At 38.8% G+C, this 57,671-nt stretch carries 32 protein-coding genes and 1 other RNA gene (1 of these 33 only partly in view); 17 read left to right on the plus strand and 16 right to left on the minus strand.

Going from position 1 to position 57,671, the window contains the following annotated elements:
* Positions 1 to 178 precede the first annotated feature (178 nt).
* The gene (locus tag V7K45_RS03490; protein WP_194040625.1) at positions 179 to 664 is read left to right on the plus strand and encodes a beta-lactamase hydrolase domain-containing protein; all 486 of its coding nucleotides are present in this window, start codon (positions 179 to 181) and stop codon (positions 662 to 664) included.
* 284 nt (positions 665 to 948) lie between these two features.
* Here V7K45_RS03490 and V7K45_RS03495 read toward each other — a convergent pair whose 3' ends face one another.
* Entirely contained in the window at positions 949 to 1,272 is a 324-nt protein-coding gene (locus V7K45_RS03495) for a hypothetical protein (protein ID WP_322737361.1), read from the minus strand.
* A 781-nt stretch (positions 1,273 to 2,053) separates the two neighbouring features.
* Between V7K45_RS03495 and V7K45_RS03500 the strand changes: the two genes are divergently transcribed.
* The 9 genes from V7K45_RS03500 (at position 2,054) to V7K45_RS03540 (ending at position 14,342) form a co-directional block, all read left to right on the plus strand.
* On the plus strand, positions 2,054 to 2,578 hold the full coding sequence (locus tag V7K45_RS03500) for a pentapeptide repeat-containing protein (protein ID WP_335000426.1): 525 nt from the start codon (positions 2,054 to 2,056) through the stop codon (positions 2,576 to 2,578).
* Positions 2,575 to 3,741: a 5-(carboxyamino)imidazole ribonucleotide synthase gene (locus V7K45_RS03505; RefSeq protein ID WP_335000428.1), complete on the plus strand. Its 1,167-nt coding sequence runs from the start codon at positions 2,575 to 2,577 to the stop codon at positions 3,739 to 3,741. Before V7K45_RS03500 ends, V7K45_RS03505 begins: the two co-directional genes overlap by 4 nt.
* A 60-nt stretch (positions 3,742 to 3,801) precedes the next feature.
* Positions 3,802 to 3,985, plus strand: a non-coding RNA gene (gene ssrS, locus V7K45_RS03510) — 6S RNA.
* 136 nt (positions 3,986 to 4,121) lie between these two features.
* Complete coding sequence (locus tag V7K45_RS03515; protein ID WP_335000430.1) at positions 4,122 to 9,542, plus strand: trifunctional serine/threonine-protein kinase/ATP-binding protein/sensor histidine kinase; 5,421 nt, start codon at positions 4,122 to 4,124, stop codon at positions 9,540 to 9,542.
* 167 nt (positions 9,543 to 9,709) lie between these two features.
* The gene (locus tag V7K45_RS03520) at positions 9,710 to 10,975 is read left to right on the plus strand and encodes a M16 family metallopeptidase (protein ID WP_335000432.1); all 1,266 of its coding nucleotides are present in this window, start codon (positions 9,710 to 9,712) and stop codon (positions 10,973 to 10,975) included.
* Positions 10,976 to 11,042: 67 nt separating this feature from the next.
* A complete protein-coding gene (locus V7K45_RS03525; RefSeq protein ID WP_335000707.1) occupies positions 11,043 to 12,317 on the plus strand; it encodes a M16 family metallopeptidase in 1,275 nt (424 codons plus the stop codon).
* Positions 12,318 to 12,423: 106 nt separating this feature from the next.
* Positions 12,424 to 13,419 carry a peptidoglycan-binding domain-containing protein gene (locus tag V7K45_RS03530; protein WP_335000434.1) on the plus strand — a complete coding sequence of 332 codons (996 nt, stop codon included), beginning with the start codon at positions 12,424 to 12,426 and terminating at the stop codon, positions 13,417 to 13,419.
* 56 nt (positions 13,420 to 13,475) lie between these two features.
* Positions 13,476 to 13,682, plus strand: a complete 207-nt coding sequence (locus V7K45_RS03535) for a hypothetical protein (RefSeq protein WP_335000436.1) — start codon at positions 13,476 to 13,478, stop codon at positions 13,680 to 13,682.
* Between the two features lie 306 nt (positions 13,683 to 13,988).
* The gene (locus V7K45_RS03540; protein WP_094347683.1) at positions 13,989 to 14,342 is read left to right on the plus strand and encodes a phage holin family protein; all 354 of its coding nucleotides are present in this window, start codon (positions 13,989 to 13,991) and stop codon (positions 14,340 to 14,342) included.
* Positions 14,343 to 14,346: 4 nt separating this feature from the next.
* Here the strand turns inward: V7K45_RS03540 and V7K45_RS03545 are convergent, their stop codons facing one another.
* The 3 genes from V7K45_RS03545 to argS all read right to left on the minus strand — a co-directional run bounded on the left by V7K45_RS03545 (position 14,347) and on the right by argS (position 17,313).
* Positions 14,347 to 14,856 carry a cobalamin biosynthesis protein gene (locus V7K45_RS03545; RefSeq protein ID WP_335000438.1) on the minus strand — a complete coding sequence of 170 codons (510 nt, stop codon included), beginning with the start codon at positions 14,854 to 14,856 and terminating at the stop codon, positions 14,347 to 14,349.
* Between the two features lie 7 nt (positions 14,857 to 14,863).
* A complete protein-coding gene (locus tag V7K45_RS03550; RefSeq protein ID WP_335000440.1) occupies positions 14,864 to 15,427 on the minus strand; it encodes a Uma2 family endonuclease in 564 nt (187 codons plus the stop codon).
* A gap of 122 nt (positions 15,428 to 15,549) precedes the next feature.
* Positions 15,550 to 17,313: an arginine--tRNA ligase gene (gene argS, locus V7K45_RS03555; protein ID WP_335000443.1), complete on the minus strand. Its 1,764-nt coding sequence runs from the start codon at positions 17,311 to 17,313 to the stop codon at positions 15,550 to 15,552.
* A 726-nt stretch (positions 17,314 to 18,039) separates the two neighbouring features.
* Between argS and V7K45_RS03560 the strand changes: the two genes are divergently transcribed.
* Positions 18,040 to 18,876, plus strand: a complete 837-nt coding sequence (locus V7K45_RS03560; RefSeq protein ID WP_335000445.1) for a DUF4114 domain-containing protein — start codon at positions 18,040 to 18,042, stop codon at positions 18,874 to 18,876.
* 123 nt (positions 18,877 to 18,999) lie between these two features.
* Here the strand turns inward: V7K45_RS03560 and V7K45_RS03565 are convergent, their stop codons facing one another.
* Positions 19,000 to 20,268 carry a tetratricopeptide repeat protein gene (locus V7K45_RS03565; protein ID WP_335000447.1) on the minus strand — a complete coding sequence of 423 codons (1,269 nt, stop codon included), beginning with the start codon at positions 20,266 to 20,268 and terminating at the stop codon, positions 19,000 to 19,002.
* A 222-nt stretch (positions 20,269 to 20,490) separates the two neighbouring features.
* Between V7K45_RS03565 and V7K45_RS03570 the strand changes: the two genes are divergently transcribed.
* Positions 20,491 to 21,639: a DUF711 family protein gene (locus V7K45_RS03570; protein WP_335000449.1), complete on the plus strand. Its 1,149-nt coding sequence runs from the start codon at positions 20,491 to 20,493 to the stop codon at positions 21,637 to 21,639.
* 2 nt (positions 21,640 to 21,641) lie between these two features.
* On the opposite strand, the gene V7K45_RS03575 is transcribed toward V7K45_RS03570, so the two are convergent.
* Positions 21,642 to 22,310, minus strand: a complete 669-nt coding sequence (locus V7K45_RS03575; protein WP_335000451.1) for a 2OG-Fe dioxygenase family protein — start codon at positions 22,308 to 22,310, stop codon at positions 21,642 to 21,644.
* Between the two features lie 239 nt (positions 22,311 to 22,549).
* On the opposite strand from V7K45_RS03575, the gene sfsA reads away from it, so the two are divergent.
* Positions 22,550 to 23,275: a DNA/RNA nuclease SfsA gene (gene sfsA, locus V7K45_RS03580; protein WP_335000709.1), complete on the plus strand. Its 726-nt coding sequence runs from the start codon at positions 22,550 to 22,552 to the stop codon at positions 23,273 to 23,275.
* Between the two features lie 192 nt (positions 23,276 to 23,467).
* On the opposite strand, the gene V7K45_RS03585 is transcribed toward sfsA, so the two are convergent.
* A complete protein-coding gene (locus V7K45_RS03585) occupies positions 23,468 to 23,869 on the minus strand; it encodes a fasciclin domain-containing protein (protein WP_335000454.1) in 402 nt (133 codons plus the stop codon).
* A gap of 185 nt (positions 23,870 to 24,054) precedes the next feature.
* Between V7K45_RS03585 and V7K45_RS03590 the strand changes: the two genes are divergently transcribed.
* The 4 genes from V7K45_RS03590 to V7K45_RS03605 all read left to right on the plus strand — a co-directional run bounded on the left by V7K45_RS03590 (position 24,055) and on the right by V7K45_RS03605 (position 27,029).
* Entirely contained in the window at positions 24,055 to 24,186 is a 132-nt protein-coding gene (locus V7K45_RS03590; RefSeq protein WP_335000456.1) for a hypothetical protein, read from the plus strand.
* A 484-nt stretch (positions 24,187 to 24,670) separates the two neighbouring features.
* A complete protein-coding gene (gene modA / locus V7K45_RS03595) occupies positions 24,671 to 25,477 on the plus strand; it encodes a molybdate ABC transporter substrate-binding protein (protein WP_335000458.1) in 807 nt (268 codons plus the stop codon).
* Between the two features lie 62 nt (positions 25,478 to 25,539).
* On the plus strand, positions 25,540 to 26,145 hold the full coding sequence (locus V7K45_RS03600; RefSeq protein ID WP_335000460.1) for a DUF642 domain-containing protein: 606 nt from the start codon (positions 25,540 to 25,542) through the stop codon (positions 26,143 to 26,145).
* Positions 26,146 to 26,378: 233 nt separating this feature from the next.
* Positions 26,379 to 27,029: a DUF642 domain-containing protein gene (locus V7K45_RS03605; RefSeq protein WP_335000462.1), complete on the plus strand. Its 651-nt coding sequence runs from the start codon at positions 26,379 to 26,381 to the stop codon at positions 27,027 to 27,029.
* 170 nt (positions 27,030 to 27,199) lie between these two features.
* Here V7K45_RS03605 and V7K45_RS03610 read toward each other — a convergent pair whose 3' ends face one another.
* The 9 genes from V7K45_RS03610 to V7K45_RS03650 all read right to left on the minus strand — a co-directional run.
* A complete protein-coding gene (locus V7K45_RS03610) occupies positions 27,200 to 27,427 on the minus strand; it encodes an MbtH family protein (protein ID WP_335000464.1) in 228 nt (75 codons plus the stop codon).
* Positions 27,428 to 27,465: 38 nt separating this feature from the next.
* Positions 27,466 to 28,920 (minus strand): aspartate aminotransferase family protein, encoded by a 1,455-nt coding sequence (locus V7K45_RS03615; protein ID WP_442941952.1) that lies wholly within the window; start codon positions 28,918 to 28,920, stop codon positions 27,466 to 27,468.
* A gap of 181 nt (positions 28,921 to 29,101) precedes the next feature.
* Positions 29,102 to 29,860: a class I SAM-dependent DNA methyltransferase gene (locus V7K45_RS03620; protein WP_335000467.1), complete on the minus strand. Its 759-nt coding sequence runs from the start codon at positions 29,858 to 29,860 to the stop codon at positions 29,102 to 29,104.
* A gap of 81 nt (positions 29,861 to 29,941) precedes the next feature.
* Positions 29,942 to 34,312 (minus strand): non-ribosomal peptide synthetase family protein, encoded by a 4,371-nt coding sequence (locus V7K45_RS03625; protein ID WP_335000469.1) that lies wholly within the window; start codon positions 34,310 to 34,312, stop codon positions 29,942 to 29,944.
* A gap of 129 nt (positions 34,313 to 34,441) precedes the next feature.
* Complete coding sequence (locus V7K45_RS03630) at positions 34,442 to 35,494, minus strand: TauD/TfdA family dioxygenase (protein ID WP_335000471.1); 1,053 nt, start codon at positions 35,492 to 35,494, stop codon at positions 34,442 to 34,444.
* A gap of 52 nt (positions 35,495 to 35,546) precedes the next feature.
* Positions 35,547 to 40,181 carry an amino acid adenylation domain-containing protein gene (locus V7K45_RS03635; RefSeq protein ID WP_335000473.1) on the minus strand — a complete coding sequence of 1,545 codons (4,635 nt, stop codon included), beginning with the start codon at positions 40,179 to 40,181 and terminating at the stop codon, positions 35,547 to 35,549.
* A gap of 13 nt (positions 40,182 to 40,194) precedes the next feature.
* Positions 40,195 to 47,979, minus strand: a complete 7,785-nt coding sequence (locus V7K45_RS03640; RefSeq protein WP_335000475.1) for an amino acid adenylation domain-containing protein — start codon at positions 47,977 to 47,979, stop codon at positions 40,195 to 40,197.
* A gap of 58 nt (positions 47,980 to 48,037) precedes the next feature.
* Positions 48,038 to 56,782, minus strand: a complete 8,745-nt coding sequence (locus V7K45_RS03645) for a non-ribosomal peptide synthetase (RefSeq protein ID WP_335000477.1) — start codon at positions 56,780 to 56,782, stop codon at positions 48,038 to 48,040.
* 21 nt (positions 56,783 to 56,803) lie between these two features.
* Positions 56,804 to 57,671, minus strand: the 3' portion of a protein-coding gene (locus V7K45_RS03650; RefSeq protein ID WP_335000479.1) for a TauD/TfdA family dioxygenase. It continues 182 nt past the right edge of the window; 868 of the gene's 1,050 nt are visible here — the last part of the coding sequence; its start codon lies beyond the right edge, outside the window; the stop codon is at positions 56,804 to 56,806.

Raw genomic sequence — 57,671 nt, forward strand, 5'->3', positions numbered from 1 at the left:
TATATTATGGATAAAGCAATAAAATAACTAACCTCAAAAGACAAATTTTGAAGTAATCAAGCAATATCTTGTGAGATTTGGCTAGTTTTGCTGTGTTTATTTGGAATATCTTCTCAAAGCTTGTGCCCTTAGAGTCTTTACCAAGCTGGGAGACATTAGAAAGTTAAAAGGAGTGAATGTGATCAACGCCATACAAATTAACGAAAACTTGACAACGACAGGACAAGTTATACCGAAACAGCTTGAGCAAGCTATTCAAGAAGGTTTTAAGTCCGTTCTCAATCTGCGATCGCCTGATGAACTAGGATTTTCTAAGGATGAGCAAAAAGTAGCGGAAGCATTGGGGCTGTATTATCAAAATGTTCCTCTCAAGGTGGATCTCAAAAATTTGAATGAAGAGGTAATTACCAAAATCCTCACAACACTCGAACAAATCCCGAAACCAGCAGTTGTGCATTGTGCCGCCGGAATGCGATCGACTGGAATTGCGCTGTTGAGTATCGCTATCCAGGAAGGATTAACACCAGAGGAAACCTTAGCAAAAGCAAGAAATCTCGGCTTTGGATTCTTTGAACACGCTGGTGTTAGTCCCCGATTAAAGCAATTATTTGTGGACTACGTTAACAAACACGCGAAGGTAGCTTTACCTGCTAGCTGCTCTTAAGTATTAGTAATTTCTAATTGTTATGTCCTAATAGACTAGACGGCTGCTATACAAATTATTGAAGAAGAATTCAGCAATCTTGACGCTCTCTAGGTTCGCGCTGCGCGTAGCTTGTTTCTTTGCAGGGGTAACGAGTCGCACAGAATTCGATTCTGTTAGCGGATAGCTAAGGTTTAGCCCATTCTGGCTCCTGACTTTTGAATTCTTTCTTCTTAAAAATTAAAAACTGCTCTTGCTGAAAGTAGACAAGAGCAGTTTTTAATAGCAAAGCCCAACATAAAAATTTAGGCATCTTCAAGTTCAAATTGAGCCACCGTAACAGCATTAAAAGCGAAAGCTAAAACTAATGGCATTGGCGACTGAAACCAAAAGGTAAAAAGAACAGCTAAGATTGTGCCAGTTACTGCGGATATTGACCACAATCGTTCTTCAAAAGTTAGTCCTTTTTCGGCTTTAATCAATCTGAGGACATGAACTGGAATTGGCTCCGGCATTACCCCACCCGGAGGGAAAGCCCAGAAGTTGTTACGTCGCTCAACAAATAAATCTGTCCAGCCATTTTCTTGGCACCATGCCTCAATCCATTGAAGTGAGTAATGATTCATCATCGGGTTTCAGAGTTCGGTTTGTGGAAGTTGTGTACTTGGTGAATGTAAACTCTTGGAGATTCCTGAAGAACTAACTAATCGCTATAAAGTGAACGCTAACGATCGATATTTAAGCTTTGTTAAGCAATTGAGACGCATATAATTACGGCTCAAACTTTGCTTTCATTAATTAAAAGACTAACAGTCGATCGGGGCTGTTGAATTTAAAAGACAACAAACTTTACTTGAAAAATGGAAAGTCAAGAATTGTAAATAACTCCATGAGTATTACTGCTCAAAAAAACTTTTTATATCTTGAAAATTTAAATCTACAAATGAAGAATTGTAAATAGGTCAACAAGCATAGGCCATAGGAAACATTGCTTTATTCAGCTAAATTATTCCTTTAGAGTTAGGAATTTCAAGTTTTATCTTTATTAAGAGCGATAGATTATGCTCCCCATCTCTGTTTTGCTAAAGCTTGCTTGATGTGAGAAACAATTTATACTCAGTCATTGCGATCGCTATTGTATTTAATAAATATTGTTCTGAATATCTAATTTTAGTGCGATGCCTACGGCGGGGCTTCTCCTGTCGGAGACGCTCCGCGAACGCCCATCGCCGATTGCCACTCTCTACCTCAAGTAGCAGGGATAATTTTGCTCAAGTAAGAAGTTTATGCTCTTTTTGCGTTACAAAATATTAAGCAACGGAAATACACGTTCTCCAAGTCCAATAGCAAGGCTGCGAGTCTCAATTAGTACGAGATCCAGTCTTGCTAATATTCAAGTGCGGTAATTAAATGCGGGGATTATACACTAAATTGACTCTCAATATATTTTGGCGGCAAGGGTTGGCATTCCTTCTGGGAATTATTATCTGGTGTGTGGCCGATCCAGCAGTGGCAGTAGACTGGACTCATCCACTGTCATTTAGCAATGCAGAGTTATCAAGACGTGATTTTTCTGGACAGAGTTTGCAAGCTGCGGAGTTTTCTAACGCCAATATGGAATTGGCTAACTTTACAAACGCTGACTTACGGGGAGCAGTCATGAGCGCTTCGGTGATGACAAAAGCAAATCTCCACGGAGCGGATTTAACGAATGCAATGGTCGATCAGGTAAACTTGACTAAGGCCGATTTGAGCGATGTAGTTTTCAAAGAAGCTCTTTTGCTCCGCGCCATATTTAATGATGTAAATATAGACGGTGCAGATTTTACAGATGCAATTTTGGATAGAGCGCAAATTAAAGAACTGTGCGAAAAAGCCAGTGGTGTGAATTCCAAAACAGGCGTGCAAACTCGTGATTCTTTAGGATGTCAATGAAGCGTGTTGGTGTAATTGGTGGCGGACAACTAGCCTGGATGATGGCAGATGCAGCACAGAAGCTAGGAGTAGAATTAATAGTACAAACTCCAAGCGTTCACGACCCGGCCGTGTCAATCGCTCAGGAAACTGTTTTCGCCCCGGTAGATGACGCTAGTGCTACAGAAATATTAGCTCAAAAATGCGATGTCATCACCTTTGAAAACGAATTTGTTAACCTGCAAGCTTTATCTCTTTTATCACAGCAAGGCGTTTGTTTCCGTCCCAAATTAGAAGCATTAACTCCTCTTTTAGATAAATATCATCAGCGTTGCTATTTACGTGACTTGGGCTTACCAGTTCCTCAATTTTTTGCCCTTGAGGAGGTGGAAAATATTCAATCCAAAATAGAATATCTAGGTTTTCCAGCAGTTTTGAAATCCCGCCGTCATGGTTATGACGGTCAAGGTACTTTCATAATTCAGGATTTTGCTGCTTTAGAACAAAAGCTAAGTCATGAAACCACAACAAAGACTTTAAATCAATCACTTTTCTTGGTGGAAGAATTTGTCCCCTTTGAAAGAGAATTAGCAATAATTGCAGGTCGTTCTGTAGAGGGAGAAATTGTCACTTATCCAGTAGTGGAAACCCAACAAGAAGAACAAGTGTGTCGGCGGGTGATTGCGCCAGCCGAAATTACGCTTAATCAGGTAGCAGAAATCCAAGCGATCGCACATACTCTATTAAATAGCCTAGAAGTAGTGGGAATTTTTGGAATTGAGCTATTTCTCAAGGTTGATGGCAAAGTTTTGGTAAATGAAATCGCACCACGTACCCACAATTCTGGGCATTTTTCTCTTGACGCTTGCGAAACTTCTCAGTTTGAGCAACACCTCCGAGCCGTATGTGGTTTACCTTTAGGGAATCCGGCTTTACAATGCGCGGGTGCTGTAATGGTCAACCTACTGGGGTATGAAAATTCTCACAGCGACTACCAAAGCCAGCGTCAACAAATAGCAGAAATTCCCCAGGCGCACGTTCACTGGTATGGGAAGACAGAATCACGTCCTGGGCGAAAGTTAGGGCATGTCACTGTTTTGCTGGATAATCACGATAGAGAATCGGCAGGTGCATACGCCAACAACATCGCCCGCACTATAGAATCTATCTGGTATCCCAGGTAAATAGATCGGAAAGTTTCGATATTGAACACACAACATCTTTTGAAAAGCTATAATGAGTGAGTTGCACTACGACGTTGGTGACTGCCATCAAGTTTTTTGATCTATGCCTTTAATGACAAGGGAGTCAACTGTTCTCGTGGCAGTATACCGGGCATGTACCCGGAAACTTTAAACGAGGAATTTAGGTTCCCACCTGGATAAACCCAGGTCATAAACTTAGGTAAAACGGCGTCGCGGTGAACTTAAAATTATTAGCTCCCAAAGTCAGTTAGAATTTGGGAGCTTTAATTATTTCAATCAGTTTAAAATAAGCGAACTGACAGTAAAGATTGCCATGTTTTTGGGAAACCTAGATACTGAGGTTTCAAGAATTAAGTCGTATGGTCAGCATTCCCGGATATCAAGTTAGCAAAGAACTCTACAACGGTTCTCGAACCTTGGTTTATCGCGCTAATCGAGAAACTGACCAAAAATCTGTAGTGATTAAGCTGATGAAAACTGCTTATCCCAGCTTCAGCGAATTGGTACACTTTCGCAACCAGTTCACCATTGCCAAAAATTTGAATCTACCTGGAATCATCCAAACCTATAGTCTGGAATCCTATCAGAATGGCTATATGTTAGTGATGGAAGACTTTGGGGGAATTTCTCTAAACCAATGGCAAGGGAGAGGAGAGAATAGGAAAATAGGTGAAACACCACAAGCTCTCATTGAGTTTTTACAAGTAGCGATCGCACTGTGCAATACATTAGATATTCTAATTCGTTATCGGATCGTTCACAAAGATATTAAACCCGCCAATATTTTAATTCATCCAGAAACTAGAGAAGTTAAGTTAATTGACTTTAGTATTGCATCTTTGTTGCCACGAGAAACTCAAAGCCTCATGAGTCCTAATGTGCTAGAAGGGACACTCGGCTATTTGTCTCCAGAGCAAACTGGACGGATGAATCGAGGGATTGATTACCGGACTGATTTTTATTCTCTGGGTGTAACTTTTTACGAATTACTAACAGGACAATTACCATTTCAATCGCACGATCCGATGGAATTGGTACATTGTCATATTGCCAAACTTCCGCCTTTAGTACATGATATTAATCCACAAATTGCGCCTGTACTCTCATCTATCGTTAGCAAATTGATGGCGAAAAATGCCGAAGACCGCTATCAGAGTGCATTTGGGCTGAAATATGATTTAGAAAATTGTTTAGCTCAACTCAAGGAGACGGGGAAAATTGTAAGTTTTCCAATTGCTCAACGGGATGTGTGCGATCGCTTTATTATCCCAGAAAAACTCTATGGGCGCGAGCATGAAGTTGAAACTCTGTTGAAAGCTTTTGACCGCGTTACCAACAATCAAACAGAATTAATGCTGGTGGCTGGTTTTTCTGGTATTGGTAAAACTGCTTTAATTAACGAGGTTCACAAACCTATTGTCCGGCAACGGGGCTACTTCATCAAAGGCAAATATGACCAATTTAATCGGAATATACCCTTCTCAGCTTTTGTGCAGGCATTTCGAGACTTAATGGGACAATTACTGAGTGAAAGTGATGTCCAATTGTCAACTTGGAAAAATAAAATTTTACAAGTGCTGGGGGATGAGGGGCAAGTCATTCTTGAAGTAATTCCCGAACTAGAACAAATTATTGGTCAACAACCACCTGCAACGGAACTTTCACAGAGTGCAGCCCAGAATCGCTTCAATTTACTCTTTCAAAAGTTCATTCAGGTATTTACCACAAAAGAACATCCATTAGTAATTTTCCTTGATGATTTGCAGTGGGCTGATTCTGCATCACTCAAATTGATGCAGTTGTTGATGAGTGAGTCAGGAAGTGGAGCTTTACTTTTAATTGGGGCTTATCGAGACAATGAAGTATCTACCGCGCATCAGTTGATGTTGACTTTAGCGGAGATTCGCAAAGCCAATGCGACAATTAACAGCATTAGTTTAGCTCCGTTAAGTAAAGATAGTTTAAATCAATTGGTGGTTGATACCTTGAGTTGTTCGAGTAAAACTGCCCAACCACTAACGCAACTCGTCTATCAAAAAACTCAAGGAAATCCATTTTTTGCAACCCACTTTCTCAAAGTATTATATGAAGATGGGCTGATTAGTTTTAATTTGGCTCAAGGTTACTGGCAATGCGATATTGTTGCGGTGAAAGCGCTTGCCCTTACGGATGATGTTGTAGAATTTGTAGCGCTACAGTTGCAAAAGTTGCCAGATGCAACGCAAGATATGTTGAAATTAGCTGCATGTATTGGCAACCAGTTTGATTTGCTAACCTTAGCAATTGTTTCTGAACAATCGGAAACCGAAACGGCAGCATCTTTATGGAAAGCTTTGCAAGAGGGGTTAGTTTTACCTACTAGTGAAGTTTATAAATTTTTTCAAGATAACGAGCATAATTCTGACTCAAACCCCTTAAATTCTAATTTCCAAATCCCCACCTATAAATTTTTACACGATCGCGTGCAGCAAGCGGCTTACTCTCTAATTCCAGATGAAGAGAAACAATTTACCCATCTTAAAATTGGTCAATTACTCTTGCAAAATACCTCTGAGTCTCAGCGAGAGGAGCGAATTTTCGAGATTGTCAGTCAGTTGAATTGGGGAATGACATTAATCACTCAGCCGACTGAACGTCAACAGTTAGCCCAATTAAATTTGAATGCCGGTCGAAAAGCGAAAGAAGCTACCGCTTATAGTGCAGCAATTCATTACCTCAATTATGGAATGCAGTTATTGCCGATTAATAACTGGCAAATCGCCTACGAACTGACTCTAAGTTTACACGAAGAAGCTGCCGAAGCTGCTTTTCTCAACAATGAATTTGAGCAAATGGAATCTCTTATCCAGGTTGTCATCGAACAAACAACCACCTTACTAGATAGAGTGAAAGTTTATGAAGTTCAACTCCAAGCTTATCAGGTGCGGAATCAATCATTCAAAGCGATCGCAATTGGGCGTGAACTTCTGGCTCAACTTGGGGTAACATTACCTGAATCAGTAACACCTCCAGACATTCAGCAATCTGTAGTCAACGCGCTCTCTACTTTGGCAGCCAGAAGTATTGAGGGCTTAGTTGATTTGCCATTGATGGATGATACCAAAGCTTTGGTTGCTTTGCGGATTATGGCTAGCATTGCTCCCGCCATCCACCAAACTGCCCCTTATCTGTTCCCAATTATTGCCTGCGAAGAGGTGAATTTATCTCTTAAATACGGCAATGCACCACTTTCTGCACCAGGATATGCAGATTTTGGAATTGTACTTAATATTTGTAACCAACTGGAGTCAGGCTCAGAATTTGGCCAGCTAGCTTTAATGCTTGTGGATAGATTTAAAGCAAAATCTGTTCAAAGCATGACTCTATTTAAGGTGGGTGCATTAAATCAATGTAATAAACAACATGTTCGCACTTCAATTAGTTTATTACAGGAATCCCATAGTCTTGGATTAGAAACAGGCGATTTTTTTCATGTACTGGCATCGATGATTTTCAAGTTATTCTATGTCTATTTAAGTGGCACAGAAGTTTTGGAAATTCTCTTAGCAGATATCAAAGCCTACGAGTCTAATTTTGCCCAAAATCAGCGGTTATTAAGTTGGTCGAATATAATTTCTCAAAGCATTAAAAATTTAACCGAATCTAGCGATAATCCAGAGCGCTTTATTGGTGAAAATTATCAAGATGAACAACTATTATCTGCGCTCCTTAAAGAAAATGACGAATTAACACTCCATGTATTTTTCCTAAGTAAATTAACACTCAGTTATTTGTTTGGGAATTTTCCGGCGGCAGTTGAAAATGCAAATCAGGGAGAGCAATACCTCAACAGTGGCGCAGGAATGCTATCTGTGCCTGTTTTCTACTATTACGATTCTCTGTCTCGTCTGGCTGTCTATGCAACGGCTGAACCATCTCAACAAGAACAATTACTCTTAAAGGTTGGCGAAAACCAGGAAAAATTGCAGTTTCGAGCCAAATTTGCACCAATGAATTTCCAGCACAAATTTGATTTGGTGGAAGCAGAACAGCATCGGGTTCTGGGCGAAAAAATAGCAGCAATAGAATTATACGATCGCGCCATAACTCTAGCGAAAGAAAACCAATACATCCAAGAAGAAGCTTTGAGTAATGAGCTAGCTGCCAAGTTCTACCTCGAATGGGGTAAAGAAAAAATCGCCCAAGTTTATATGCAAGAAGCTTATTACTGCTATGCTCGTTGGGGCGCTAAAGCCAAAACTGAGGATTTAGAAAAACGCTATCCTCAACTCCTGGCTCCCATCTTACAAGGGCAGCATCATCGCTTTCAACTGAGTTCAACTGTTGATGCATCATCATTTCCACATCAAACCATCCACACAAATCTTTCTAGCAGCAGTATTTCGGAAGCCCTCGATTTTGCCACCATCTTTAAAGCTGCACAAGTTCTCTCCAGTGAAATTCAATTAGAGCAATTGCTCACTACTCTCTTGCAAGTAGTAATGGAAAATGCTGGAGCGAAAAAAGCTGCCCTACTTGTACTCGAACAGGGCAACTTAGTGGTTAAAGCTGTAGCTACCATCAATGAAGGGGTGACTCTAGTATCTGTACCATTGTCAAGCAGCCAAAACATTCCGATCGCATTGGTAAACTATGTCAAACACAGCTTAAAAACTGTGGTGCTGGATGATGCAACAGTAAAAAACGATTTTATTACTGACCAATATTTGATTCAGCAACAACCCAAAAGTGTGTTGTGTACGCCGATTTTGCATCATGGCCAATTAATCGGGTTACTATATCTGGAAAATAAGTTGACGATTGGCGCATTTACAAGCGATCGCACCGAAGTTATCCAACTGCTATGCGCTCAAGCTGCCATCTCTCTAGAAAATGCCCGTCTTTATCAAGAATCTCAAAATAATGCCCAACAGTTAGAGCGATCGCTACAAGAACTTGAGCATACCCAATTACAAATGGTGCAAAATGAAAAAATGGCAACCTTGGGTAATTTAGTTGCTGGGGTGGCACATGAAATTAATAATCCGATTGGATTTCTCAAAGGCAGCCTCAACAATGCCGAAGAGTATATTCAAGACTTACTCGCTCATATCCAATGCTACCAACAACATCATCCCACTCCGGCGATCGCAGTCATTGAGCATAGCGAAGAAATTGACCTAGAATTCCTGACTGAAGACTTACCAAAGCTAGTAGGCTCAATGAAGGTGGCTTCAGAAAGGATCAAAGATATTAGTATCAGTCTCCGCACCTTCTCCAGAGCCGATACAACTGAAAAAGTTGCTTGTAACCTCCATGAAGGGATTGAGAGTACCCTGTTGATTTTGAAGTATCGCCTCAAAGCTAACGAAAAACGTCCAGCAATTGAAGTCATCACCAAATACGGAAATTTACCGCCTGTTAAGTGCTTTTTAGGACAGTTAAATCAAGTATTTATGAATATCCTCGCTAACGCCATCGATGTCTTAGATACTTCCTGTGAGGGGCTTTCTTTTGCCCAAGCCCAAGCCAATCATCACCAAATACTGATTCATACCGAAGTATCCAGCGAACAAAATATGGTGGTAATTCGCATCAAAGATAACGGTCAGGGAATGCCAGAGGAGGTTAGATCGCGGATATTTGACCACCTATTTACCACGAAAGAGGTTGGCAAAGGAACAGGATTGGGACTCGCGATCGCTCGTCAAATTGTCGAAGAAACCCATGATGGGCGGTTGAGTTGCAATTCTGTGCTTGGCGAAGGAACAGAATTTGTCATTGAGATTCCAGTATTTTAACTAATTTGCGATTTTCCTCTCAATGCATAACGCTTCTAATTTTTCGGTAATCTGGAGAACAGCAATAGCATAATTATCCTAAATCTGTATACCTTGATTCTAAATGAGGTAGCGTTCAGAGTTAAAATTACACAATTGCGTTAAATTGTGGTTAAAACTACAAAAAATTGTTAAAACAACTAACTAATACCGTATTTCCAGCCTCGATCTTCCGACTAGACAGTGGTTTAACTTTTATTCATCAAGAAATTCCCACTACTCCTGTCGTTGTGGCGGATGTTTGGGTGCGTGCTGGAGCCAGCTTAGAGCCAAAACCGTGGTTTGGCATGGCGCACTTTTTAGAACACATGATTTTTAAAGGTACGGCGACGCTACCCCCTGGAATGTTCGATTCCAAAGTTGAAAACCGGGGTGGCGTGAGTAATGCGGCGACAAGCTATGATTATGCTCATTATTCACTCACCACAGCTGCTCCTTATTTAAAAGATACTCTGCCCTACTTGGGAGAACTACTACTCAATGCGGCAATTCCAGAAGATGAATTTAGCCGAGAACGAGATGTAGTGCTAGAGGAAATTCGCTCATGTCAAGACGATTCCGACTGGATAGGATTTCAAGCACTAATTCAAAGCATCTATCCGCATCACCCTTACGGACGTTCGGTGTTGGGTACTGAGCAAGAACTGATGCAGCAGTCGCCAGAAGCAATGCGCTGTTTTCATCACGCCCACTATCAGCCGGAAAATATGACAGTGGTAATTGCTGGAGGTATAGCCCAGCAACCAGCTTGGGAAATGGTAAATCATTCATTTGCTGATTTTGCCGAACGCTCGGATTGTCCGCAGTTTCAGAAAGTGACAAAGCCAGCGATCGCCGGAATTCATCGTCAAGAATTGTGTTTACCACGGATAGAACAAGCGCGATTGTTGATGGCGTGGCTGGTACCCGGAGTAGAAGATATCCGTACTGGCTATGGTTTAGATTTTTTGTCAGTATTATTGGCAGAAGGACGGACTTCGCGTTTAGTGCGCGATCTGCGAGAAGATTTGCAATTGGTACAGGGAATTTGCAGCAGTTTTTCTCTACAACGAGAATCAAGTTTATTTACAATTACTGCTTGGTTAGAACCAGAAAATCTTGAGGAAGTTGAGTCTTTAATTTGCGCTCATTTGGATAATTTGCAGACTAAAGGAATTAGCGAACAAGAAATTGCTCGTACACGCAGGTTGCTATGTAACGAGTATGCGTTTTCTACCGAAACGCCAAATCAACTTACAGGGCTTTATGGATATTACAATACCATTGCCCAAGCTGAATTAGCAGTGACATATCCCCAGCAGATTCAGTCTTTTGATGCCAAAGAATTGCAAAAATTAGCTAAACAGTATCTCTCGCCAGAGAATTACGCGGTTACTGTACTTAAACCGTGTTAGTTATTGGGTATGGGGCATTGGGCATTGGGCATTGGGCAAATGACAAATGACAAAGGACAAAGGACAAATGACAACCTTGCTGCAAAAATCGCCTATCCATCGCACTGTATTGAACAATGGCATTGTCGTGCTGGTGACAGAAAATCCGGCTGCGGACATTATTGCAGCGCGAATTTTTGTGCGTGCCGGTAGTTGTAACGAAAACCTGGAGCAAGCAGGGTTGGCACATTTGCTCTCAGCAGTAATGACAAAAGGATGTGATGGACTTTCTAGCTTGGAAATTGCAGAAAAAGTCGAGTCTGTAGGGGCGAGTTTAAGTGCGGATGCTGGCACTGATTATTTTTTGCTATCTTTCAAGACGGTAACATCTGATTTTGGGGAAATTTTAACATTGGCAGGGCGGATTTTGCGATCGCCGACTTTTCCCGAAACTCAAGTGGAACTAGAACGGCGTTTAGCACTCCAGGATATTCGTTCCCAAAAAGAGCAACCGTTCAATGTCGCCTTTGAACAAATGCGGCAGGTAATGTACCAAAATCACCCATACTCTATGTCAGTGCTGGGAGATGAAAGCACTATGAGCCGCTTAACTCGTGCAGATTTAGTGGACTATCACCAAACTCATTTCCGTCCAGATAATGTAGTAATTAGTATTGCTGGTAGAGTCGCAGCTACAGATGCAATAGCATTAGTGGAAGAAGTTTTTGGTGATTGGCAATCCCCACCCCAAGCACTGCCAATACTGAATTTACCTGAGATTAAGGTAGAACCACAGGTAAGGCTAAAACCAATACAGACACAACAATCAATTGTGATGCTGGGGTATTTGGGAACATCGGTGAGTTCCGTTGACTACGCCGCCTTGAAGTTGCTGTGTACCTACTTAGGAAATGGGCTTTCTAGTCGCTTGTTTGTCGAATTGCGAGAAAAACGCGGTTTAGCTTACGAAGTATCTGCCTTTTACTCCACAAGGCTATTTCCAGCCTCATTTGTAGTTTATATGGGTACAGCACCAGAAAACACCAGCATCGCCCTAGAAGGACTGCGTACAGAAGTAGATTTATTGTGTACTACCGAAGTATCCGAAAGCGCGCTCCAAGCTGCTAAAAATAAGATCCTGGGGCAATACGCCTTGGGTAAACAAACGAACGGGCAAATTGCTCAGATATACGGTTGGTATGAAATTTTGGGTTTAGGAATTGATTTTGATACAAAATTTCAAGAATTGATTGCGGCGGTGAGTGCCAAAGATGCGATCGCTTCAGCTTGTAAGTATTTAAAAGAACCTTACTTGTCTTTAGTTGGTCAAGAAGAAGCAATTAATCGAGCGATCGCGAACTGAGAATCTGCCGCAACGACGCCCGTCGGAGATATTGTAAAATGCAGCAGCTGTTTTTTAGACCAAGCGGCTGTACCATTAGCATGAGAATATTCTGGGAGTGAATTCCATGCAAAGCAGCCTGACAGCAAGTATTTTGAGTTACTTAAAATTACTAGACTCAACTGTAAATCGCTGTAGAATGGAAAAACGGCAAAAAGATTGGTGGCCAAAGAGGTTTAAATCTTTATCAGCCATTAAAATACTCTTGTTTTCTGCTACGCCTCTGCTTATTACCTCAACGGCTTTAATATCAATAGCAGCTCCACAAAAAATTGCCCAAGTAAATCCTGGAAATAGCATCAACCGCCCTAGCCTCAAAGTTGGCAGTCAAGGCGAACGTGTAGCTGAACTTCAGGCAGCTCTGAAACTTTTGGGTTTTTATTCTGGTGCAGTAGATGGTATTTATAGTGAAAATACAGCTACTGCTGTTTCCCGATTTAAACAAGCAGCTGGCTTGAATCCAGATGGCGTTGTTGATGCCAGCACTTGGCAACGACTTTTTCCTAATCAACCAGTAGCAGCATCAACTGCCCCTTCATCCCAGCCAAGATTTAACTCAGCTACAAATTTTCCTGTTCCAACCCAGGCTAGTAACCTCACCAACGTTGGAAATCCCAACCCCAACCCTCCCAGACAAGCTGTAACACAAGTTCCGACTAGACCAGAACCAAAACCTACTACCCCAAAAAAAGCTGTAACCCAGGTTACGAACAACCCTGAGCCAAGACCTGCTACTCCCAAAAAAACTACAACTTCTAGCACAAAGAAACCGCCGAAGCGTACTACATCAACTACTAGAACTCAGTCAAACACAACTACAAAACGAACTCCTGGTATTCAATACACCTCAGAAGGATTGCCAATTTTGCGTATAGGATTACGTGGTTCTGAAGTTGTTAAGTTGCAACAACAACTGAAAAAGCTTGGTTTCTTGAAAGGTGATGCCGATGGAGACTTTGGCGAGACAACCGAAGCAGCAGTGAAAGCTGCACAAAAACGCTATGGTTTAGAACCTGACGGCGTAGTTGGTGGCTCTACCTGGGAGGTTCTTTTGCGGCGTTAGGCATGGTATGAGCATAGCCAGCATCTCCTTTGCGTGTAAGCAAAAACGCTGACAAAATGCTCCAAAGTTCTCATATAGCAGGAGGCAGTGTTTCGACTACGCGGCAGTTGAGCGTAGTCGAAACTCAACAACCAGGCAGGAGTAAAAACTTTGCTATTCCTGAGATTTACGCTTGTCATTATGTCCTAATCTACCTGCCAACTGCTATAACTTATTTCTTTTTTGGAAATCCCCAAGTTACAGAGGTTTTTCAACTTCAATAAACCTCTGTAGGGGTTTTGCGCTTCACAGCATTTTTGATGAATTTAACTAAATCATCGTAAGTTTTCCACTTAAATTCTACTCAGGTCGGTGTGGGTAGTTCACTGCGGTACATCCTGCAATACGATAAAGATATACCGATTAGAAGTATCTCTCTTGCCAGCACTGAAAAATTACATTGATTTTAGGCTGATAAAAGATGATGGCAACTTTAAGAGTCAAATACAACAACACTCGATCGTGTTACAAATCACAACTGGCAATAGTGAAATTAATTAAACTTACTGCTAAATCCTCTAAAAAAACTTATGCAACACTTTTTATTAACTTGGCTCGGTACTGCGGTGGCGTTATTCATTACAGCTAATATCGTTCCAGGATTCTTTATCAAGAATTTTGTGACTGCCTTAATCGCTGCCTTTGTAATTGGTTTAGTTAATGCATTTATTAGACCAATTTTACAGATTCTGACGTTTCCAATTACCTTGCTCACCTTTGGTTTATTTACATTGGTGATTAACGCTTTAGCCCTTTGGCTGGCAAGTGTCCTAACTCCTGGTTCTGGTTTTGAGATTCAGGGTTTTTTACCTGCTTTGTTAGGTTCAATTGTACTAGCAATTGTTTCTAGTATCATTAACTATTTTTTGAGAGTTGTTGACTAGAAAGTTAAGAAACTTTTGTGATACTAATAATATTTAAAGCTTGGGCAACAGCAAGAGTTACCGCTCCTGGTTGCCCTTGTATTTGGAAAATTTGTTTAGGAACTAAAAACTTTGCTCGTAATTCCTTTATGTTTGTAAAGGGGAAAACAGTCAAAGATGTAAGTTGAGAAGCTGCAAGAATAGCAGCTGCTTCTGCTACGCTAGGTGTACCTACTTTATCGTCGGTAATTGTGGCAGGGTTGGGGACACAGACAGAGCGAAGTATTTCCGCAGAAAAGGTTGTTAAGGGCAAATTGCGGAGGCGACAAAGTTTGACTAAGCCAACTTCCAAGGCTTTAGTGTCAATGGTAGCAATACCTGCGATCGCACTTGGAAAAAGTTGATTTTCTCGAAAGACTTGCTCAATTGCCAGATCGATTAACTTCCATGATGTTCCCCGTTTACAACCGATTCCTACCCACAAAACCTGTGGTATTTGCTGTATTTCATTACTCAGGCTGTGAGGGTTTGACATAATTGGTTTACTCCAACAGCCAACCAAATAAATCTCCTACCGTTAGCCTCAACTCACTTGCAAAATCTGGCACTGGAAGTAAAGCTTCTAGTTCATCCAACATGACTGGCTGTTGATTGCGGATGTACACAAATACCGTTTGTTCTTCTGGATCGATCAACCAACCCATTTGTGTTTCATAATTCAGGCAATGTAAAATATTTTTTGTAACTTTCGTTGTTCTTTGGTCAGGTGATAGAATCTCAATCGTCCAATCGGGAGCTGCTTGGAATACGTTGGCAACTTCACCATTTTCATCACGAGGAATTCTTTGCCAAGTAAATACAGAAATATCTGGCACTATTGACCTTCCAGCAAAAGTACACCGCAGTTCTGGAAAAACACGAGCAATTCGCTTGGACTTCACTATTGAGCTGATGGTGCTAATAATTTCACCTCGAATTGTACTGTGCTTTCCCTGTGGCATAGGTTTTTGAATAATTTCACCATTGATATATTCACTAGCGGGCTTCGTTTCTGGTAACATTAGAAACTCTGCCAAAGTTATGTTTTTTGATGGTGTCCGTACCATAAGCGATCGCCTCCAGTCCAGCAATTCTTAAAAAACCGCAAAGTACACAAAGAAAAAATCAGCTTAACTCTTACTCTGCGTACCTTAGCGTTACCTTCGCGTACCTTTGCGTTAAAAAAATATTACATCCTCTCCAATACCTGAATTCCCAACAAAGATAATCCCAGTTTCAGAGTTCTAGCTGTCAAATCACACAGAATCAAACGGGATGTGCGCTGTGGTTCCTGTGCCTCTAAAACCTGAACTCCCTGATTGCGATCGTAAAACTGATTAAACTTTTTACTCAGTTCGTACAAATATTCACATAAACGATTGGGAAGCAAGTCTTGCTCTACACTACTAATAACTTCATCCAGTTGAAGTAAATATTTTGCCAGCGCTAATTCTGTTTCATGCTCCAACAAAACAGCATTGTTTCCCAACTCCTTAAAGTTAATATCACCCTTGCGGCTAATCCCTTGAATCCGCGCATAAGCGTACAACATATAGGGCGCAGTGTTACCTTTAAAATCCAGCATTTTGTCGTAGCTGAAGATGTAGTTACTAGTGCGATTTTGGCTTAAGTCTGCATACTTAACTGCGCTGATTCCAACTACTCTAGCAACTTCATTAATGAATTCTTCACTTTCTTGGCGTTCTTCTTCTTGTAATCTAGTTTTTAAGTCAGCATGGGCACGAGAAACAGCTTCATCTAATAAATCCCGTAACCGCACAGTATCCCCAGAACGAGTTTTGAATTTCTTACCATCTTCTCCTAACACCAACCCAAAGGGAACATGCACTAATTCCACATCATCGGGAATCCATCCGGCTTTGCGTGCTACTTGGAAAAATTGGGCGAAGTGGTTTCCTTGTCCAGCATCTGTTACATAAATTATCCGCTTTGCTCGATCCTGCTGAATGCGGTAGCGGAGAGATGCTAAATCAGTTGTGGCGTAGTTATAGCCGCCATCTGATTTCTGTACAATTAAGGGTAAAGGTTCACCTTCTCTATTTGTAAACCCTTCTAGAAAAACGCATTTTGCCCCTTGATTTTCTACCAGTAACCCAGATTTATCTAAATCTTCTACAACGCCAGATAATAAAGGGTTATAAAAAGATTCGCCGCGTTCAGTTAACTTGATATCCAGCAACTCATAAATTACTTGAAACTCTCGCCGTGATTGTTCACACAGCAGTTTCCAAGCATGGAGTGTATCTTCTGCACCTGCTTGTAATCTTACAACTTCTTGGCGTGCTGTTTCTTGAAAAGCTTCATCGGCATCAAACCGTAGTTTGGCTTTGCGATAAAAAGAGACTAAATCACCAATATCTAAAGCATTAGGGGTGGTAAGTGCGTCTGGGTAAACTTCCCGCAGATAGGCGATTAACATGCCAAACTGCGTACCCCAATCACCTACATGATTTAATCGCAGTACATCGTGTCCAAGAAATTCTAAAATCCGGGCGATGGAATCACCAATAATCGTCGAACGCAAGTGTCCGACGTGCATTTCTTTAGCAATATTCGGACTGGAAAAATCCACAATTTCTCGCTTCGGGGTTTTCGCTGCTGGAACTCCCAGTCTGGGATCGGCTTGAATCTCATTTAATTGTGCTTCTAAGTATGCCGTTTTCAGTTTCAGATTGATAAATCCTGGCCCAGCAATTTCCGGTGGTTCACAGATTTCGGATACATCTAGTTTCTCCACGATCGCACCTGCGATCGCTCTTGGTTGCAATCCTTTCTTTTTACTCAGGGATAAAGCCACATTCGCCTGATAATCGCCAAATTTAGGATTGCTAGCAGGAACCAAAATTGGATCTACTCCAGCGAAGTCAGCGCCAAAAGCCGCGACTAAAGCCTGCTCTAAGAGAGCTTTTAGTTTTTCTTGTGTAGCGTTCATATATAGATTTTATCTGTGAAAGGGGGAATGTAGCTCTGGAAAAGCTTGATTATTTTAACCTTAAAAGATATTCATCAAGCCTAAGCAAAGACTGTCATTTTAAAGTAGAACCCCCTTAAATTGTCTCCCATCCTCGGCATAACTTCTAGATTCTGACGATACCGAAGTCGATTTTGACAGACTACTAGTTAATCAAGCCAACTAAAGCGTAGTACGTAGTAAACACTTTAGCGCTTAAAACAAAGACTAAACTTATTTACCCAGGTTTCATTGATTTGATAGATTACTACGTTTCTCAACGTAAGTACGGAGATCATCTCTATTTGTATAGCAGCGTATTAACTAAGCCTTGGCTTCGTTGATACGGATGACGGCACACCATTACTTATCTACCTCATTTCAATGAAAATTCCTATAGATTAAGCTTTTAGCTTTTCACTATAGAAATTGCATATCTGATTTTCATCAAAAGTAGATATTATTCATTAAGTTTTAATCATGCAGGAGTTTAACTACTAAGTGTTGATAACAGGATCGTTTTAGATGAAAACTCTCTTTTTTCAGTAAAAATACTTTAGATAAAGCGCTATTTAAATATACTAGCAAAAGTAAATAGACAGATTGACGTTGCAGAAGTCTAGCTGTTAGAAGTAAGAGACAACTGAAGAGAGATAGCTGCTCAAAAAGCATTATCTAAATTGTCTTTCCTACTTAATGGCTCATAATATGAAACCTAATTTACTCGCTGCCTTTATTGCCGCTACAGCTACATTAACCGGATTAGTTTCCAAAGTAGAAACTGCATCTGCTGCTGATTTTAATTGGAATAGTTCATGGACTCAACCAACTGTATATAATAAATCTCAAACTGGTTTTAACGACAATCCTTTTCAACAATTTGTCCAAGCAGAAAGTGTTGCCCTTCCAAACAGCGGACAATTTAAATTAGATCCCAATAAATTAAATCTAAAATACGACCACGATGTTTCTGTTTACTTTATCAATGAGGGTGCAGGTTATAGAAATCAGTTAGCCTTTGAAGCTACAGGAACTACTAATAAGTCTGGGCTGCTTTTTAATGATATTTCCTGTCAAGGAAATGGATGTGTTAGTGGTGACTGGGGTGGTAACGCATTAAAACTAGGTGATGGAGTCAAAGTTGGTAATGTTACCGCAGGTACTCAACTAGATTTATGGTTGAGAGCTGATGGTTTGAACCGTGGCAACTCTGCCAATATCTTTGGTACTGACACTGCCTCTAACGCTGACGGACTACAGCACGCAGTTGCTTATGCTTACAACAACTACATCCTTCTGGCATTCGAGGATTTATACGGAGGTTTACACGCTTCAGGGATAGATTCTGCAACTGGTAAGTGGAATGAAGGTTCCGATCGCGACTTTAATGATGTTGTCGTCGTTCTTGATGTCGGTGAGGCAAATGTTAAAGCGTTAATTGGTGCTACCGTTCCTGAACCATCTGTTACTCTATCAATGTTTGCGGTGGGAGCTGTTAGTATGTTTGGATTGCGCCGTCGCCGTCAAAGTCGCACTGCTAACTAAACTTTGAGACGATGCTAAATATAAGGTGCATTTAGTTTCATTGGAAAATAACAGGCGTCGATAGCATTTTCACCCGTATAGATAATGTACGGGTGATTTTACTTTTGTAGTGGCATTTATATTTTATCTATTGCGATCGCGTTCTAAATCATCAATCACTTTTTGCAAATACCACTCGTCTGACATCCCAGGATGGTAATCTTTGTTTTGCTGAATCAATCGTTCGGCAATTTCCCAGTATCCCCCAACCATTCGTAAAAGTCGCTGACGTAGCAGGTGATATTTTTGCTTTTTTGACTCTGGACTAAATTTCTGAATTTTTTCTAAGCTATTTAAGACTTGTTGATAATTTTCCCAGTCTTCTTGTTCGCAAAAGATACTCCCCGCCCGTTGATAATCTTCCACGGCATTTTGTATTTCTTCTAAGCAAGTATAGGCAATGCCACGATTGTAATAAGCTTGAGCCTCATCAGAATTGATTTGCAACGCTTGGGTGTAATCTTGAATTGCACCGAGATAATTACCCGTTGCCCGATAGACATTACCTCTGGCAATATAAACTAAGCCATCTTCGGGTTGCATCTGGACTGCTTGGTTGAGATCCGCGATCGCACCTTGATGATCTCCCAAGACAGAACGGGCTTTACCTCGGTTGCGATAGACAATAGCATCTTGAAAATTTAGTCGTAATGCTTGATTAAAATCTGCGATCGCTTCTCGATAATTCCCCATTTTATAACGTACAACTCCACGACAGCAGTAAGCTTGGGCATCTTGCGGATCGGCTTTTAATACCCAGTTTAAATCGGCGAGTGCTTCTTGAGTATCTCCCTTTTCAGCCTTTTCTAATAATTGCGTGAAATAATCATTGGTAGATAAAATAGGTGCATTGGTGGAACGCGATTCCTGAAGGACAGGTAATTCTTTAGGTTGTAGCTGTTTAATTCGTTCTAAAGACAGACGACAATTCTCTTTGTCCTGTTGCTCTAGATATAACCCAGCAGCTTTTTTAAAGTTAGCGATCGCATCTTGAATATAACCCTGTTTGCGCCGCACCATTCCCCGCAGATTATAAGCAGCAGCATAATTGAGATTCAGACGAATTGCGCATTCAACATCATCTAGCGCCCCCGGTAAATTTTTCAGCGCTACCCTAGCCAATCCCCGACAATAATATGCCTCTACACTCTCAGGATTAAACTTCAGGGCTTCGGTATAATCTGAAACAGCTTTCAATATTGCACCTGAGTCATAATGTGCTAAACCCCGTTGCAAATAAGCTTCGCTAAAGTAAGGTGTCACTTGTAAAGCATGGTTAAATTCCTCAATTGCTCCTGCGTAATCTTTTCGCCTAGCCTTTTCCAATCCCCTGTTGTAAAATTCGTCATTCATGGCATTTGTTTGGTTTATTCAGTTCATTGAATTCCAGCAGGCTTGTTTCGTAGCCTAACCTATGCACTCACCTTCATATTTTAAGTATATTTCATATTTTTTGTGAAATAAAAACAACACCCTAACTTAAGTTGTTATAAATGGAATTTATCCAATAGAATATTGTACGCGTCCAGATTCTAGAGTTAAGTTTAATTAAAATATCGCTATTTATTTATATTAATGAAAATTCGAACTATTACAACAGGTATATCAATTCAATCTCTGCAATATCAGGAAAAAATTAAGCAAGCTGCTGAGTTGAATCAGCAGGTACAGATTTTGTTTGAAAAACTAGGATATGAAGTCCAAACAACTAGAATTGCTACTAATAGCTGGGAAGAATATCTGCAAGGTTTATCTAAAATCGAAATTATTAATGAAATTCAAGCTCTCGAACAACTTTGTCAAAATTTGAATATCAGCTTTTTCAATATTGGTTATGCCAGCAAACCTGAAACTATAGATATAATTTCAGATATCAATAAAAATACATCAATTATTTATTGCTCTAGTAAAATTGGGGACAGGGAAAACGGTATAATTTTTGAGAATGCTAAGGAATCTGCCAAAGCTATTAAACATATTTCCCAAGAAAGTGAAAATGGCTATGGTAACTTTCGTTTTTGTGCATGGGCAAACTGCCAGCCAGATATCCCATTTTTTCCTACGGCATACCATATAGGCAATACATCTTTTGCTATAGGTTTAGAGTTAGGCGATTTGGTAATGCAAGCATTTTCACAAGCTAATAATATTCTTACAGCAGAGCAAAATCTGCAATTAATTTTAGAATTAGAATTAAATAAAATCGCAGTTATTGCTGAAAAAATCTCCGATAAATTTGCTGTTATATATAGAGGAATTGATACATCTCTAGCTCCATCTTTAGATAAAGAAAATAGTATTGCTTTTGCTTATGAAAAATTGATGAATAGTAAGTTTGGGCATTCAGGAACTCTGGCAATTTCTGGGATGCTTACTCGCGTATTGAAAAATGTATCAGTAAAAATCTGTGGTTATTCTGGACTGATGCTTCCAGTTTGTGAAGATGTTGGACTAGCTACCAGAGCTAATGAGCAAACATATAACATTACAAATTTATTATTATATTCAGCAGTTTGTGGCTGTGGACTGGATACAGTTCCGATTCCAGGTGATATCACAATAGAAAAACTTACAGCTTTATTAATTGATATGGCAACTTTAGCGATCAAATTAGATAAACCACTATCAGCAAGATTATTTCCAATTCCAAATAAAAAAGCTGGGGAAATGACTACATTCAATTCCCCATATCTCGTAGATTGTAAAATATTTACTGTTGACTAAAATTATTCTGAAAGCAAGCTGGGAGAAGTTAGCACAAAAACATCTCTACTTCCTTGAGCATCAATCTGTGGTTTGATAGGAGTGGTAAAGTGGAAAAAATCATGATCGTTGACTAATAAGAGTTCTCCCGGATTTAGAACTTTACTAAACACAGGCTTTTCTTTTTTGTCAGTATATAAATGTGTTTCTCCACCTTGAATATTATCTCTATCTACTGAAAATATACCGATAAAATCAGTACCATCTTGATGGATACCTTCAGGTGCTGGATTACCCAAATTATCTGCCGAACAAATAGTTCTAATTTGATGAACTCCGATTTCAGCTTCAGGATGAAGTTTACAAGAATCACTAAATGCTAAGACAAGATTTTGAAAAATATCAAGTTCTATAAGTGCATCTTCTAATTCTGCAAACTCTCTTTTTATGTCACCCACTAATGGATTATACTCTTTAGTTTGAAAGAGGTAGCCATGAGGTAATTTGATTAATTGATTTCCAGAAACCGTGAACCGAGATAATCTTCTGGAACGATAAGTGCCTTTGATATAAGGATCGATAGGCATATTACTAAAAAAGGACTTAAAACCTTCTGGATTGATAGAATTTACCTTTCTTAGAGTAAACAGAAAAGCATATTCTAATTCCGTTGATGTCCACACTTTTTGCATAGGATTTACCTCCTTGCACGTTGAAATTCTCCCAGATTTTTATGGGAGGCTTACAATACTTAGTATATGCTACTTTTTATTACTATGTTGTCAATTTAACTACAAAAATTGACAATCCATGATATGTAAAGTTACTCAAATTCTGTAGCAGGGTGGAGTAGCTGCTGAAAAAATTTGCAGATATGGGTTCGGTGGGCAAAGAATCGACGTATATTTACAAACAGCAACAAGGTTCCATAATGATAGATTGGCTTTACCGTTACCCACCTTTGTATCCCGGTATTTTACTCAAGCGTTACAAGCGGTTTTTTGCTGACGTTCAACTGCCTTCTGGCGAAATAGTGACAGCACACTGTCCGAATACAGGGCCAATGACTGGAGTATCGACACCTCTAAGTGCAGTACAGCTTTCCAAAAGCGATAATCTTAACCGCAAATTGGCTTACACTCTAGAACTAATTCAGGTACATGACAATGAGCCGACTTGGGTAGGCATAAATACTTTTTTGCCCAATCGGGTGGTAAAGCTAGCTTTGGCGAAACACCTTTTCCCGGAATTGGGCAACTATAGCCAAATCAAGGGTGAGGTAGTTTATGGGCTAGATAAAAAAAGTCGAGTGGATTTTTTCTTGACGGGAAGTGATGAGGAACGCCCGATTTATTTAGAAGTGAAAAATACAACTTTGTCTGAGGGGAGATTAGCTTTATTTCCTGACACGGAGACTACAAGAGGACAAAAGCACTTGCGAGAACTGATGGCGTTGTTACCTTTAACTCGCGCGGTGATGCTCTACTTTATCAATCGCGGTGATTGTATCGAGTTTTCCCCTGGCGATCGCACAGATCCTATATATGGTAAATTATTGCGGGATGCGATCGCTCTCGGTTTAGAAGTCTTACCTTGCCGTTTTGACATTTCCCCCGAAGGTATCCGTTATTTGGGTTTGGCAAAACTAAAAATTTGATTACATCTAATTAAGAGAAACTAGCAATTGCAACGCTTCTACACGCATAAAACAACAAATCCATCTAGATCCTGTCTAGATGGATTTGTTGGTAATTGATGTTTACTAAAAAACATTCAACCAGCCTGTAATCAAGAAACGACTATAGATAGTCGCCACCCCAGAAATAGCGATCGCTATTCTGACGTTTGGTTATGCAGGAATCAAAACTGTGTCAATGACGTGGATGACACCGTTATCAGCAGCAACGTCTGCTGTTGCAACTGTTGCATCATTGATCTTAACGCCATTAGAAGCGTCAATTTTTACATCTGAACCTTCAACTGTTTTAGCTGTCTTCAGCTTAACTACATCAGCAGCCAGTACCTTGCCTGAGACAACATGATAGGTCAAGATTTTCTTGAGCTTTTCAGGATCTTTCAATAATGCGTCTACAGTACCTGCTGGAAGCTTGTTAAATGCTTCATCGGTGGGTGCAAAGACGGTAAATGGCCCAGCACCTTTCAGTGTATCTACCAGACCAGCTGCTTGGATTGCTGCAACTAGTGTTGTGAAAGAACCATTGTTGGTAGCAGTGTCAATTATGTTGGCCATGTTTTTTACTTAGTTCTGTGTAACTTGTTACAAATCTAAACTATTTGCTTAATAAAATCTATCTATCATTAGACGTATGTCAAATCATTTTTGTTATTGATATCATAAAAGTTTATATATATTTTTATACAAATAAAGAATTATATATTGTATTGTCCAGCTAAATGAGTTATGGGCAGTACTGAATGCATAGTTTACCGCCGCAGGCATCGCTCCTTTTTGTACAGAGCGATCGGGGCGATCGCATCCAAAAGATTGTCAGAGCGGCACTTGCAATACCAACAAAGTTAGCTAAATGGATAATTAAAAGTATTTAGTTGGTATAAATAAAGCTTTAGATATTTAGGAACGATATAAAAATTTCATAGCATAATCCTTGCTACATATACAAAAATGGCTATTTAGAGAATTCAAATATACTTGCATTAACTTTTTGTCATGATTTATTGACCAAAAAAGTTGGTAATAAGCATATTTAACTGATATTATTTCATCACTAAATACATTTCACTTGCTGTTTGTGTAATTCCACTTGGAAATAAACGGTCTATCACACTAATGCTTTTAGCAATTGTGATTAGCCGTTTATTTCCAAAATTCATGATGCGTAAAATTTACGCCAAAACCTTCTCTAACTCCCATTTATTTACATCCTCTACCTTCTGTGTGGTTGGTATTTCTGTCGACTGTGCGTAAGTCAGGTATGCCAACAATGAGACTTTTAGGTAGTATTTTCCCCAAACTATAACTTTCATGAACAGAAGAAGACTTATTGCTTGGATAGCTACAGCAGTTAGCAGCATGATGCTGGTAATAGGCTTACAGTTCGTTAATTTATCACCAGCAAGCTCTGTAACCACACTTAACGTGTATGCGGCTGTCAGCTTAACAAACGCGCTGAATGCGATTAAGACTCAGTACCAAAATGCTAACCCAGGTGTCAACGTTGTTTATACGTTTGGTGCTTCTGGTACTTTACTGAGTCAAATACAAGCAGGAGCGCCAGTAGATATTTTCATTTCTGCTGCTACCAACCAAATAGATGTATTGCAGAATTCAGCCCCAAGTAAATTGGTTGCAGGTAGCCGCAAAAACGTTGTCAAAAACCGTCTAGTTTTGATTGCGCCTACGACATCTCCCGTTAGTGCTGGTAGTGCTGCCCTCACTAGCTTCAATGGTTTAAGCAATGCCAACATTACTGGTATTGCTATAGGTGACTACACAGGTACTCCTCCAGTTGTACCAGCAGGAAATTATGCCAAACAAGTTCTCACTAGCCGAGGTATTTTTAATACTCTCAGTCCTAAATTATACCGTGTTGCCAATGTACGTGCTGTCTTAACTGCTGTTGAAAATAAAACTCTTGTGGTTGGAGGTGTAACTAAAACAATCAACGCAGGTATTGTTTACAAAACTGATGCGGCCATTTCTAACAAGGTAAGAGTAGTACAAACTGCCCTCACAGCAGAGAGCGATTCGATTGTTTATCCACTGGGTATACTCACCAGAACTAAAGTTTTAACGACGGCACAGAGTTTTTCTAACTACTTAAGTGGTAGTACAGCTCAGAATATCTTCAAAAATACTTACGGGTTTATCCTGCCTTAATCACCAGAAAGTAAATCAAGTACTCGTTGTCGTGAATTTTGAACTATTTGGAGTCATGTCTTGTGAAGTTCACTAAAAAACTCTCAATTATTGTTTGTAGTTTGACCACTGCTTTCCTTCATACTGCTGTGATTACTAATACTTATAAGTCAGCAGCACAAGCTGAAAGACAAGAACTGATTATCAACGGGGGATTTGAATACGACTCTCTTATAGATCCAACTAATCCCGAAACTACAAATCCTAATGTTACAGGATGGGTTAAATCTGGTAATCCCATAGATATATCAGGTACTAAAATTGACAATTTTCCTCATACTGGTAAGCAAGGATTATCGCTTGGTGGTTTTTCAGCCATTAGCTATATATCACAGACTATCCCTACATTTCCTGGTCAACGCTACAAACTTACCTACTATCTTGCATCGACAGAAGAGGCACCCGATCTGAACAATAAATTTAAGGTTTTTGTCGGTGGTAAAAAAGTTTATCTTCAAAAAGATACTCCTTACCAATCCTACACAAAATACACGTTAAATTTTAGAGCAAAAGGAAGATCCACCGAAATAAAGTTTGGCTACCAAGCCAAGTATGCGTTTTTATATTTGGATGATGTGAGTGTCAAAGCTACATCTGAAAATCAAGTAAAAAACTATGGGGATGAATAAACAACAGGTAGAAACCTAAGCAATGTCTGGCTCAATAGTGTCAAGAATGCCACTAAAATTCATCTGATTTAAAAACTCTGTAATACGTTTATTGAGAAAATTCCCTTGAGCTAACTCTTATAAAGCAGAAGAAAGTGTTCATTTTTATTGACACTACTGAAACCCAGCAGCATTGATGTAACTATCAACTTATTTTCAGTGTCAAAATTTAGAATTATTTGGAGTAAAGTTTCATGAATTTAACTAAAAAACTCTCAATTATTGTTTTTAGTTTTACTATTACCTTAATTAGCACTGCTGCGATCGCTAATATTTATAATGCAGCACAAGCGGCAGAACTTGTTAAAAACGGAAGCTTTGAACTCGATCCCCTCGTAGATCCTAACAATCCCAACGCTACAAATCCAAATATTACAGACTGGATTAAGTCTGGCGATCCGATGGATATATCAGGGATAAGAATAAGCAATTTTCCTCAGCATAATAGTGGTAATCAGGGCTTATCACTTAGTGGATTTATAGACCTCAGCTACATATCACAGAGACTTTCTACACAACCTGGTCAGCAATACGAACTTAGTTACTATTTAGCATCTATAGATGAGGCCCCTGACCTTGATAATCAATTTCAGACATTTGTAGGTGGAAATAAGCTTTTCGATCAAAAAGACATTTCTTTTCAAGCATACACGCAATATAAGTTCAATTTCACGGCAGATGCGTCATCCACAGAGTTAAAGTTTGGGGATTGGGATAAATATGGATTCTTATACTTGGATAATGTGAGTGTAAAACCTGTGCCTGAGCCATCAACTATTGGAGGAATAGCACTTACTGCTGGTTTATTAGGAATATGGCTGAAGAAAAAGAAAGCAATTAGCTAGAAAGAATAGCCCTTTTTTTACCTTTTGGAAAAGAATATATCGTAAATCCCTCAAACTACTGTGGAGTAGTTATGAGGGATTTGGTCATTTTCCACTAAAAGTTATTTGCTGAATTCCACTAACTATTAATTTTTGTCTTACCTCAAGTCAATTAGTCCAAAATGTTTCAACTACCGATTTTTATTAGCAGCCTCTTCCATTTGTTTTCTCAAACTTAAAGGTCTCATATCAGTCCATACTTCTTTAATGTATTCCAAACATTCTGATTTGAGTCCACTTTTCCCTGCATCTGTCCAACCAAGAGCATTTTCTCGTTCAGCAGGCCAAATAGAATATTGTTCCTCATGATTGACTACAACTTTATAAATTGTTGTTTCTTCCGAAGTAGTTTGACTCATTTTTATCTCCGATTCATTTATATTACTCAACTAAAATTTTAAACAGCAGGACGGGGAGGTAGAAAACCTCCAGACCTTAATTGTTCTACACTATCCTTAACAGCTTGAATAATGTAGCTGATATCTTCATCTGTATGGGCTGTAGATAAATAACCGCTAATACCTAAAAGGTGAACTCCCTTATCAAGCAGATGATATTTTAATAAACTCATAGCGACTGAAGCAGTATAATTATCCTCAGAAAGTTCTACAGATGCAGAACCAAATAGTGAGCCAAAGTTCGCCATTTTTAGCGGGAGTTTTTCGGCTGCAAAATAATTATTCAAATCAGTCACGAATTGTGTTGTCCGCTCATTCAATTTATGATGCAATGATAATCCTTCAGTTTGCAGATATTTGAGTACTGCTTTTGCAGCAGCCATTGCTAATGGATGTTTACAAAAAGTACCTGCAAAAAATGTTTTTTTGGTTTGAGGGTAAGAATCATCGCCATAGTTCCACATACCACCATCAATTGCATCCATATATTTACTTTTTCCAGCAATTACTCCAATTGGTATTCCTCCACCAACAATTTTCCCATAGGTAGCGATGTCTGCTTGTATGCCAAAATATGCTTGTGCGCCACCAGGATGAATGCGAAAACCTGTAACCATTTCATCAAAAATTAAAGCAATCTCAGTTGCTTGTGTTAATTCCCGTAACTGGTACAGAAATTCTTTTGGTTGTAAAGCTGGTCTACTAGTTTGTACGGGAACTACCAAAACTGCTGCTAGTTCTTGTTGATGAGTTTTGATGATTTCTAATGATTCAGGTTTAGCATAATCTAACACCAAAACATCATTAACAAAATTTGGTAATACTCCTGGTGCTAATGGTATTGCAGATTGATTATTTTCTGCATTATGACCTTTAACTAAGGTACCATCAAAATGACCGTGATAAGAACCAGAAAATATCACAATTTTATTACGTCCTGTAACGGCTCTAGCAATGCGGATAGCAGTCATTACGGCTTCTGTACCTGTATTGCTAAAACAAACCCGTTCCATGCCAGTAAGTTGAGAAATTAACTCAGCTACTTCGCCAACAAGTTCTGATTGTGGGCCAATTTGGATTCCTTTATCTATTTGATTAATTAAAGCCTCTTTAATAAAAGATGGGTTATGACCAAAAAGATTAATTCCTAGCCCCATCATTACATCCACATATTCATTACCATCTACATCCCATATTTTGGAACCCAAAGAGCGATTAGCAACAATGGGATAATAAATTTCTTTAAAGAGTAAATTAAACTCTCCTAAATTCTTATCATCAGATAAAAATAGACGAGAATTTTGAGAAATTTGCTTGGATGTTTTGGTGCGATCGCTGTAGCGATTGATAAAATATTGTAAGTACTCTTGTTGCTGGTTAGTAAATCCTGCTTTAGCTAGCATCTTAGTTAGATTGTCTGAATGTGGAGGTAATGTAACTTGTGGCGAATTCATAAAATGTGTCTCTTATAATTTACTGTTCAAATTATCTATCTTTTAGGGCAAAATCTTAAAAACCCAACTTTATAAGGGGTTGAATTTTTCCGCTCATATTCTGTTGCAATTCTAAGGTAAGTTTGAGCCTGCTTTAGCAGGCTTTCGTTTTTTATTGGTAGACTTATAATGTGAAATTTACCTATAAACTATGCACAGGTTTGTAGCAAACAAAATAAGTACTACCAGGCATCGGAGATATTTCTAAATCTTGATGTGCATCATAAATACTAATGTCGACAAATCCAGCAGTTTCCAAAGCAGATATAACCTCTTCTTTGCTATAACATTTCTCTAGAATAGTGCTATCTAAACGCTGCCACGTTTGCTCTATCAGTGAGAATATAGTCAAATTAATAGAAGCTACTTTAGCTTCCGAATTGTAGCTATTGCGAGTCGCCCATGCATAGTCTTCTTTCACATTGCCAGTAGCTTTGCCGTCCCAATTAAACTTATATTCCTCTTCCAAAAACAAATAGACTAGAAAAACACCATTTGGTAATAGAGTCTGATAAACCTTATGGAATACACTAGTCAAATCTTCAAAGGTCATCACATGATTGAGAGCACCAATTGAAATTACTGCATCAAAAGTAGCAGGAAAATTAATAAGGCGTGCATCATTAAAAAATAATTCTGCACCGGGCGCATTCTCCCGCGCATAGCGTAACATTCCTTCAGAAGCATCAATTCCTGTTACTTTATACCCTTTTTTGAGTAGCTTTTGTGCTAATTGTCCTGTACCACAACCAAGATCAAGAATATGTGCATCCTTGGCTAAATTCGGTAATATTAATTTTTCTAAAGCTGGTAGTGTCTCTTGGAGAACTCCTAAAGCCCAATCATCATTATACACACGTGCGAGAGGATCGTAACTAGCAGAAAGAGTTGTGGTATTCATACAATATGTCTCCTGATTTTAGTTAAAAAATTGTCGTTTTTCTTTCTATTTTTATGTTTATTAAAAATGGCGTTTGTTTGATCAAAGTCTAGTTTTTAACATTCCTTGCTCCATTAAATAGGAAAAATAAACGCTGAGTAACTGATTGTCTACTGAAGGACAAGTAATGGAAGTACCTACTAAGCCATTGATAACGTTTTGGTTATAAAGCTGCAAAAATCCTGAGTTAGAACTTTCTTCTTGAGCTTGTCTTGCTGGAAAAAATGGCACTAATGAATATAAAGGATGTTCAACTGAACTTTGAGTAACATTAAGTAATTTCTCTCGCCACTGCTCATAAGAAATCTGCTCAATTGCATAACCCAATGAGCGAATATGGTCGATAAGCATATTTGAGTGAAGAGTTTGGGGATGAACTAAATGGAAGGTTTTACCGAGAGATTCTTCCTGTTTTGATAAATGAACTATTGCCTTGCTGACATAATCTACAGGGACTATATTCTCTTTAATGTCTATATCTGGCGCACTTCCTAGTTTTACACAACCTATTATCAGTTTGTATAAAAAGTCATGACTATTAAAAACGCCTGTTTGGCTGTGTCCCGATATACGTGATGGTCTGTAAATAGAGATAGGAATTCCTCTTTCAGCCGCAGTTTGTACTAAGTTTTCAGCTACCCATTTAGTTTGGCAATATCCATTGCTGGGAAATTCATTATCATCCAGTCTATCCTGTTCTCGTACTATTTTTATTCCCGATTCAACTTGTGAGGAAACAACACCAGAACTAGAAATAAAGTGTACTGGTTTGGTTTTAGTTTGACTAGCTAATCGGAGGATTTCTTGTGTACCCAGTACGTTTGCAGGTTTCAGAATATAGTACGGATAAATATGATGCACCCAAGCACCATTATGGTATATGACATCAATTGTAGATGCTAATTGTTGAAATTTTTCAGTTTCTAAACCTAAAAACGGCTTTGATAAATCGCCAATAATGGGAATAATTCTAGAGTTCCAAAGTTCGTTCCAAATTCCATAAGATTCCAAGGTATTTTGCAGTTTCTTATTGCTATCTTCAAAATTTGGATGACGTACTAAGCAATAAATATCTGCTGTGGTTTGTTGCAAAAGTTCAGCTAGTAAAAATGAACCTAAAAATCCTGTAGATCCAGTCAGTAAAATAGCCTTAGGCTCAGGGATAAACTTACCAACAGTTTCAGGATAAATTGTCCGATCTAAAACAGTTTCAGCTTTGAGATCCACAGTTGGGTAATCAACTTCTGTTTGACAAACTCGATCGATATTTTCTGCTAAACCCCCTACTGTAGGTTTTTCTAACAAACTGCGTAAAGATATATCTAAGTTAAAAATTTGTTTAACTTTGGCAAGTAGTTGAGTAGTTAATAAAGAATGTCCACCCAATTCAAAGAAGTTATCGTAAATACCAACTTTCTCAACTTTTAAAACCTCCGTCCAGATTTGAGCCAGCATTTCCTCTACAGGGGTGCGAGGAGGAACAAATTCTCCTATTAAATCTGACCTGACTTGCTCTGGTGCGGGTAGTGCTTTTCTATCGACTTTACCATTGGGGCTTAGAGGTAATTCTTTTAGTAGTACGAAAGCAGATGGAACCATGAATTCTGGTAGTCTATCTTTGGCAAAGTTGCGAAGTTCGTTAGCTGTAGTGGTTAATTTTGACTGGGGAACTACATAAGCAACTAAGCGTTTGTTTCCTGGTACATCTTCACGCGCAATAACTACTGTTTCTTGTACTCCTTGATATTGATTTAGTAATGTTTCAATCTCACCTAATTCTATACGGAAGCCACGAATTTTTACTTGGTTATCTATGCGTCCTAAAAAGTCAATATTGCCATTACTAAGATATCGCGCTAAATCTCCAGTTTTATACAGGCGCATTCCTGGTTGTTGGCTGAAGGGATGGGGAATGAATTTCTCAGATGTAATTGCAGCCTGATTTAAATAACCTCTAGCTAAACCTTCACCGCTAATATAAATTTCACCAGGAACACCAACAGGAACCGGATGTAAGTGAGAGTCTAGTATATATATTTTTGTATTCGTTATGGGACAACCAATAGATATTTGCGTTCCGGTTTCTAGAGAATGACAATGGTATACACTACTCCAAACAGTTGCTTCTGTCGGTCCGTACTCGTTAAATAGAGATGCTTCCGACTGTAATTGAAAGTGATGTTCTACCAATTCTGGCAGACAAGCTTCACCTGCAACGATGACAGCACGCAGGGAATTTAACTGTTCTGGTTTTGCTTGTTGCAATATGAGAGCATATAGAGAAGGCAGGCTTAATAAATGCGAAACTCCATTTTGAAAAATTAACTCTACGATTTTAGGTACTTCTCTTTGTACACCTTCTTCTGGTAAATGTAGAGTTCCGCCACAACAAAGTGTCCAGAAAATACCTGCAACAGAACTATCAAAAGCAAAGGATGAGAGTAATAAGAAATTGCTGATAGGTTTTTGATAGTAGGTAATGCGTGCAATTGTGGAATGAACTAAGTTACGATGTGCGATCGCAACTCCTTTAGGTTTACCTGTAGAACCAGAAGTGTAGATTACATAAGCTAAATTTTCAGAAGTTGCTGTTGTAACGGGTTCTTCCTGACTCTGCTGTGCGTAGGCGTAGCCCGTCGTAGACATCGCTTCCCAATCTGTATCTAAGCAAATTGTCTCTGCATCGTGCTTGGGTAAGCCTTCCAAGAGATGCTGCTGAGTCAATAATATAGATACTTGAGTATCCTCTAGCATGAAAGCTAAACGCTCTTGCGGGTACTGCGGATCGAGGGAGACATAAGCACCACCAGCTTTGAGAATACCCAAGATACCTACGAGCATTTCGAGCGATCGTTCCACACAAATTCCCACTAATACTTCTGCACCTACACCCAACTTTTGCAAGGAATGAGCTAGTTGATTTGCACGCACATTCAGTTCAGTATAAGTAAGTTGCTGGTTGTTAAATACAACTGCAATATTATCTGGTGTGCGTTCTACTTGCTCTGCAAATAGTTGGTGAATGCATTTATTTTGTGGGTAATCAGCTTGAGTTTGATTGAACTCAAATAGAAGCTGGTGTAAGGTGCGATCGCTTAAAATTTCTAATTCACTGATTCTACCTTCTGGATTATACGTTGCACTTTCTACTAACTTGTGAAATTGCTCTGCTAAATCTGCAATATCCTGTGGAGAAAATAGATTAGAGTCATAATGAAATTCTGTATTCAAAAAACAATTCTTGCGTTTACAAGAGAGTTTAACTTTGAAACGCTCAGTACAGTTATCAAGCCGAAAAATAGAAAATGAGATATTACCTGCACAATGCTTTATATCTTCTTCTTTAAAATCAAAACCCACAGGTAAAAAAGGCGAAATATCTGATTTATTATTTACTTCTGATATTTGTTCCCAAGTAAAACACTCTTGCCATTTGTCGATAGATTCTACAGATTCATGCACTTGCTGTAAAATTTGACTAAATTTAAAATTATCTTCTAAATGGCAATGAAGTGGTAAATATTTAGCAAATAGTCCCAATGCTTCTTTAAGTTCTTCATATTTTCTGCCATTAAATTCCTTGGCGACACTCATCTTAGATTGTCCACTCAATCGCCAAAGCAAAACCAGCCAACAAGTTAGATAAAAGTTAGACGCAGAAGTATTATACTTATGAGCCAATGTTTCGATATTAGCTACCAGTTCTGGAGTAATAACTGAATTGACTAATTTTGGTTGAAATTCTTGTTGGTTCGAGAGACGATTTTCAAAAGGAAGCTGAAAACTGTCAATAGTAGAGAAGTCTTGCTGTTGCCAATATTCTCTGCCTATTTTTGTTTCTTCTGCTTCTAGTATTTGATTTTGCCATTCTGAAAAGTCTGCATACTGAAGTGGTTCTTCAGATAATTCTTTATCCAATTTTCCTAAGTAAGAAAGAGCCAGTTCCTGTACTAAACAATTAAGGGTTACACTATCTGCACAGAGAGCAGGCAAACTGATAAATAATATATACCTATCTGGCGAAATAGTTACCAAATATGTATGTAAGATTAAACCTTTTTCAAACTCAAAACTTTGTTGTTTAATTTTTTGAAAAATTAACTCAATCTGCGCCTCTTGTTCTTGAGGTTTCAAATTACTAATATCGGATTTTTTCTCTAAAATAACCTTGCTATCTGTAATTACCTGTACTGGAATAGTCATTCCAGGTAGACAAACAAAACTGGTGCGGAGAATCTCATACCGATTGACAACATTTTGCAAAGCCAATTCTAAATTATTGACATCAATATTTCCTTCAATCAAAATTGCACAATCGCTACGATAAGCCCAACTTTGGTCAATTTGTTGTAGCAACCATAAATGCTCTTGCTGAGGTGAAAGTCTAAACCCCTCGATACTTTCTACTAGCATATTTATCCCTCAGTGTTAGTTAAATACTTTGTGGTGTATAAGGCAATACGCTTGGGATAAGCTTTTTTGTCCCCCCCTGCTTCCCCTGCATCCTCTGCTCAAGAACAGCCTGCTCAACGGATAAATTTCTTAACCCAAGCGTATTGGTGTATAAGGTTCAGCCATTCCGACTAAAATTTTTCTGGGAGGAACAAATGGCTGACGAGCATGTATTGATAACATATTATCCAACATCAATACATCTCCTTTTTGCCAATCAAAAATGACCATTTCTTGTTGATAAGCAGCTCGCAGTTCAGCTAAGACTGATGGTTCAATTGCAGAACCATCACCGTAATATGTATTAGTTGGTAAATCTTCTTCTGGCAAACTTTTTAATAACGATTCGCGTATTGTTGCTTCCAATGTGGAAACGTGAAAAAAAGTTGCGTGATTAAACCAGACCATTTCACCTGTTTGAGGATGTTTGAGAACAGCTGGCCCAATTTGTCTAGTTCTTAAGCGATCGCCTGCTTTCCATTCAACCTCAATTCCATTGCTTTGGCAATACTCTTCGACCTTGGTTTTGTCTGTAGTTTGAAATACAGTTTGCCAAGGAAGACCAAATCCATCGCCAAAGTTACGCATATACATAACTTGCTTTTCAATGAAGCGATCGCGGATAATTGGATCAATTCGCTCAAAAACTTTTCGACAACTACCAATTGGAGTTTCTCCTCCCTCTGTCGCTGGACTCATACAAAAAAAGAAGATTTTCAACGGAAATGTTGGAGAGTAAGCGTGTTCATTGTGAGGAAAAATACTTTGGTCAGCAGGATAGTCAGTTGAAGTATAAATTCTCCCACTTACTTGAGTTCGTGGAGATGCCCGATAACGATACTCCATTGCTTCTTTAGAAATCGCTGCGATAATTTGCTCAAATTCTTCTATTGAATTAACTTTGAAATCTCGAAAGAGAATCGCTGCATATTTTAATAACTCTGCTTGTAAAAATTCTCGATTACTTTTAGCCCAAGTGAGTAAATCTACTCCTTTAACTGCTGGCTTGATAACTAAAGGAAAGTTAGGACTGTGCTTAAGATACTCTGTTTGAATTAAATTATTCTCACCAACATTAACGGCTTTGCGTCTAATATTGCCTAATTTTAATGAACCACTATGTTGATTCTGATTTGTCACCATTGCTTGTATCCTATATTCGTTCAGTCAAATGTTGCAAATTAACCAAAATATTTTATTGAGCAGATTTACGTCTAATTTTGCTCAATTTTTGTTGTAAAGAATTTTGATAAATTGTTTCTTGAGTAAGTTTGTCTTGTTTGTCTGCTTGCACTAAGATTTCTTTAAGCTCATTGATTTTGACAGTTGGTTCATTCACAATCTGGCTCAAAATCATTTCAAAGTGTTGGAGCATACGAGCGATAGTTTTAGCTGTAAATAAGTCTGTGCTATATTTCAATAATCCCATCAGTCCATGCTCTGTATCTCTGATATCAAAGAGTAAATCAAAGGTGGCCGTTTTGGTCTCTGTTTCCAAGCTCTGGAAAGTTAAACCCGAAATATTCAAAGCAGTTTTGGGAGTATTTTGGAGAATTAGTTTTACTTGAAATAATGGTGTGATGTATAAATTACGCTCTGGATTTATAGCTTCTACAAGTTTATCAAATGGTAAATCTTGATGTGCATAAGCATCTAAAGTTACTGACCGAACTATTTCTAGTACTTCCTGAAAACTGGGATTACCATCAAACTTGATACGTAATACTAATTGGTTAACAAAAAATCCAATTAAACCCTCAGTTTCTCCTTGGTTACGGTTAGCAATATCTGTACCAATGACAATATCATCTTGTCCACTGTAGTAATGCATTAAGATTACCAAGACTGCTTGTAAAGTCATGAAAAGCGTGACACCCTGTTTATTACTCAGTACTTTTATTTTTTGAGATAATGTGGCAGATAGTGTAAAAGGTTCTGCTGAACCTTGATATGTTGGTGTTATAGGTCGAGGATAGTCAGTGGGTAATTTAAGAGTTGATAAGTGTCGTAGTTGTTGTTGCCAGTAAGAAAGAAGTTTTTCTAAAACTTCTTTCTGTAACCATTGATGTTGCCAAATTGTAAAATCTGCATATTGAATTGGAAGTTTTGATAATGATGATGGTTTACCAAGTGAAAATACTTTATATAGTGATACTAATTCCTGAATTAATATGCCTATAGACCAACCATCAGAAATAATATGATGCATAGTAAATAGCAGTAAATATTCTGTTTCAGTTAAACGTAAAATTTTAAATCTTAACAGCGTATCTGTATCTAATTTAAAGGGTTTTTCAGTTTCTTGTTTAGTTAAATTCTTGGCTGTTTTATCTCGTTCGGCATCTGATAGGTTGCTCAAGTCTATAATAGGCAATTCTAAATTGAGATATGGGGCAATAACTTGGATTGGTTGCCCTTTCTCTAAAATAAAATTGGTTCGTAGAATTTCATGGCGACAAATAATCTCAGTTAAGCTTTGTTCTAAAACAGGAATATTCAGTGAACCGATAACACGCACAGCATTAAAGATATTGTAGGCACTATTATTAGGTTCTAATTGGTTGAGATACCATAATCTTTGTTGAGCGTAGGAAAGGGGAATGTAGTTTAATCTAGAAGTTTGCTCAATATTAGGTAATTTGAATTTCAAACCTGCTTTTGTCGTTTTATCAATTTCTTTGGCTAATTCTGCTACTGTTGGTGATTCAAATAAATAGCGTAAGGGCAAGTCTACTTTGAAAGCTTTGCGAATTTGAGAAATCACACGAGTTGCTAACAAAGAATGACCGCCTAATTCAAAGAAGTTTTCGTGAATCCCGACTTGTTTGATACCTAAAATTTCTGCCCAAATCCCAGCGAGCATTTCTTGAACTGGGGTCAAAGTTATATCAGGATTTTCTTCTGATTCTAGGTGTAATATGTTAGGTACAGGCAGAGCGCGACGGTCAATTTTGCCGTTGGGTGTAAGAGGAATTTCTTCTAATACTACAAAGGCACTTGGTATCATATGACTTGGTAATTTAGATTTTAAGAAGTTACGTAATTCTATGACAGAGAATTCTGTAGAATGGGGAACAAGATAGGCTACTAAGCGTTTGTCATCTGGGATATCTTCTCTGACTATAACTACAGCTTCTGTTAATTCTTTGTATTGATTAATTACTGCCTCAATCTCGCCTAATTCGATGCGGAAGCCCCGGATCTTAACTTGGTCGTCAATACGTCCTAGTATCTCGATATCGCCATTTGGTAGATAGCGGGCTAAGTCTCCAGTTCTATATAAACGTGTTCCAGATTCTTTACTGAAAGGGTTAGGAATAAACTTAAGAGCTGTCAATTCAGGTAAGTTAAGGTATCCCCTAGCAACGCCAACACCACCAATATAAAGTTCGCTTGGTACTCCAATGGGAGTAGGTTGCAGGTAAGAATCTAGCACGTAAATTTGAACATTATGAATTCCACGCCCAATCGGCACTTCTTGGAATGCGGGGTGTACTTCTATCAACCTCGATAGATTGCTCGTCGTGGCCACGATGGTTGCTTCTGTAGGCCCATAAGAATTAATTAGTTGCACTCTTTGCCCCACATGCTTTTGCCAGATCGCCAGCCGTTGCGAAAGAGCCTTTTCTCCGCCAATAATTACTAAACGCAGTTGCTCAGGTAGCTGTAAACTTTCCTCAGCCAATTCAGTAGTGAGTTGATGCCAGAAAGCTGTCGGTAAATCTAATACAGTTAGATTTAGAGCTTGGCATTTTTGTAGGAAAGATGGTATTGAACTTAACATTGAATCAATACGCAGCACGAGTGTAGCGCCTTGTACTAAGCAGGGAAATATCTCTTCGGCAGCAGTATCAAAACTAATGGATGCAAATTGTAAGATGCGATCGCTTGACTTTAATTCATACTCTAAACAAGCAGTTTTAACATAGTTCACCAAAGAGTTATGTTGGATTGTTACTCCCTTTGGTTTTCCTGTAGACCCAGATGTATAAATCACATAAGCTAAATTCTTAAATGCGAGCTGGGTTGAAAGATTTTCTTGACTTTCTTGGGCAATAATCTCCCAATCTGCATCTAGGCATACAATTTTAGCCTCATGTTTTGGGAGCCTTGCGACTAATCGCTGCTGGGTAAGTAACACTGATATCTGAGCATCCTCCAACATGAAAGCCAGACGTTCTTTAGGATATGCTGGATCGAGTGGCACATAAGCGCCACCAGCTTTCAGAATACCTAAAATTCCCATCACCATTTCGAGCGATCGCTCCACACAAATCCCTACCAATACCTCTGGCCCAACCCCAAGTTTTTGTAGGTAGTGTGCGAGTTGATTGGCTCGCTGGTTCAGTTCAAGATATGTTAATTGCTTATCTTCAAATACCACTGCTATAGCCTCAGGGGTTTTCTCAACCTGCGCTTCAAAAAGTTGATGAATACACTGGTCTTGAGGGTAATCAGTTTGAGTATTATTCCACTCTATTAATAATTGATGTTGTTCATTTGCTGTTAACAGCGATAAATCCTTAATACGCTGGTTAGGATTAGTAGCCATATCTGCCAGCAAATTTTGAAAATGTCCTAGCATCCTTGCGATGCTATCAGAGTCAAGGCGATCGCTTTGTTGATAAGCAATCTTCAGCAACAATTCTTCACCAGGTACAGCACTGACTGTTAGCGGATAGTTAGTCCTGTCAAAGCTACGGCGGTTTTTAATATCCAGGTCAATACCTAGTTCCAGCCAAGATTTTTCTATTGGATAGTTCTCAAAAACTACAATGCTTTCAAACAAGGGAGAACCAGGAGGAATATCACTCCATTTCTGAATCTCTGATAGTGGAGTATATTCGTATTGACGTACCTCTACTTGTTGAGCCAAAAGCTGCTTCAGCCAAGGAAGCAAGAATTGTTCGGGGTCAATTTTTACTCTCACAGGCAATGTATTAATGAATAATCCAACCATTGCCTCGGCTTTAGGTAAATTGGGGGGACGACCGGAAACTGTAGCCCCAAAAACAATATCCTCCTCACCACTGTAACGGCTTAACAACAAAGCCCAAGCTCCCTGTACTAAGGTGTTGAGAGTCAATTGATGTTGTTTCGCTAAGAACTGAAGGGCAGATGTTGTCGTCGCAGAAACTTTAATTTTCTGTTCCCCATTGTCGGTCGAGTGTTGAATAATTGGTTTTATACCAATAGGAGTGGGAGCAGTAAAACCCTTCAGTGTAGTGCGCCAAAATACTTCAGCTTGACTGAGATTTTGCTGTTGTAACCAAGCAATGTAATCTCGATAAGGGGGTGGTGATTCTAAGTAAATATTTTTATTTTGACAAAATGCTTTGTAATAGGTGATAACTTCTTTAAATATTATTGGTGCTGACCAACCATCTAGTAGGATATGGTGATGGCTCCAAGTAAAATGATATACTTGTTCACTCAGACGAATTAGTAATAGGCGCATGAGTGGAGCTTGGGAGAGTTCAAAACCTCGCTGGCGATCTGCTATTAATAAAGCTGCTAGTTTTTTTTGTTGTTCTTTTGGCTCGACTCCCCGCCAATCTTCTTCTTGCCAAGGAAATTTGACCTGACGACCGACGACTTGTAGAGGTTTTTCGAGATTTTCCCACACACAGGCTGTTCGCAAGATGGGATGACGTGCAATTACCTGCTGCCAAGCTTGAGCAAATGCAGATACATTTAATCCTCCATGCAATTCAAAGCAAGTTTGTTCGCAATAAACACCAGATTCAAGAGCCAAAAGACTGTGAAATATCATTCCTGCTTGCATAGGAGATAAAGGATAAACATCTTCAATGTTTTTTGTCACTACCATTTACTTATCTCCCTTAAAAAGAAACTTGCTCAAAAAGTGTGTCGAGTTGGGCTTGATCTAGCTGTGCTAGGGGAAAATCAGAAGCAGTAAAGCCACCGACTTCAGGCGATTGACAGTGATGAATTAGCGATCGCAAATTTGAGATAAACCCTTGAGCCAAAACTTCTATAGTGGACTTTTTGTGTAAATTTTGACTATAAGCCCATTTAAATTGCAGCTTACCTGATTCAACACCACCGTAAATGTCTATCAGATAAGAACGATGGTTGCGCTGGCTTTCATTGTAACTGTTGGGTTGGAGTACTAATTTAAACAGCGATGATTCGGGTAAAACTCGATCGAACTGCCCTAAATAGTTAAAGCTAATTTCCGCTTGGGGTAAAGAACTAAATAATTCAGAACTGCCTTGAGCCTTGCTGAGATATCGCAGCATTCCGTAGCCAATACCCCGATTTGGAACGCGCCGCAATTGCTCTTTAATAGTTTTCAAAGTTGCTCCTAAATCAGCAGTTTCTTGCCAATTCAGGACTACTGGAAATACAGAAGTGAACCAGCCGACAGTCCGCGATAAATCAATATCTTCAAAAAGTTCTTCTCTGCCGTGTCCTTCTAAATCAAATAATAGTGTATTTTGTCCTGTCCATTGGTTAAACGTCAGCAGTAATGATGTAAGTAAAACATCATTAATTTTAGTACGATAAACAGATGGAACTTCTTGGAGTAATGCTAGAGTTTCTTTTTGACTGAGGTGAACTGCAATAGTGCTAGCTGAAGCGACAGTATTTTCTCCACCAGCATAATCTATTGGTAAGTTTGCGTAGGTGTAGCCCGTCGTAGACATTGCTTGACGCAAGGTTGTAAGCCAATAATCTAGTTCTGCTATTGCATCTGGTGATTGAGCATACTCTTGTATCCGGTAAGCCCATTGTTTAAAAGAAGTTGTTTTTGATGGTAATTTAATGGCTTTGCCTTGTGCTATCTGATAATAAGCTGCTTGCAAATCTTCTAACAAAATACGCCAAGAAACTCCATCTATAATTAAATGGTGAATAGTTACAAATAGGTAACTATGGTTATGTTTACCAAGATTAAATAGGGCAACTCGGAAAAGTAGTCCCTCAGAGAGATTGAGACTGGCTTGAATTTGCTCAATTGTGGAGGCGATCGCACAATCTAATTCATTTGAAGGTAGCGTAGAAAAATCAATTTGTGTGACTAATTCTCGATTTTCTACATTATTAATTATGGGTTGGCAACCAGATTCTAATTTTTGCCAGCACACACGTAAAATGTCGTGATGCTCAAGCAAAGATTGTACCACTTGTTGTAATAGTAAAGGATTGATCGTTTCCTTAACTTTCAGCAACACAGATTGATTGTAATGATGTGGGTCAACAAAATTCTGCTCAAAAAACCAATGTTGAATTGGTGTGAGGGGGAATGAGCCAGTTATTAGACCTTGTTCAGCTAAGGTGGAGGTAGTTAAGCTAACTACAGTAGCTAGTTCAGCGATGGTCTGGCGTTGAAAAAGTTGTTTGGGCGTTAAATGTAGTCCTGCTTGATTGGCTTGTGAAACAACCTGAATGATGAGAATTGAATCTCCTCCTAATTCAAAGAAGTTGTCATGAATACTAATGCATTCAACACCAAGTAGTTTAGACCAGATACTAGCCAGGACTTTCTCGATTTCATTTTTCGGAGCAGCAAATGTATCTTCTAGTTCAATTCTGTTAGTTGTCGGTGCTGGTAATGCCTTACGGTCTATTTTGCCGTTTGGTGTTAAAGGTAACTCATCTAATAATACAAAGGCAGATGGTACCATATAGCTGGGAAGACGCTGCTGGAGAAACCCTTGTAGTTCGCTAGTCTTGAGATTGGGGTATTCGGTGTTAAGAACGATATAAGCTATGATGCGCTGTTGCTTTGGTACATCTTCACGAACTATAACTACATTTGCTTGTACATAAGGATGTTGATTTAAGACTGATTCAATCTCGCCTAGTTCAATACGGAAGCCACGAATTTTTACTTGGTTGTCAATCCGCCCAACTAATTCAATCTGACCATCAGGGAGATATTTTGCTAAATCTCCTGTCTTATAAAGAATCGCTCCTGCTTTTGAACTAAATAAGTTAGGAATAAATTTCTCAGCAGTTAAATCCGGTCGATGTAAATAACCCCTAGCTACACCAGCCCCACCAATATAAATTTCGCCAATAATTCCTACAGGTGCAGGCTGGAAGTAATTATCAAGAATGTAAATTTCTGTGTTGCTAAAGGGCAAACCAATGGGGACTAATTGCTCAACAGATGAGTTTATTGTCTGCGTTTCAAAATAAGTACTGTCAATAGTCGTTTCTGTTAACCCAAAGGAATTAATTAACCGGGTTGATCTTCCAATCCATTGGCGAAATTTTTCATATTCTTGCCCATACCAACTGTCAGAACCACAAATGATTAGTCGCATGAAATCTAAGCACTTTTGATTCTGTTCCAAGTACAAAATTAAATTTCTTAATACTACTGGAACAAATTCTGCACAATCAATTTTTTCTCGCAATATTAACTCATAAAGTTTTTCTGGTTCTAGCAATAAATCGCGAGGACAGAGTACAAGTTTGCCACCTGAACAAAGGGCGCGAACTAAGTCTCCAGTAAATACATCAAAGGAGAAACTAGCCATTTGTAAATGTGAACTAGCGGTAGTTCGCAGTTGATAGGCTTCTTCCCATGCTAAATAGGCATTTGTGAGGCTATGATGTTGAATCATCACGCCTTTAGATCGTCCTGTAGAACCAGATGTATAGATTACATAAGCAAGATTTTCTGGTCTAACTTCGGTAGAAAGATTTTCTGTCGATTCTTGAGTAATGAGATTATCTAAACAGATGATTTGGGCTGAATTTGCTGGTAAATCTGCTACAAGCCTTTGTTGTGTTAGTGCGATCGCCACTTCAGCATCGGCTAACATGAAAGCGATACGCTCTTGGGGATAAGCTGGATCGAGGGGTACATACGCACCACCAGCTTTGAGAACAGCTAAGAGTCCAACTACCATTTCTAGCGAACGCTCTACATACAACCCTACTAAAACTTCTGGGCCGACCCCAAGCTTTTGCAAATGATGGGCTACTTGATTAGCTCGTTGATTCAGTTGTTGGTAAGTTAACTGGGTATCTGCAAAAGTGAGAGCGATCGCATTTGGTGTGCGTTCAACTTGTGCCTCAAACAATTGGTGAATACACAAACACTGTTGTAGATGTTGATGTTCCCCTAATGTCTGATTTTGACCCCACTCTAGTAATTGACATTGCTCATTAGATGTTAATAGAGGTAAATCGCTTAAGTACTGTTCAGCATTCGCAATAATGCCTTCTAGCAAGGTTTGGAAATGTCCAACCAACCGATTCATTCTTGCTACATCGAATAAATCAGTGTTGTATTCCAAATTTCCTTTTAAACCTTGCTCCGAGTCCTCCATTGTCAGACACAAATCAAAGCTAGCAGATTCACTATTTACATTCAAAACTTCCAAATTTAAATCTGGTAGTTCTAGGGCAGTTCTAGGAACATTCTGGAGAACAAACATTACCTGAAACAGGGGATTATGGCTGATGTTGCGTTCCGGTTGGATTTCTTCTACCAGCTTTTCAAAAGGCAAATCTTGATGAGCATACGCCCCTAGTGACACTTCCCGGACTTGTTTGAGCAACTCACGAAAGCTAGGATTCCCAGACAAGTTACTTCGCAACACCAAAGTATTAACAAAAAAACCAATTAAATTTTCAATTTCTGCTCTATTCCTGTTAGCAATAGGCGAACCAACTAAAATATCAGTTTGATTTGTGTAGCGATATATTAAAGTTTTAAAAGCTGCCAACAGTGTCATAAATAAAGTGACACCTTCCTGCTTTGACAGAGTTTTTAATCCTTCACTTAAGCTTGTTGGCAGGATAAATGATAGGGTTTTTCCAGCATAAGTCTGAACTGTCGGGCGAGGACGGTCAGTAGGTAGTTGCAATATGGGTAGTTCACCAGATAGTTGCTTCTGCCAATAAGCAAGTTGATTTTTTAATGCTTCTCCCTCTAACCATTGCCGTTGCCAAACTGCAAAGTCTGCATATTGTATAGATAATTGTGGCAAAGAAGAAGGTCTGCCAACGCTGAAAGCTGTATATAGTGCAGCTACTTCCCGAATAAATATATCCGTTGACCAACCATCAGAAACAATGTGATGAAGTGTCAATAAAATTACATATTCTTCCACATCTAATTGTAGAAGTTTTGTCCGCAATAATGGCGATTGGGTAAGGTTAAATCCTATTTGTGCTTCTTCTTTGGCGAGGCAGTATAGTTCTGCTTCTCGCTGTTCTTGGGGAATATGTTGTAAATTTACAACTGGTAATTGCAAGTTTACCGAGGCCGAAATTACCTGGATTGGTTGCCCATCAGATATTACAAAACTTGTCCGCAAAATTTCATGTCGTCTAATAATTTCGTTGAGGCTTGCTGAAAGTGCATCTATGTTCAGTTTTCCCTGTAAACGCACTGCTCTAGGCAGATTATATGATGGGCTACCTGGTTCAAATTGGTCAAAAAACCACAATCGCTGCTGGGCAAAAGATAAGGGTAGGTTTTTATCTCTAGGAACGGGGGTAATAGTTGCAATAGCCTGTTGTTCACCCCGAATTGCTGTTTCAATCTGTGCTGCTAGTGCGCCTAAAGTTGCAAACTCAAACAGTTTTGCTAAGGGAATTTCTACATTAAAGGTGGTACGGATGCGGGAAATTACCTGAGTTGCTAGTAAGGAGTGTCCACCCAAATCAAAGAAGTTATCTTCAATACTTACTTTTGTTACACTCAATAATTGCGCCCAAATGCTTGCTAATACTTCTTCAACTGGGGTACGGGGAGCAATAAAAGTTGTTTCTCTGCTGACTACCTCTTCTGGTGCAGGTAAAGCATTACGGTCTAATTTACCGTTAGCTGACCGAGGTAAAGCTTTGAGGATGACAAAGGATGTAGGGATCGTATACTCTGGCAACTTTGCTTTTAGGAAGTTGCGAAAGTCATGCTCAAATGCTGAGTGAGATGTAGGGACTATGTAGGCGACAAGACGTTTTTCTCCTGAGATATCTTCCTTAGCAATAACTGCACTTTCCCGTACTTCTGGATGTTGGCTGAGGGCTGTTGAGATTTCACCTAGTTCAATACGGTAGCCTCTAACTTTCACCTGATCGTCGAGACGACCGATAAATTCTATGTCACCATTTGATAGATAGCGGACGCGATCGCCTGTTTTATACAATCGCTGCTGAATGTCACTAAAGGGGTTATTAATAAATCTTTCATTAGTCAATTCAAGGTGGTTTAAATAACCCCGCGCTAAGGAGTCACCACCAATATAGAGTTCTCCCACTACCCCTAGAGGAACTGGTTGTAGGTGTGCATCTAATACATAAACCTGGGTGTTAGCAATTGGTTTACCGATGGGAACTGTTACAGTTTCCTGAATTTTCCCATTGACTGAGTAAGTGAGTACTCCGATTGTGGTTTCTGTTGGCCCGTAGTGATTAAGAATTCGACAATGGGGCGCATTCTTTTCTATTTTCTCAATTAAATTCCAATCAGCAGCCTCACCACCAAGAATTAGTAACTGACGAGGTAAAATTTCCCTGCACTCAGAACTTAATAAAGCTGTTAAGTGGGAGGGAACTATTTTCAAACAATCTATAGGATGACGACGGAAGTAAGCAGCTAATGCAGCCGGATCTGAGGCGCGTTGCCAAGATACGATATGCAGACATCCACCACTACACAAAGAAGGAAAAATGATCGTGTTACCTAAATCTGCGGCGAAGGTAGAAACGGTTGCATAACTACTATTAGCAGGAAGTTGCAGTTTTGGCAAAATTCCGTACAGGTAATTAAGTAGCTGTTGATGTTCAACCGCAACACCTTTAGGTTTACCAGTGGAACCAGAAGTATAGATTACATAAACTAGATTTTCTGGTGTGACATTATTAATGGGGTTTTCGGTACTTTCCTGAGAAATAGTTTCCCAATCAGTATTTAAGTTTACTTCTGTGATATTAATAAAGTTTTCAGCATTTTCCTGTTCCCTAATTAATATTGACGCTTGAGCATCTTGCAACCGGAATTGTAACGCCTCGTCGGGAAGGTTGGGATCGAGTGGGAGGTAAGCGCCGCCAGCTTTAAGAACAGCTAATAAGGATATTATAAATTTGGGCGATCGCTCTACGCAAATTCCTACTACTACTTCTGGTTTTATCCCCAACTTTTGTAAGTAATGAGCTAATTGATTAGCTTGAAAATTTAATTCTTGATATGTTAGTTCTTCATTTTCAAATACTACAGCGATTTGATCTGGTGTTTTATCTACCTGTTCTTCAAATAACTGATGAATACATTTTTGAGATTGGTAATTAGTCTTTGTTTGGTTGAAGTCAACTAACAATTGTTGGCGTTCACTGGCACTAATAATTTCTAATTGACTGATAGGTGTTTTAGAGTTATTAATAAGGTTTCTCAATAAAGTTTGAAAATTTTTACCTAATCGCAGAATAGTTTCTTGAGAAAAGTAATTAATATCGTAGTAAAACTCTGTAATCAAGCTGTTATTGCGTTGCAAACAAGTGAGTTTTACTTTACAAGGTTCAATAAAGCTGTAGATTTCCTGTAATGCAAATGATAATTCTGTACAATCAAATTTATTTTCAGAGATATTTTCAAACTCAAAACCAATGGGAAAAGCAAGAAAATTATCTTCTTCTCTAGCTTCTGGTACAAAATAGTCTTGCCATTCAGCAGCATTCTCTAATGTTTCTACTACTGCTGCTAATACTTCTAGAAAATTTAAATTAGATGTAAATTTAGTTTTAATTGGTAGCCAAGTTGCTAACAGTCCTAACGTATCATGAAGTTCTTCATATTCACGGCGATCGCTAGCCATACCAATAACGATATCTGGCTGTCCTGTAAGTCGCCAAATCAGCGTCTGCCAGCAAGCTAATAAGACAATATCAGGCGTTTGCTCATACTTTTGAGCAAAATTAAAAATTTTGTCAGATAATTCTTGGTTAATAACTAATTGATAACTATTAATTACAAATTGTTCGTATTTTCCTTGCCGTTCATGCGGTAATTTTAATGCCGATAAAGAACTAATTGTTTGTTGCTGCCAATATTCTTTAGCTACTTCTGCATCTTCATCTGCAAGTAATTGATTCTGCCATTCAGAAAATTGTACATATTGCACATATTCTCTGCTAAATGCCTTACCGTGGCAGTATTGCTCGTAAGCTTGGCTAATTTGATTAACTAAATTTTTGATAGTTCTAGTATCAGCACATAATGCAGGCAGAGAAACAATTAAAATATGTTGAATGTCTGATAACTTGATTAAATATAAACGCAGGAATGAACCTGGAGATAGATTTTGATATTTTTGTCTTTCTTGCCAGAATAATTCTGGAATTTTCGAAGAAATATTTTTTTGAGAGTAATCACAAATATCTAGATATTCAAAATTATCTGAAATCCGATCTCTAACTACCATAACTGGAGTTTTTACTTCAGGTAGGCGAGAAAAATCTGTCCTCAGAATTTCATGTTGATTAACAACTTGTACAATAGCCTTTTGCAGAATCTCTGGTTGGAGATTGCCTTCAATCAAAATACTAGCTTGCGAACAGAAGGCAGAACTATTTTGCTGTAAATACCACAAGCGCTTTTGTTGAGGTGCAAGTTGAAATCCACTAATTGCTTGAATTTGCATATTGATTAAAGATTTTTAAAGGCAGAGTCACTGCAAAGTAAACGCAAAGGATTAATTTTTAGGGAGTATTGATATCTGTAATATTAATCATTTCTCCCATTGCGACAACGATTTTACGCTGTCCAATATATGGGTTTCTGGCGTGAGCAATCAGCATATTGTCTAGCATGATAATGTCGCCTTTTTGCCAGGTAAAGCTAGTTTGCGATCGCTGATATACTGAATTAATTTCGGTAATTTCTTCTTCTGTAATTGGTGTACCATCACCAAAGTAAACGTTGCGGGGTAACTTTGACTCTCCAAAGATTGATAACAGTGATTCTCTAACGTCTGTATCTAAATAGGAGATATGGTGTAATTGAATTTGGTTGAAAAATACAGGTTCGGCAGTTTTAGGATGTATTGCTAAAGCTGGACGAATTTGCCGAGTAACTAACCTATTATTATCGTACCATTCAAATGCAATTTTGGCTTGACGACAGTAACTTTCTGCTTCCTTTTTATCGGTAGTTTGAAAGAAATTCTGCCAACTAACATCTAAACCTTCAGCGAAATTTCTCACATACATTAGCTGTTTGGCGCCTAGTTTTGCGCGTAATTGAGGACTGAGCAGTTGATAAGCTTTGCGACAGTCAACAATTGGGGTTTCTCCACCTTGAGTAGCAGGTTGAACGCAATAAAACCAAATCTTTAAGGGGAAACAATGTAAATGGGAGCTTTCGTTGTGGAAAAGTATAGCTTTATCTGCGGGGTAAGGAGTAGATGCATAAACTTTGCCACCTTCTCCAGCGCGAGGCAAGTCACCATACTCAGCAAATAAGTTAGAACAAATTGTTTGAGCAAATTTTTCAAACTCTGAAACTGATTTTACACTAAAATCTCTAAATAAAATTGCTCCATGTTTGAATAATTCTGTTTCGAGATATCCGCGATTATTCTCAGTCCAAGATATTAAATCAATTTCTGCACTATTAGGCTGAATTACGAGAGGGAATTTTTGCTCCTCTTTTATATATTCTGTTTTAATTAATTGCTCTACTGACAGACTAACTGCTTTAGGAGCAATGCTCATAAATTTTTGTCTTTTAGCTGCTTTACGCTCCTGTTGTTGCATATTTTGTTCTGCCTTTTCTAGTTCTGTGAGCATTTCTAATGTATTGATGCGGCTTTGAGGTTGGCTAATAATACTATTGATTAATGTTTGCCAGTGATTTGTAAAGTTAATAATGGTATCCGCAGCAAATAAATCAGCATTGTATTGCCATTTACCTTCTATCCCTTGGTCAGTTTCTGTGAAAAACAAAGCTAAATCAAATCTGGCATTTCTGCTTTTTAGTTCCAGTAAATGTAAGGTAAGTCCTGGTAATTCTAAGGCTGAAGTCGGTGTATTTTGCAGGACAAATAAAACCTGGAATAATGGGACTGTATTACTTAAATGGCGCTCAGGTTGTAATTCTCTAACTAGTTCATCAAAGGGCAAATCTTGATGAGCATAAGCTGCTAATGTCTGAGTGCGAACACGTTGTAGTAATTCCAGGAAAGTGGGATTTCCGCTTAAGTCGGTGCGTAAGACTAATAAGTTAATGAAAAAGCCAATTAATGGTTCAATTTCTGCTTGATTGCGGTTAGCAACATCAGTACCGACAACAATATCATCTTGGCTGCTGTAGCGTTGCAGTAAGATTTTAAAGCTTGCTAGCAGTGTCATAAATAAGGTTACACCAGCCTGCTGAGAAAGCGATCGCACTTCTTGCACCACTGACGCAGGTATCACAAAACTATGACTAGCACCTCGGTTAGTCTTCACTTCTGCACGGGGACGGGTTGTGGGTAGTTGCAATACAGGTAGCTTTGCTAATTGCTGTTTCCAATAGGTGAGTAAAGCTTCTAACCTTTCGCCTTGCAAATGTTGACGTTGCCAAACTGCAAAGTCTGCATACTGGATGGGTAATTTTGCTAAAGGAGAGGCTTCTCCCGCAGCAAAAGCGGTATAAAGTACTGCTAACTCCCGAATTAATACACCCGTTGACCAGCCATCAAAAACGATATGGTGGATAGTAAACAGTAAAATGTGTTCTTGTTCGCCTAGTTGTAAAAGTGTGCATCTCAGCAACGGTGCTTGAGTAAAATCAAAGGGACATTGAAATTCCTCAGCACTCAAACGCTCAATTTCTGCTTCTCGTTCAACGTCCGACAGTTCCTGTAAGTTTACCACAGGTATTTTTAGCTGCACTTGAGGAACAATTACCTGTAATGGTTCCCCATTTACCAAAGTAAAGGTAGTGCGTAAAACTTCGTGGCGACGGATAATTTTGTTAATGCTTTCCTCTAACGCCTGTACATTCAACTCACCCAGAAGGCGAACTGCTGCGGGCATATTGTAAATACCGCTATCAGGGTTAATTTGTTCGAGTAACCATAATCTAGCTTGGGCGAAGGATAGAGGGAAATTGCAATGGCTACGCCCGCCGCAGGCATCGCGGGGAACAGGTGTAATTGCAGAAATACCTTGATAACTGGTTTGTTGAATATTTTTAGCTAGTTCTGCAATAGTAGGAAATTCAAACAAAGACTGAAGCGGTATATTCACTTGCAGAGTTTTGGCAATGCGAGAAATTACTTGAGTTGCTAATAAAGAATGTCCGCCTAGTTCAAAGAAATTGTCGTGAATTCCTACCTGTTTCACACCCATAACTTGAGTCCAAATTCCAGCTAATACTTCTTCTACTGGATGGCGTGGAGCAACAAAATTACTTGTCTCTAAATGAGTATTTTCTGGCGTAGGTAAAGCACGACGGTTAACTTTTCCATTGGGTGTTAATGGGATTTCTGCCAAGAATATAAAAGCATTCGGTATCATGTACTCAGGCAGTTTTTGTCGTAAATACTGGCGCAGTTCATCAGTAGCAGCGTTTTCAGCAACTAAATAAGCAAGTAAACGCTGATTTCCCGATCCATCTTCTCGCGCTATCAATACACATTGATGTACTGCGGGGTGTTGTTCTAACACCGCTTCAATTTCCCCTAACTCAATACGGAAACCTCGGAGTTTTACTTGATAATCAATACGTCCTAAGTATTCAATTTCTCCACTGGGTAAATAACGCGCTAAATCACCAGTTTTGTAGAGTAATTTTTCTGGATTAAATGGATTAATAATAAATTTTTCTTCAGTTAATTCTGGCTGATTAAAGTAACCCCGCGCTAATCCTACACCACCAATATATATTTCTCCCGAAATCCCTACGGGTAAAGGTTGCAAATATCTATCTAAAATATATATTTGGGTATTAGCTAGAGGACGGCCAATAGAAACTGATTTATCACTATCATTTATTTGATAAATTGTAGACCAAATAGTTGTTTCTGTCGGGCCGTATAAATTCCAAGCTTTAGAACATCTTTGGCATAATTGGTGAGCTAAATTTTGGGGTAAGGCTTCGCCGCCACAGAGAATTTTAAGTTGGGAATTTCCTTCCCAGCCTGCATCTAATAACATTCGCCAAGTTGCAGGGGTAGCTTGCATAACAGTTGCAGCAGAATTATTCAGTTGTTGTAATAGCTGCGCGCCATCGGTTGCAATTTCTCGACTAGCAAGAATTACTTTAGCTCCCACTGTTAGAGGAAGGAAAATTTCTAAAACCGCAATATCAAAAGATAGGGTAGTAACTGAGAGTAAACTATCTTGATGGGTTAAGTGTAATTCCTGCTGCATAGCAGTAAGGAAATTGACTACATTTCTATGACTAATTTGTACACCTTTGGGTTTGCCAGTGGAGCCGGAGGTATAGATTGTATACATCAAATTATCCGGCTCAATCTTGCTGTTAGAAGTGTTTATTTCTTGGGTGGCGATGCTTTCCCAGTTACTATCGAAACAGATAACTTGGACATGATGGAGTGTAAGATTTGGTAATAAATGTTGCTGGGTTAACAAGACTGAGGTTCGAGAGTTTTGGAGCATATACGCCAAACGCTCTTGAGGAAATGTTGGATCTAGAGGTATGTATGCGCCACCTGCTTTGAGAATCGCGAGGAGGGCAATTATCATGGGTAAAGAGCGATCGCAACAAATACCCACTAACACTTCTTTACCTACACCTAAGCTGTTTAAATAGTGTGCAAACTGATTTGCTTTTTCATCCAGTTCTTTGTAAGTTAACTGCTGTGAGCCAGCTACCACAGCCACAGCATCCGGTGTCTTAGCTACCTGGGTGGCAAACAACTCATGCACGCAGACATGAGGATAATCAGCTTCTGTATAATTCCAATCCCTTAAAATTTGCTGCTGTTCTGCTGGGGTAAGTATAGACAACTCTGATATGGACTTATTTGGGTGTTCAGCTATATCTCCTAACAATATTTCCAAATGGGCTAACATCCGACTGATGCTATCAGCATCAAACAAATCACTGCTATACTCTAATTCTCCAACTAAACTTTCAGCATTATCAGTAAAAGATAAACTCAAATCAAATCGAGCCGTATTATTTTCTATAGATAAATATTCCAAATTTAAACCTGACAGCTTCAAGTCGTTGCCAGGAGCATTTTGTAACGCAAACATCACCTGAAATAATGGTGTATGACTGAGACTACGTTGTGGTTGTAATTCTTCTACTAATAATTCAAAGGGCAAATCTTGATGAGTGTATGCTTCTAAAGTGACTTCTCTAACTTGTTTAAGTAAGTTGATAAAACTAGAATTACCTTCTAGTTTATTACGCAATACTACAGTATTTACAAAAAAGCCAATTAGCCCTTCGATTTCACTACGATTACGGTTAGCAATAGGCGAACCGACTAAAATATCTTCTTGTCCGGTATAGCGATATAGGAGAGTTTGAAACGCTGCTAACAAGGTCATGAATAGCGTTACACCTTGCTTTTGACTCAAAGCTTTTAACTCATTTGTCAAAACTGGAGACAGTGCAAACGTCTGCTTTTTACCAGCAAAAGTTTGCTGTTTTGGACGTGGTTTAGCAATAGGAAGCTCTAATAGTGGTAAATCACCACCTAATTGTTGCTTCCAGTAGTCTATCTGAGTAGCAAAGACTTCCTTCTGTAACCGTATTTTTTGCCAAACTGCAAAATCTGCATATTGAATAGGTAAATTTAATAATTCACAATATTTGCCTGTGCAGAAAGACTCATAAAATGCAGCTAATTCTTTAATAATTATTCCTGCTGACCAACCATCAGCAACTATATGATGTATTGTGAACAGTAAAATATATTCTTGTTCTGCTAGCTGCAAAAGTAAAATATTTAATAATGGTGCAGTAGATAAATCAAAGGAATATTGTGTTTGAAGTTTTACCCAACTTTGAATTTCTGCTTCTTGCTGTTCTAGCGAAAAACTTCGCAAATCTACTACAGGTAATTTAATCTTAATTTCTGTTAAAATTACCTGCACAGGTTCCCCATCTATGCTAACAAAATTTGTGCGTAATGCTTCATGACGGCGGATAATTTCGTTGAAACTTTGTTCTAACGCTGCAATATTAAGTTTTCCTTGCAGTTGTACTGCCCTAAAGAGATTGTAAGCAGAACTTCCTTGTTGTAATTGGTCTAAAAACCACAGTCTTTGTTGAGCAAAGGATAATGGTAAATTATTTCCTCGTGTGACTTTCTCTATCGGTAAGATAGCTAATTGTTGTCCCTCTCTCAGTACTATTTCAACACGTTGCGACAGTTCAGCTAGTGTTGGCGATTCAAACAAACTGCGTAGGGATAATTCAACTTGAAAAGCTTCTCGTATTTGGGACATAACTTGTGTAGCTAACAGGGAATGTCCGCCTAATTCAAAAAAGTTTCCTTCAATTCCTACTTGCTTAACACCGAGAATTTTTGCCCATATCCCTGCTAAGACTTCTTCTACAGGGTTACGTGGTGCGGTAATAGCGCTTTTTGTTTGCTGTGATAATTCTTCTGGCGCTGGCAATGCTTGACGGTTCACCTTACCATTAGGAGTTAGAGGTAAAGCTTCTAAAATGACAAAGCTAGAGGGCAACATATAATCAGGTAAGTGTTCCCGCAAAAAGCTATTTAGTTCATTTAAATCTATAGATACGGAGTTATTAGAAACTAGATAAGCTATTAATCGCTTATCCCTGTTATCATTTTCTTGCGCTATTACTACCGCTTCTCTTATTTGTGAATATTGAGTTAATATCGCTTCTATTTCTGCTAATTCAATCCGGAAACCACGAATTTTTACTTGATTATCGCTACGTCCCAAAAATTCTATTGTGCCATCTGGTAAATAACGTCCTAAATCACCTGTTTTATACAGTCTTGCTCCTGGTTGGCGGCTAAAATAATTAGGAATGAATTTATCAGCAGTTAGTTCAGGATGCTGCATATAGCATCGGGCTAACCCTGCACCACCAATATATATTTCACCTTTGATTCCAATCGGAGTCAAGTGTAAGTTATTGTCTAGAATATAAACTTGTGTATTAGTAATTGATTTGCCAAGAGGAACTGTTTTAGTTGTTAAATTTGTCTCTGTAATTAAATGAGTGAGTACACCAACAGTGCTTTCTGTAGGGCCATAATGGTTAAATATCTGGCAATTGGGTGCTAACTGGCGAACTTGCTCAATTAACTGCCAATTAGTAGCTTCACCACCTAAAATTAGTCGTTGACGAGGCAGGATAGATTGGGGTGTAGGAGATAGTAGCAGGGAACTAAGGTGAGAAGGAACAATTTTGAGACAATCTATAGGATGTTTGTGGCAATATTCTGTTAAGGCAACTGGATCGGTAGCGCGATCGTAGGAGATGATATGTAGACATCCTCCTGTGCAAAGTGCAGGGAAGAGAACGGTGTTACCTAAGTCTGCGGCTAGAGTGGAAACTAATGCAAAGTTGCAGGTGGAATTGGTAGGTAGTTTTAAACTATCAATGATGGCATAAACATAATTAAGAATTTGCTGATGTTCAATGGCAACTCCTTTGGGTTTGCCTGTGGAACCAGAGGTAAATAATATATAAGCTAGATGATTCTTGTTTGCCTGACAGTGAGTATTAATATCAGTTTCATGAGAAATTGTTTCCCCTTGTGCAGCTAAATTAATGACTTGCAGTTGTTCGATATTAGCTATCTCTGATAATCTATTTGCTACACAAGTATTAGTAATTAAAAAGGAGGCTTGGATATCTTTTAAACGTGATGCCAAACTCTTAGCCGGAATCCCTGGATCTAAGGCGATGTATGCTCCACCAGCCTTGAGAATGCCTAAAATACTCACAATCATGTCAGTCGAACGTTCTAGGCAAATTCCCACTAATATCTCTGCTCTTACTCCTTGTTTTTGCAAGTAGTGAGCTAATTGATTTGCCTTTTGATTGAGTTGTTGATATGTGAGTTTTTCCTCTTCAAAAACGACAGCAATCTGATTAGGAGTTTTTTGGACTTGTGCCTCAAATATTTGGTGAATTAACAGATTTTTCGGATAATTTTTGTTGTTATCGTATAGTAGCTGTGTTCTTTCAATATCGCTGATTATTTCTAACTGACTGATTGGTAACTCTGGATGAGCGATCGCACTCGCTACTAGATTGTTAAATTGCCCAGCTAAAACTTTAATATAGTCGGAATTAAATAAGTTTGAATTATAATGAAACTCTGCGATTAATTGGTGATTAGCAATACATTTAAGCTTAATATTAAATTTTTCAATACACGAATATTGCTGATAAATCGAAAATACAGTATCAGCATTTGCGTATTTGGGCGATTGTTCTACAAATTCAAAGCATAAAGGTGAAAAATGGGAATTAGGTGCTAAATCTGCTATATTTTCCCAATTAAAATAAGGATGATATTTGAAGCTATCAGTCAGATTATTTTTAGATATAATCTCGACAAATGTACTTTCTTTGTCTAGCTCAATATTAATAGGTAAATATTTAGCAAATAAACCTATAGCATCTTCCAATTCTTGGTAATTACGCCCATTACAACCAATTCCCATAGTTACATTTGATTGTTGGGTAATTCGCCAGATCAAAATCTGCCAGCAAGTTAATAAAACATTAGAGATAGAAGTATTATATTGCTGAACTAATATTTCTATCTGTGCTACTAATTCAGGAGTAATGTTAATAGATTGTATTTGCGGCTGAAATGTTGATTTTAAAGTAGTTTGTTGTTCCCAAGGTAACTTTAAAGTTGTCAACGCAGCAATATTTTGTTTACGCCAATAATCTCTCCCCGCTTCTGTATCTTCTCCCTCTAACAATTCATTTTGCCATTCAGCTAAATCTGCATATTGTAGCGGTTCATTATCTAACTCTTTCCCCTGAACACAAGCTGCATAAGATTGGCTGATTTCTCGCACCAAAATATTTAGTGATGCTGCGTCTGCACAAAGGGCAGGTAAGCAGATGAGTATAATATACTTTTTTGAAGATAAAGTAACTAAAGATAAGCGCAACAGAGAACCATGTTGTAGATCAAATACTTCTTGGTGAAATTGCTCAAATAAACTTGATAATAATTCTTCTTGTTGTTGATGGCTGCAACTACTGAAGTCGTAGTTTTCACCCCAAGTAATATTTTTATTTGTAAGTACTTGCAATGGGATAGACATCCCTGGCAAACAATGAAAGTTAGTGCGAAGTATTTCATGACGATTGACAAGCTGTTCTAAGGCTTGCTTCAAGATGTTGATATCGATAACGCCTTCAATCAAAACAGCACATTGAGAACGATAAGAAAGGCTATTAATTTCTTGCAATTGCCACAAATGTTTTTGCTGAGGCGAGAGGCGAAAACCTTGCATTTCTTCTAACATTACTAATTCTCCGTACTTGCACTAAATCTCTTGACTGCTGAATACTTCTGACATCCCAACTACCACTTTTCTTTCCCCGATAAATGGCTGTCTTCCGTGTGCTGTAAGCATATTATCCAGCATTAAAATGTCTCCAGCCTGCCAGGGAAAAATCATAGTTTCTTGTTGATAGATGGTACGAATTGCATCTAAAACTTCTGCTTCAATTGGTGAACCATCACCGTAATAGGTATTATGTGGCAAATCCTCTTCTGAAAATTCTGCTAACAATGCAGTGCGAATTTTTGCATCTAAAGTGGTGACATGAAAAAAAGCGGCATGATTAAACCAAACAGTTTCACCCGTTTTAGGATGTGTAGCGATCGCTTGTCTATGAGTACGGGTTCGTAAGCGATTTCCTGGCTTCCACTCGAATTCAATATGATTGCTACGGCAAAATTCTTCTACTTCGCCTGGGTTTGTGGTTTGAAATACTGTTTGCCAAGGTAAGCCAAAACCATCACCGAAGTTACGCACGTACATCACGCCTGTTTCGATGAAGCGATCGCGAATTTTTGGGTTAATCTGTTGTAATAATCTCCGCGTATCAGCAATAGGAGTTTCCCCGCCTTGCTGTGCTGGCGTGACGCAGTGAAAGAAAATTTTTAAAGGCCAGCTAGCGGCATAGGAATTCTCGCTATGCAGAAAGATACTTTGGTCAGCAGGATAGTCAGTAGATGTATAAATTTTACCTTGAATCGCGCTCCGAGGTGAAGAGCGATCGCGGTATTCTAATAAATCTCCTGAAACGGCCTGGATAAAATTTTCAAACTCGGCAATATCTTTAACTTGGAAATTACGAAATAGTATACCTCCATGCTTAAGTAAATTTGTAGTAATTAACTCTTGA

It is taken from the genome of Nostoc sp. (assembly GCF_036917375.1).
Classification (GTDB): Bacteria; Cyanobacteriota; Cyanobacteriia; order Cyanobacteriales; family Nostocaceae; genus Nostoc.

What these genes read in the sequence shown, in the direction of transcription:
- V7K45_RS03495 (WP_322737361.1), bottom strand. Translation starts at nt 1,272, where the DNA reads ATGATGAATCATTACTCACTTCAATGGATTGAGGCATGGTGCCAAGAA.
- V7K45_RS03500 (WP_335000426.1), top strand. Translation starts at nt 2,054, where the DNA reads ATGCGGGGATTATACACTAAATTGACTCTCAATATATTTTGGCGGCAA.
- V7K45_RS03505 (WP_335000428.1), top strand. Translation starts at nt 2,575, where the DNA reads ATGAAGCGTGTTGGTGTAATTGGTGGCGGACAACTAGCCTGGATGATG.
- V7K45_RS03515 (WP_335000430.1), top strand. Translation starts at nt 4,122, where the DNA reads ATGGTCAGCATTCCCGGATATCAAGTTAGCAAAGAACTCTACAACGGT.
- V7K45_RS03525 (WP_335000707.1), top strand. Translation starts at nt 11,043, where the DNA reads ATGACAACCTTGCTGCAAAAATCGCCTATCCATCGCACTGTATTGAAC.
- V7K45_RS03530 (WP_335000434.1), top strand. Translation starts at nt 12,424, where the DNA reads ATGCAAAGCAGCCTGACAGCAAGTATTTTGAGTTACTTAAAATTACTA.
- V7K45_RS03535 (WP_335000436.1), top strand. Translation starts at nt 13,476, where the DNA reads ATGCTCCAAAGTTCTCATATAGCAGGAGGCAGTGTTTCGACTACGCGG.
- V7K45_RS03540 (WP_094347683.1), top strand. Translation starts at nt 13,989, where the DNA reads ATGCAACACTTTTTATTAACTTGGCTCGGTACTGCGGTGGCGTTATTC.
- V7K45_RS03545 (WP_335000438.1), bottom strand. Translation starts at nt 14,856, where the DNA reads ATGTCAAACCCTCACAGCCTGAGTAATGAAATACAGCAAATACCACAG.
- V7K45_RS03550 (WP_335000440.1), bottom strand. Translation starts at nt 15,427, where the DNA reads ATGGTACGGACACCATCAAAAAACATAACTTTGGCAGAGTTTCTAATG.
- argS (WP_335000443.1), bottom strand. Translation starts at nt 17,313, where the DNA reads ATGAACGCTACACAAGAAAAACTAAAAGCTCTCTTAGAGCAGGCTTTA.
- V7K45_RS03560 (WP_335000445.1), top strand. Translation starts at nt 18,040, where the DNA reads ATGAAACCTAATTTACTCGCTGCCTTTATTGCCGCTACAGCTACATTA.
- V7K45_RS03565 (WP_335000447.1), bottom strand. Translation starts at nt 20,268, where the DNA reads ATGAATGACGAATTTTACAACAGGGGATTGGAAAAGGCTAGGCGAAAA.
- V7K45_RS03570 (WP_335000449.1), top strand. Translation starts at nt 20,491, where the DNA reads ATGAAAATTCGAACTATTACAACAGGTATATCAATTCAATCTCTGCAA.
- V7K45_RS03575 (WP_335000451.1), bottom strand. Translation starts at nt 22,310, where the DNA reads ATGCAAAAAGTGTGGACATCAACGGAATTAGAATATGCTTTTCTGTTT.
- sfsA (WP_335000709.1), top strand. Translation starts at nt 22,550, where the DNA reads ATGATAGATTGGCTTTACCGTTACCCACCTTTGTATCCCGGTATTTTA.
- V7K45_RS03585 (WP_335000454.1), bottom strand. Translation starts at nt 23,869, where the DNA reads ATGGCCAACATAATTGACACTGCTACCAACAATGGTTCTTTCACAACA.
- V7K45_RS03590 (WP_335000456.1), top strand. Translation starts at nt 24,055, where the DNA reads ATGCATAGTTTACCGCCGCAGGCATCGCTCCTTTTTGTACAGAGCGAT.
- modA (WP_335000458.1), top strand. Translation starts at nt 24,671, where the DNA reads ATGATGCTGGTAATAGGCTTACAGTTCGTTAATTTATCACCAGCAAGC.
- V7K45_RS03605 (WP_335000462.1), top strand. Translation starts at nt 26,379, where the DNA reads ATGAATTTAACTAAAAAACTCTCAATTATTGTTTTTAGTTTTACTATT.
- V7K45_RS03610 (WP_335000464.1), bottom strand. Translation starts at nt 27,427, where the DNA reads ATGAGTCAAACTACTTCGGAAGAAACAACAATTTATAAAGTTGTAGTC.
- V7K45_RS03615 (WP_442941952.1), bottom strand. Translation starts at nt 28,920, where the DNA reads ATGAATTCGCCACAAGTTACATTACCTCCACATTCAGACAATCTAACT.
- V7K45_RS03620 (WP_335000467.1), bottom strand. Translation starts at nt 29,860, where the DNA reads ATGAATACCACAACTCTTTCTGCTAGTTACGATCCTCTCGCACGTGTG.
- V7K45_RS03625 (WP_335000469.1), bottom strand. Translation starts at nt 34,312, where the DNA reads ATGCTAGTAGAAAGTATCGAGGGGTTTAGACTTTCACCTCAGCAAGAG.
- V7K45_RS03630 (WP_335000471.1), bottom strand. Translation starts at nt 35,494, where the DNA reads ATGGTGACAAATCAGAATCAACATAGTGGTTCATTAAAATTAGGCAAT.
- V7K45_RS03635 (WP_335000473.1), bottom strand. Translation starts at nt 40,181, where the DNA reads ATGGTAGTGACAAAAAACATTGAAGATGTTTATCCTTTATCTCCTATG.
- V7K45_RS03640 (WP_335000475.1), bottom strand. Translation starts at nt 47,979, where the DNA reads ATGCAAATTCAAGCAATTAGTGGATTTCAACTTGCACCTCAACAAAAG.
- V7K45_RS03645 (WP_335000477.1), bottom strand. Translation starts at nt 56,782, where the DNA reads ATGTTAGAAGAAATGCAAGGTTTTCGCCTCTCGCCTCAGCAAAAACAT.